We start from the raw sequence: 45,790 nt of genomic DNA, 5'->3' as shown, positions 1-45,790 counted from the left end.
CGGCGGGGCACATGGGCCCGATAAGGGCTGACCGTCGGGTCATCGGCGACCCAGTAACGCCAGGGATGGACGCCGCCCTCGCCGGCCACGCCGGTGCGTGGGCCGCTGCGTACCTGGTCGCGGGGCACCGGTGCGCCGGTCAGGATACGCAGGGGCGTTGCCTCGGCGGTGCAGGCGTCCGTGCCGTTCAGGGCTCGGTCCACACCCAGGGCGGTGGCGAGGCGGGCCGGGCCTTTGGCCAGTTCCTTGTCATTGCGGGCGGAGAGTCGACGGGTGCGCGCCAGCTCGGCGCCCTCGATGATCTCGCCGGCGCGGAGCAGAACGGCGCTCGCCCTGCCCTCGGGACCGCACACCAGGTTCATGCAGAACCACATGCCATAGGTGAAGTAGACATACACGTGTCCGGGGGGACCGAACATCACTTCGTTGCGGGGCGTGCGACCGCGGTAGGCGTGGGAGCCGGGGTCGTTCTGACCGTCGTAGGCCTCGACCTCTGTCAGGCGGAGGGCGATCGGACCGTCCGGGGTGTCGCGCACCAGGATGCGGCCCAGGAGGTCCGGGGCCACCTCGAGGATGGGCCGGTCGAAGAAATTTCTGGGCAGAGGCGTACGGTCGGGGCTCGCGATCATGCTGTCCGAGCGTAACGCAGCCGGGTTCGTGCGCGAGGTGGTCAGGGAGCGTCCGCCTTGCCAGGTTGTGGGGTGCGGAACCGGTCACGGCCGAATCGCGTTTGTAGGGATCAGGGGTTCACCCAAAGCCTGGAGAGGGAGAGACATGGCGTTCAAGAAGCTGCTCGCGAGCCTGGGGGCCGGCGGGGCTTCGGTCGAGACCGTGCTGAGCGAGGTCAACGTCGTTCCGGGCGGTGTCGTCCAGGGCGAGGTGCGGATCCAGGGCGGGTCCGTCGACCAGCAGATCGAGGCGCTGTCGGTCGGGCTGCAGGCCAAGGTCGAGGTGGAGAACGGCGACCAGGAGTACAAGCAGGACATCGAGTTCACGAAGAGCCGGCTCGGTGGTGCCTTCGAGCTGAAGGCGAACGCCGTACACGCCGTGCAGTTCGGGCTCGAGATTCCGTGGGAGACGCCGATCACGACGATCGACGGGCAGGCGCTGCGCGGGATGAACATCGGCGTGACCACGGAGCTGGAGATCGCGCGCGCCGTGGACTCCGGTGACCTGGACCCGATCAACGTGCACCCGCTGCCGGCGCAGAAGGCGATCCTGGACGCGTTCATCGGGCTGGGCTTCCGCTTCAAGAGCGCGGACATGGAGCGGGGCCACATCCGCGGTACGCGGCAGAAGCTGCCGTTCTACCAGGAGATCGAGTTCCTCCCGCCGCAGCAGTACCGGGGGCTGAACCAGGTCGAGCTGAGCTTCGTCGCCGACGCCCAGGCGATGGACGTCGTGCTGGAGATGGACAAGAAGCCCGGGCTGTTCAGCGAGGGCAGCGACACGTTCCGTTCCTTCAAGGTGGGGCTGAACGACTACCAGGGGACCGACTGGACGGCGTACCTCAACCAGTGGCTGTCCGAGGTAGGCAGCAAGCGGAACTGGTTCTAGGGGTTCTAGGCTCGGACCGCACTGCACCGAACGATCAGGAGGTACCGAGGTGACCGAGCTCAAGCGGCGGCCGCTCCCCCATGACTTCCACCCGCCCGTGCCGGCGTTCACGGTCACGAGTGAGGACGTCCAGGAGGGGGCGACGCTCAAGGACGCTCAGGTTCACGCGGCCGGCAACACCTCGCCGCAACTGCGGTGGGAGGGTTTCCCCGCCGAGACCAAGAGCTTCGCCGTGACGTGCTACGACCCGGACGCCCCGACGGGCAGCGGGTTCTGGCACTGGGTGGTGTTCGACATCCCGGCCTCGGTGACCGAGCTGCCGGTGGGCGCGGGCAGCGGCAAGTTCGAGGGACTGCCGGAGGGGGCCGTACAGGCGCGCAACGACTTCGGCAGCAAGGACTTCGGCGGCGCCGCGCCGCCGGCCGGGGACGGGCCGCACCGGTATGTGTTCACGGTGTACGCCGTGGACCAGGAGAAGCTGGGACCGGACGCGGAAGCCACCCCGGCGTTCGTCGGCTTCAATCTGCGGTTCCACACGATCGCGCGTGCCCAGCTGATCGGTGAGTACGAGGTGCCCGCCGAGGGCTAGTGTTCCGAGCGTTCATGGAACGTTTGCCCGCCTCTGGTCTTGGAATGGATCAGGGGCGGGCATTTTTGTTGCCGGGGGATGGCGTGGGGGAGCTTTCCCCTCGCAGGAGCAGCAGATATTGCGTTGTCCATCTCGGCGTGCCCGGCCAGAGTTGATCCCAGCCCGCCACGGGGTGGGCCGGTGCGCACGGGAGGTGGGCTGGTATGCGGGACACGCTGGTACTGAACGCGAGCTTCGAGCCGTTGTCGACGGTGACGCTTAATCGAGCCGTCGTTCTGGTGCTCCAGGACAAGGCCGTCGTCGAACAGGCCCACCCCGGACTGCGCATGCGCGGAGCCGCGCTCGACATACCGGCGCCCCGGGTGATCAGGCTGTGCCAATACGTACGGGTGCCCTTCCGAAGACGCGCTCCGTGGTCGAGGCGGGGCGTGCTGGTCCGGGACCGGCACCGGTGCGCGTACTGCGGGCGGCGGGGGACGACCGTCGACCACGTGGTGCCGCGGTCGCTCGGCGGGCAGGACACATGGTTGAACACGGTGGCCTCGTGTGCCGAGGACAATCACCGGAAGGCGAACCGGACGCCCGAGCAGGCGGGTATGCCGCTGCTGCGGGAGCCGTTCGAGCCGACGCCTGCCGACGCGATGCTTCTCGCCTTGGGTCAGGACGACTTCGACGCTCTGCCGGAGTGGCTCGCCCAGCCGGCCGCGTGACCCACTACGTCGATGGGGGCGTACCTCTGGTGAGAGGTACGCCCCCATCGACGTAGTGGGTACTGGCGTCAGTCGATGGACGGCTTCTCGCGCCGCTCCTGGGCCGGGACGTTCGCGCCGTCTCCGCTGCCCGAACCGCCGCCCATACCGCCGAAGTTGCCCATGGCGCCGGACAGGCCCTTGAGGGCGTCGCCGATCTCGCTGGGGACGATCCAGAGCTTGTTGGCGTCGCCCTCGGCGATCTTCGGGAGCATCTGGAGGTACTGGTAGGAGAGCAGCTTCTGGTCCGGGTCGCCGGCGTGGATGGCCTCGAAGACCGTGCGGACGGCCTGGGCCTCGCCCTCGGCGCGCAGGGCGGCGGCCTTGGCCTCACCTTCGGCGCGCAGGATCTGGGACTGCTTCTCGCCCTCGGCGCGCAGGATCTCGGACTGCCGGACACCCTCGGCCTGGAGGATCGCGGCGCGCTTGTCGCGGTCGGCGCGCATCTGCTTCTCCATCGAGTCCTGGATGGAGGTGGGCGGTTCGATGGCCTTGAGTTCCACGCGGTTGACGCGGATGCCCCACTTGCCGGTGGCCTCGTCGAGGACGCCGCGAAGGGCCGCGTTGATCTCCTCGCGGGAGGTGAGGGTCCGTTCCAGATCCATGCCGCCGATGATGTTGCGGAGTGTGGTGACGGTCAGCTGCTCGATGGCCTGGATGTAGCTGGCGACCTCGTACGTCGCGGCGCGGGCGTCGGTCACCTGGTAGTAGATGACCGTGTCGATGTTGACGACCAGGTTGTCCTGGGTGATGACCGGCTGCGGCGGGAAGGGGACGACCTGTTCGCGCAGGTCGATGCGGTTGCGGATGGTGTCGATGAACGGGACGACGATGTTGAGGCCCGCGTTCAGTGTCCGCGTGTAGCGGCCGAAGCGCTCGACGATGGCGGCGCTGGCCTGTGGGATGACCTGGATGGTCTTGATCAGGGCGATGAAGACCAACACCACCAGGATGATCAAGACGATGATGACCGGTTCCATCGTGGTTGTCCGTCCCCTTCTCCGCCTCGGCGCTCTGGCAGATCCTATTGGCCCCGACTGGCGACCCTGACTACTGCTGATCTTACGGCTGTTGAGGATCTTGCTGGTCGAGTCTGACAGACCGTCGTGTACCGCGGAGGGTGTTCGGTCCAGTTGTGTCCGGTGAGGTCACATGATGATCGCCGTGGCCCCATCGATATCCACGACGTCGACTTCCTCGCCCGTCTCGAAGGTCCGCCCGGTGTCGAGTGCGCGTGCCGACCAGACCTCCCCGGCGAGCTTGATCCGGCCGCCGGAGCCGTCGACCCGTTCCAGTACGACGGCCTGTCTGCCCTTCAGGGCGTCCACGCCCGTGGCCAGTTGGGGCCGTTGGGAGCGGTGCCGGGCGGCGATGGGCCGTACGACGGCGATGAGGGCGACCGAGACGATGACGAAGACGAGTACCTGGACGACGACGTCCGCGCCGAACCCGGATGCGACGGCGGCGGCGACGGCGCCGACGGCGAGCATCCCGAACTCCGGCATCGCGGTCACGACGAGCGGGATTCCGAGCGCTGCCGCGGCGACGAGCCACCACACCCATGCGTCGATGTCGTTCACATGGTCATGGTAGGTCCGGGTGACGTGCCGGGGACAGGGCGCACGGGGGGGGCGGGTCAGGACAGGGGGAGCCCCTGTGCGGTCCAGCGGTCGCCGACCTGCTCGACGACGAGCGGGAGTCCGAAGCAGAGGGAGAGGTTGCGGGAGGTCAGTTCGAGCTCCAGCGGGCCCGCGGCCATGATCTTGCCCTGACGGATCATCAGGACGTGGGTGAAGCCCGGGGCGATTTCCTCGACGTGGTGGGTGACCATGATCATCGAGGGGGCGATCGGGTCGCGGGCGAGGCGGCCGAGGCGGCGCACGAGGTCCTCGCGGCCGCCGAGGTCGAGGCCGGCGGCCGGCTCGTCCAGGAGCAGCAGCTCGGGGTCGGTCATCAGGGCGCGGGCGATCAGCGTGCGCTTGCGCTCGCCCTCGGAGAGGGTGCCGAACTTCCGTTCCAGGTACTCGGTCATGCCCAGGCGGTCGAGGAAGGCGCGGGCGCGCTGCTCGTCGATGTCCTCGTACTCCTCCTGCCAGCCGGCGGTCATGCCGTAGGCGGCGGTCAGTACGGTCTGCAGGACGGTCTGGCCCTTGGGCAGCTTGTCGGCCATGGCGATGCCGGCCATGCCGATGCGCGGGCGCAGTTCGAAGACGTCCGTACCGGGCTTGCCGAGGGTCTCGCCGAGGATGGTGGCGGTGCCGTTGCTGGGGTAGAGGTAGCTGGACGCGACATTGAGGAGGGTGGTCTTGCCGGCGCCGTTGGGGCCCAGGATGACCCAGCGCTCACCCTCCTTCACCGACCAGGAGACCTGGTCCACCAGAGCCCGGCCCTCGCGGACCACGGATACGTCCTGAAGCTCCAGAACATCGCTCATGAGCGCGTTGTCTCCCCTTGCATTGTGGCCGGTCTCGGCTGTCGCGTACGCCTCTGGCTCGGGCCGCCGCGCCGGTGGGCGCAGGCCCTCCAGGAAATCTACGCCACCGGTCGGCCTCACCGTTCCATCGGTCCGGTCCTTAGGGTGGGGGCATGCTCTCGGAACCACGCGCAGGGCGCCTTGCCGCCTGGGGAAATGCCCTTATTGCCGGAATGGTCTCGCCGGACGACGCCGCGGTCGCGATCGTCGGCGACGACGCGGTGCACCGGGTGGAGGGGCTGCCGGACGAATCGGCGCCGGTCGGTCTCACGCTGGCGCTGGGGCGGCTGCGGGCGCTCGGGGCGACCGGGCTGCGGGTCGCGCTGCCCGCGCCGGGGCATCCGCTGGGGCTGAGCGGGCCGCCGGAGTTCAACGCGCGGGCGCTGGAGGCCGAGGAGGCGGTGATCTGTCACGGTGCCGCGCTCGGGCTGGTGCCGGAGGTGTACGAGGCCGGGCCCGAGGGTGACGTGCATGTCGAGGTCGTCTGGCACTGCCTGCCGGTGCGGGAGGCTCCGCCGGCGGATGTGCCCTCGCTCGGGGAGGCGGAGCGGGAGCTGGCGGAGGCGCTGCGGGACGCGACGGAGGTGCTGACGCGGCTGGATGTGGCCGGGTCGGGGCCGGTGGCGGAGGCGGCGGTCGCGGCGTACCGGGCGCGGGCGCAGCGGGGGCGGGAGGTTCTTGCGCCGGGGTATCCGCCGCGGGCGGTGCGGGTGCTGGAGTTGGCGCAGCGGGTGGGGGCGTTGGTGTCGCTGGCGGGTGAGAACGGGCACGGGGGTGCGGTGAGCGCGTCCGAGATGGTGGCTCGGGGGGAGGCGTTGCGGCCGGTGGAGCGGACGGCTCGGCGGGCGCAGGTGGCGGCGTACAACTCCGTTGTGGAGGAGCGGGAGCGGGGGATGCGGTGACGTCCCTTGGTTGTGCGGGGGCGTTTGTTGGTTGTGCGGGGGTGTCGCTCGGGGTGCGGTGACGTCTGTCGGCGGGGGCGCCCGGCGTTGGAGTGGGCCGGGGGTGGGGTGCGCGGCCCGGCGCCGACGGGGTGCCGCTGCGCCCACCCGTGCCGCCCCAGCGGCACGACTGCCCGCAGCGGGGGGCGGCGGGGCAGCGCTGCCCGCGGCTGGGGGGGGCGGGGCAGGGCTGCCCGCGGCTGGGGGGGGGCGGGGCAGGGCTGCCCGTGGCTGGGTGGGGGGCGCGGAATGCGACCGGCCTCCCGGGTGGGCCCGGGAGGCCGTGGTTGGCTTGGTGGCCTGGGTCAGTGGTTGACGCCGAGGTTGCCGAAGGCCGGGTTCAGGACGCCGATGACGTTGACGCTGTTGCCGACAGCGTTCACCGGGATGTGGATCGGCGCCTGGACGACGTTGCCGGAGGCGACACCCGGGGAGCCGATGGCCTCGCCGTGGGCGACCGAGCCGTCGGTGGCGGAGGCCATGCCCGCGCCGGCGGCGATCAGCCCGCCGGCCACCATCGTCACGGCCGCTGCCTTCTTCAGGTTCTTCACTTACAAGCCCTCCTTGCGATTGCCACGGCAGTCGCCGCAGCACGCACTGGAGAACGGCCGGGCGCCGGAGAGGATGCGCCATTCGGGGGACATTCCCACGACGGTATGAATCTCCGACCGGAGGGGAACCCTCCGAGTTGCCGCCGCGTACGGGGTCAGCCGGTGGTCAGCCGGTCACACCGTGGCGCACGGCCCACAGTGCGGCCTGGGTGCGGTCCGCCAGATCGAGTTTCATCAGGATGTTCGAGACGTGGGTCTTCACCGTCTTCTCGGAGAGGACGAGGGCGCGCGCGATCTCCCGGTTGGAGCGGCCGTCCGCTATCAGGCCCAGCACCTCGCGCTCCCGCTCCGTGAGGGCACCCGCTCTGCCCTGCCCGGAGTTGTTCTCCTCCTGGGACAGCAGGGCGCCCGCGACCTCGGGCTGGAGCAGGATGTGGCCGGCGTGGACGGAGCGGATGGCGCCCGCCAGCGCGTCGGGGTCGACGTCCTTGTAGACGTAACCGGCCGCGCCCGCCCGCAGGGCCGGGACGACGGTGCGCTGCTCGGTGAAGCTGGTGACGACCAGCACGCGCGCGCGGTTGTCCAGCTCGCGGAGTCTGCGCAGCGCGTCGACGCCGTCCATGCCCGGCATCTTGACGTCCATGAGGATCACGTCGGGTTTCAGTTCCTCGGCGCGGTCGACGCCCTCGGCTCCGTCGGCGGCCTCGCCCACCACCTCGATGTCGTCCTGCACCTCCAGGAAGGTGCGCAGGCCCCGGCGGACCACCTGGTGGTCGTCGACGAGCAGCACCTTGATTGCGTCAGCCACCGGGGGCCTCCATCTCGATCGTGGTGCCCTTGCCGGGCGCCGATTCCACGGTCAGCCTGCCGCCGGCGCCGCTCGCCCGGTCCCGCATCGAGACCAGGCCGAGGTGGCGTCCCGCGCGGCGCACCGTGCGCGTGTCGAAGCCGCTGCCGTCGTCGGTGACCCGCAGCACGGCTCCGGCGCCGCGCCGGTGCAGTGTCACGTCGACGTGCTCCGCCCCGGAGTGGCGCAGGGCGTTGTGCAGTGCCTCCTGGGCGACGCGCAGCATCGCCTCCTCCTGGGCGGCGGGCAGGGCCTTGACCCCGTGGCCGGTGAAGGTCACGCGCGCGGTGTGGGCGCGGTCCAGGACGTGGATCTGGGTGCGGAGGGTGGCGACGAGGCCGTCCTCGTCCAGGGCGGCGGGGCGCAGCTCGACGACGGCGGCGCGCAGTTCGTCGGCGGCCTCCGCGGCGAGCGCGGCGACCTGCTGCAGTTCGCCCTTGGCGCGCGCGGGGTCGCGGTCGACGAGGGTGGCCGCGGCCTGGGCGGTCAGGCGCAGCGAGAACAGCTTCTGGCTGACCGCGTCGTGCAGTTCGTGGGCGAGGCGGGAGCGCTCCTCGGCGATGGTCAGCTCGCGGCTGCGTTCGTAGAGGCGGGCGTTGGTGAGGGCGATGGCGGCGTGCTGGGCGAGGATGCCCAGCAGTTCCTCGTCGTCCGCGGTGAAGCCGCAGCCGCCTTCGGGCTTGGCGCAGTTCTTGTTGGCCAGGAACAGTGCGCCGATGACCTCGTCGCCGTCGCGGATCGGCAGCCCCAGGAAGTCGACCAGGTCGGGGTGGGCCGACGGCCAGCCCTCGAAGCGGGGGTCCTCGCGGACGTCGCCGAGGCGCTGGGGTGTGGCCTCGTGCAGCATCGCGGCGAGGATGCCGTGCTGGCGCGGGAGGGGGCCGATGGCCTTCCACTGCTCGTCGCTGACGCCGTCGACGACGAACTGGGCGAAGCCGCCGTGGTCGTCGGGGACGCCGAGGGCGGCGTACTGCGCGTCGAGCAGCTCGCGGGCCGAGGCGACGATCGTCTTGAGGACGTCGCGCACCTCGAGATGCCTGCTCATGGCCAGCAGCGCGGAACTGACCGCGGCGAGGCCGGACCGGGGGCCGTGACTCATGTCCTCACGGTACCGGCGGGGTGTGACGGCGGGATCGGCCTGTGGACGCCGTCGCCTAGGGCGGTGGGCCTAGGTCCCGGGTCCCGCCCGCCGGTCCTAGGGCGAAGGGCCCCGCACGGTTGCGGCCCGTGCCCGAGGCGGCCGGTGCGGCGCGGTTCCTACGTTGAGGACCACGCCGGCCCGATCAGAGGGCGTGGACGACGAGGGGACGTGTGTCATGCCGGTTGCGATCATCACGGGAGCTTCGAAGGGACTGGGCCGGGCACTGGCCGGGGCTTTGGCGGCGCGGGGCTGGGACCTGGTGCTGGATGCCAGGACGCCGGCGGTGCTCAAGGAGACCGCGGCGGCGCTGGAGGCGTACGGAACGCGCGTGACGGCCCTGCCCGGGGATGTCACCGACGCCGGGCACCGGGCCGGGCTGGTCGCGGCGGCCCGGCGGCTGGGCGGGGTGGATCTGCTGGTCAGCAACGCGAGCGCGCTGGGCGCGGAGCCGCTGGTGCGGCTGGAGGAGCTGCCGCCGGCCGGGCTGCGGCGGGCCCTGGAAGTGAACGTCGTGGCCGCGCTGGGCCTGATCCAGGAGGCGCTGCCGTTGCTGCGCGCGGCCCCGGCGGGCGCGGTGCTGACGGTCAGCTCGGACGCCGCGGCGGAGGCGTACGAGACGTGGGGCGGCTACGGGGCGTCCAAGGCGGCCCTGGACCAGCTGGCGGCGGTGCTGGGCGCCGAGGAGCCGGGGCTGCGGGTCTGGGCGGTCGATCCCGGGGACATGGCCACCGACCTGTACGCGGCGGCCGTACCGGACGACGACGATCCGCGGCCCGATCCGGTGGATGTCGTCCCGGCGCTGCTCAGGTTGCTGGACGAGCGGCCGGCCAGCGGTCGCTACGGTGCTCCGGCGCTGCTGGAGGGACCGCGATGACGCTGGCGCTGCGCGTTCCGGAGGAGCTGTCGGCGCGGCTACCCGCCGAACAGCGGGGGCCCGGGCTGGACCGGGACGGCGTACGGCTGCTGGTGTCGCGTGGCACCGAGGTGTCGCATCACGGCTTCCGGGAGCTGCCGGGGCTGCTGCGGGCCGGTGATCTGCTCGTCGTCAACACGTCGGCGACGCTGGCCGCGGCCGTCGACGGGCGGGTCGGGGACGCGCCCGTGGTGGTGCACTTCTCCACGCGCGGGGACGACGGCCGGTGGGTGGTGGAGCTGCGGGAGCCCGACGGAAGGGGCACCACGCGCGCGCGTGCGGGCGGGCCGGAGGGGACGGAGGTGCGGCTCCCCGGCGGTGCGCGGCTCGTGCTGGAGGAGCCGTCGAGTGCGCGCGGGGAGCGGTTGTGGTGGGCTCGGGTGTCTGGGGCGGAGGTGCCCGTGGTGCTGCGGGAGTACGGACGGCCCATTCGTTACTCCTATACGGAGCGGGATCAGCCGTTGTCCGTGTACCAGACCGTTTTCGCGCTCCCGTCCGCGGACGGGACGGGCAGCGCGGAGATGCCGAGCGCGGCCCGGCCCTTCACGGCGCGGCTGGTGGCGGAGCTGGTGAGCCGGGGGGTGCAGTTCGCGCCGGTGACGCTGCACACGGGGGTGGCTTCGGCGGAGTCGCACGAGCCGCCGTATCCGGAGCGGTTCTCCGTGCCGGAGGCGTCGGCACGGCTGATCAACGCCGCCCGGGCCGGTGACGGACGGGTGGTGGCCGTGGGGACGACGGCCGTGCGGGCGGTCGAGTCGGCGGCCGGCGCCGACGGGGTCGTACGGGCCCGGGCGGGGTGGACCGATCTGGTCGTGACTCCGGAGCGCGGGGTGCGGGTGGTCGACGGGCTGCTGACGGGGCTGCACGAGCCCGAGGCCTCGCATCTGCTGATGCTGGAGGCGGTGGCGGGGCGGGCGGCGATCGACCGCGGGTACGAGGCGGCGGTGCTCGGTCGCTACCTGTGGCACGAGTTCGGGGACGTCCACCTCCTCCTGCCGTAGGAGCTGCCGTGGGAGCTGCCGTGGGACTGCCGTGGGAGGGGGTGCGCAGGCCCTCACACACTGCATTGCTTCAGCAACCAACTGTGAGAACGGCGGGGGGCGCGTGTGAGCCCGCGCATAGGGCGCACGTCACGTACGAAGGGGAGTAGGAGAACGACTCGTCCGTTTTGAGCGGGGCGGATGGTCCAATCTGCCCCGCTTTACCCTTCCCTGATCCACTATCTCGGATCGTACGTCACACCTTTGCCTCCGAATTTTGCGGCCGCTAAGAATTGCTCTCGTCGCTCAACGCCGTGGGTTGTCGCCCCGCGGCGTTTGTGCCGGAAGCATCCCTGTCCCCACCGGACGAGAGCGACCTCCGCGCTATTCGAAGAGGTCTATCCCGCCATGCCCAAGAACATCTTCACCCGTGGTCATAGTCGTCCCCTGAACCGCACCCATAAGCTCGCGATAGCCGGTGTCGGCACGCTCGGCGCCGCCGCCGTCGCGCTCACCGCGGTGCCGGCCAGCGGTCAGACGACCACGAGCGAGGCTGCCGCTCCGAAGGCCAAGGTGGCGTACAGCACCGAGCAGATCCAGGACGTGCACGCCGGCGTCACCGGCCAGCTCGCCGGTGCCAGCCAGAAGGTCGCCTCCATCGAGGCGAAGAAGGAGGCGACCGCCAAGGCCGCCGCCAAGAAGAAGGCCGCTGCCGAGAAGGCCGCGGAGAAGCGCGAGGCCAAGGAGACCGCCAGCCGGTCCGCCAAGCGCGCCGAGGTCAAGAAGGCCTCGACGAAGAGCTACTCCGACAACCTCGACGGCTGGATCCGCGAGGCCCGGGACATCATGAAGAAGCACGGCATCCCGGGTAGCTACGAGGGCATCCACCGCAACATCATGCGGGAGTCCTCCGGCAACCCGAAGGCCATCAACGACTGGGACATCAACGCCATCAACGGCATCCCGTCCAAGGGCCTGCTCCAGGTGATCCCGCCGACGTTCGAGGCCTACCACGTGCCCGGCACCTCCAAGAACATCTACGACCCGGTCGCCAACATCGTCGCCGCGTGCAACTACGCCGCGGACAAGTACGGCACCATGGACAACGTCGACAGCGCGTACTGAGGTCGGCGCGGACCTCTTCACGACGTCGCCGACGCCGATCCGAACGCCGAAGGGCGGCACCCTCCTGACGGGGTGCCGCCCTTCGGGGCGTCGAGGCCGCGGCTACTCGCGGCCGCGGGCTACTTGCGCATGACCTCGGGCTCGTGGCGGCGCAGGAAGCGTGCCACGAAGAAGCCGCAGATCACGCCGAGGACGATCAGCGCGGCCATGTTCAGACCCCAGGCGCCGACGGTGTGCTCCCACAGCGGATCCGCCTCGGCACCCTGCTCGGGCGGGCTGATCCGGTTGAAGTCCAGCGTGGATCCGGCCGCGGCGACCGCCCAGCGCGACGGCATCAGGTACGAGAACTGGTTGACGCCGACCGCGCCGTTCAGGGCGAAGAGGCAGCCGGTGAAGACGACCTGGATGATCGCGAACATGACCAGCAGCGGCATGGTCTTCTCGGCGGTCTTCACCAGCGAGGAGATGATCAGGCCGAACATCATCGAGGTGAAGCCCAGCGCCATGATCGGCAGGGACAGCTCGAGAAGCGTCAGCCCCCCGAGGACGAGCCCCTCCTCCGGGATCTCCCGGGTGGCGAAGCCGATGACGCCGACCAGCAGTCCCTGCAGCACCGTGATCACGCCGAGCACGAAGACCTTGGACATCAGGTACGCGGAGCGTGACAGGCCGGTCGCCCGCTCCCGCTCGTAGATGACCCGTTCCTTGATCAGCTCACGGACGGAGTTCGCGGCGCCGGCGAAGCAGGCGCCGACCGCGAGGATCAGCAGGACCGTGGTGGCGGTGCCGTTGGGAATGATCCGGCCGGTCTGCGGGTTGGCGGGATTGGGCAGCAGGCCCTTGTCGGCGTCGATGAGCAGGCTCACCGCGCCGAGTACGGCCGGCAGGATCACCATCAGGGCGAGGAAGCCCTTGTCCGAGACGATCACCGAGGTGTAGCGCCGCACCAGCGTGACGAACTGGGACATCCAGCCCTGCGGCTTCGGCGGCTTCATCGCCTGCATCGCCGGTACCTGTACGGACTGCGGCGCGACGGCGTCGATGTCCGCGGCGTACATCTGGTAGTGCTGAGAACCCTTCCAGCGGCCCGCCCAGTCGTAGTCGCGGTAGTTCTCGAAGGCGGAGAAGACGTCGGCCCAGGTGTCGTAGCCGAAGAAGTTCAGCGCCTCCTCGGGCGGGCCGAAGTAGGCCACCGAGCCGCCCGGCGCCATCACCAGCAGCTTGTCGCAGATCGCCAGCTCGGCCACCGAGTGGGTGACGACGAGGACGGTGCGGCCGTCGTCGGCGAGGCCGCGCAGCAGCTGCATGACGTCGCGGTCCATGCCCGGGTCGAGGCCGGAGGTCGGCTCGTCCAGGAAGATCAGCGACGGCTTGGTGAGCAGTTCCAGGGCCACGGAGACACGCTTGCGCTGGCCGCCGGACAGGGACGTGACCTTCTTGTCCTTGTGGATGTCCAGCTTCAGCTCGCGCAGCACCTCGTCGATGCGGGCGTCGCGCTCGGCGGCCGTGGTGTCGGCCGGGAAGCGGAGCTTGGCCGCGTACTTGAGGGCCTTCTTGACGGTCAGCTCCTTGTGCAGGATGTCGTCCTGCGGGACCAGACCGATGCGCTGACGCAGCTCGGCGAACTGCTTGTACAGGTTCCGGTTGTCGTACAGGACCTCGCCCTGGTCGGCGGGCCGGTAGCCGGTGAGCGCCTTGAGCAGGGTCGACTTGCCGGAGCCGGACGGGCCGATGACCGCGATCAGCGACTTCTCGGGGACGCCGAAGGAGACGTCCTTGAGGATCTGCTTGCCGCCGTCGACCGTGACGGTCAGGTGCCGGGCGGAGAAGGACACCTCACCGGTGTCGACGAACTCCTCGAGCCGGTCGCCGACGATGCGGAACGTCGAGTGGCCGACGCCCACGATGTCGGTCGGGCCGAGCAGCTGGGAGCCGCCCTTGGCGATCGGCAGACCGTTGACGTACGTGCCGTTGTGCGAGCCCAGGTCACGGATCTCCATGCGCCCGTCGGGCGTCGCGTGGAACTCCGCGTGGTTGCGCGAGACCTGCAGGTCGGAGACGACCAGTTCGTTCTCCAGGGCACGGCCGATGCGCATCACGCGGCCGAGCGAGAACTGGTGGAACGTGGTCGGACTGCGGTCGCCGTAGACCGGCGGCGCCCCCGCCGCGCCGCCGGGCCCCTGCTGCTGGGGGAAGTGCGGCGCGGCCTGCTGCGGCTGCGGCGCGTGCTGCTGCTGCTGCCAGCCGGCCTGCTGCTGGCCGTGCTGCTGGGCCTGGTGCGGCGGGGCCTGCTGCTGCGGCTCCTGCGCCGGTGCCTGCTGGGCCCAGCCGGCGTTCGCACCCTGCGCGGCGTACGGCTGCTGCTGGGCCTGCGGCGTGCCGACGGCGCCCTGGGCGCCGGTCAGGCTCACGCGCGGTCCGTCGGTCGCGTTGCCAAGGTTCAGCACCGTGCCGGCGCCGAGCTCCACCTGCTGGATCCGCTGCCCGTGCACGAACGTGCCGTTGGTGCTGCCGTGATCATCGACGACCCAACTGCGGCCGTTGAAACTGATCGTGGCATGCCGCCAGGAGACCCTGGCGTCGTCGAAGACAAGCTCCCCCTGCGGATCGCGTCCGAGCGCATATGACCGGGACGGGTCAAGCGTCCAGGTCTGTCCATTGGATTCCAGTACGAGTTCCGGCACTCCATGCCCCACTGAGTTGTCCCCCGATGTGCTCCCGTCGCGGGGAGTCTAGGGATGTCGAACATCGGGGGGAACTATTTCAGGCTCGGCCCCCTGACCGAAAGTCGGGCCTTGTGAAGACTGCGTAGGCACCCTCCCGGCCGTTCCCGTTGACGGGGTTGAAACCTGCCCGGAGAGTGGTATTCCACGCGAGGGGGACATGCGCGGCAACTCCGCCGCGCAGCGGATCGGGGGGTCTGCCATGAGCGCGTCCACAAGCGTCGGCACCGACGGGTACGGCAGCAAGGTGCCCTGGGGAGACGTTCTGCTGTCCGCGATCGCCGCCGTGAGCTGGGCGTTGATCGGTATGGCGGGAACGGCGGCGCTGGGTCTGCGTCTGCTCGACGCGGACGCTGCGGGCTCGCTCGGTCCGATGACCGCGGCGGTCGTGGCGCTCGGTGCGGGCGGTTCGGTCACACCGGCCGGAGATGTGTCCGCGTTCGGACTGGAAGGGGCCCAGGCGCAGACGGCCATCGAGATCACGCCACTGGGTGTCGGTCTGGTCGGTGCGCTGCTGCTGGCGTTCTTCTTCCTACGGTCCCTGCGGGCGGCCGGAGTTGTGGTCGCGCCCGCCGAACTCCTCGCGCGCGCGGGTGCGGTGATCGCCCTTTTCGTGGCGATGACGGGCGGACTGGCCTGGGCGGGGCACGATGTCGTCACGATCGACGGCGGCTCGCTCGGGCTGGACGACCTGCCCGGCGGCGGTGGTGGCGGTATCGAGATTCCGGGGCTCGGTGACGTGGGTGACATCGGCGGGCTGCTGCCCGACCGGATCGGTGACCTCGTCGACGCCGAGGCGGCCGTCGGCTTCACCGTCGACACCGCGCCGACGCTGCTCGGCGGGCTGATCTGGTCCGCCGGGGTTCTGCTGATCGCGCTGCTGGCCTCGCGTCGCACTCCCCTGCCGCGCGGGGTCGAGGCCGTGCACCGGGTGGTGCGGCCGGCGGTGTCGGCCATCGTCACGGTGGCGCTCATCGCGGTGGCGGCCGGTTTCGCGGCGGCGGCCTACGCGGCGATCGGCGACGACCACCCCCGGCGGATCGCCGGTGCCGCGCTGCTGGGCGCGCCCAACGGGGTCTGGCTCGGTGTTCCGGTCGGCCTGTTCGTGCCGTGGGACGGACGGGCCACGGGCGAGCTGGTCGGGGTACTCCCCGCTCCGCTGGACGAGCTGCTCGGCGCCGGCGCCGAGGAACCGGTCACGCTCGGGCGACTGGCGGAACTGGACGGACGGGTGTGGCTGCTGGGGGTGGCGGCGGCGCTGATGATGCTGCTGGCCGGTGTGCTGACGGCGGTACGGACACCGGTGACGCGGGGTGACGCGCGCCCCCTCGCTTTCGCCGGGCGGTGTGCTCTGCGACTGGGCGTCGCCACCGCGCTCGCGCTGCCGCTGCCGGCCTGGCTGACGGAGGTGTCCGTGAACGCCTCGCTGTCCGTGCTCGGCGTCGACGCGTTCGGCGCGGGCATCACCCTGCGTGGACACCTCGGCACGGCGCTGCTGCTGGGTGCCGTGTGGGGCGCGGGGGCGGGAGCCGCCGGGGCGCTGCTGGCACGGGCGAGCGGGGCGGCCGGGGCGCGAGCGACGCCCTTGGCACGGGGTGCCGGGACGGCTGGGGCGGAGGCCGCGGCCGGGGGTGGCGGAACCGCGGGCGACACGACGTACTCAGGGCCGCCGTCGGGGCCGTACTGGCCGGGCGCGCCGCAGCGGCCGCCCGACCCCGGCGCCAATCCGTACCTGCGGCTGCGGGAGGGGGCGGGAGAACCCGAGGACGCGCCGCCGGCGGGGCCGCCCACCCCGCCTCCGCCCGCTGCGGGGCGGACGCCGGCGAGCGGACGGCCCGACCCCGGAGCCCGGCCGCACGGCGGTCCGGGGCATCCGGGGCAGGGGCGCGAGGAGGTGGGTCGGCGACCCGAAGGCGCGGGGCAGGAGCCCGACGGCGACGAGCGGCACGGCGGCGACGATGTGTACGGCGCCCCTACGGTGGCCGGGCCGCTGGGGCCGCCGCCGCGACGGCCTCCGAGGCCCGGGGGCCGGCCACGGTCCCGGTGGGGCGAAGGCCCGCCACCGCCGCCTCCCCCGCCTCCGGCGCCGCCGCGGGACCCCGGGGACGGCCGGTGAAGCGTTCGGCCCCGGGCCGGAAGCCCCCTGCCGTCACCTCCACGGAACCCCGGCACGGCCGATGAAGCGTTCGGCCCCGGGCCGGAAGCCCCCTGCCGTCACCTCCACGGAACCCCGGCACGGCCGATGAAGCGTTCGGCCCCGGGCCGGAAGCCCCCTGCCGTCACCTCCAGCAGCGCCGGGACGGACGGTGAAAGGGCGGGGAGGTGATGCGGGCGGCCTGCGTGCGCCGGGCCGCCGTCCTCGCCGGGGTGAGGGCCGACCGGCTCCCCCGGGCTCCAGCGCCCGCCCCCGCATTCCCGGAGGCGACAGCGATGTCGTGTCCGTCAGGCGGACCTCGGGGGCGGGAGGCACCGGGTGCCGGATACGGTTGGAGCACCATGAGCGCTTCGCAGACCTCTGACGTTCCCACGCTTCTCGTCAAGATCTTCGGCAAGGACCGACCGGGCATCACGGCCGGCCTGTTCGACACCCTCGCCGCCTACTCCGTCGACGTGGTCGACATCGAGCAGGTCGTCACCCGTGGCCGGATCGTGCTGTGCGCGCTCGTGACCGAGCCGCCCCGAGGGCTGGAGGGCGGCCTGCGGGCGACCGTCCACGGCTGGGCGGAGTCGCTGAAGCTGCAGGCGGAGATCATCTCCGGCATCGGCGACAACCGGCCGCGCGGTCTCGGCCGCTCCCTGGTCACGGTGCTCGGCCACCCGCTCACCGCGGAGGCGACCGCCGCCATAGCGGCCCGGATCACCGAGTCCGGCAGCAACATCGACCGTATCTTCCGGCTGGCCAAGTACCCGGTCACCGCCGTCGAGTTCGCGGTGTCCGGCGTGGAGACCGAGCCGCTGCGCACCGCGCTGGCCACCGAGGCCGCGGCGCTCGGTGTGGACGTCGCGGTCGTCTCGGCGGGGCTGCACCGGCGGGCGCAGCGCCTGGTCGTGATGGACGTGGACTCCACGCTGATCCAGGACGAGGTCATCGAGCTGTTCGCCGCGCACGCCGGCTGCGAGGACCAGGTCGCCGAGGTGACGGCGTCCGCGATGCGCGGAGAGCTGGACTTCGAGCAGTCGCTGCACGCGCGCGTGGCGCTGCTGGCGGGGCTGGACGCCTCGGTGGTGGAGAAGGTGCGCGGCGAGGTGCGGCTGACGCCGGGTGCCCGCACCCTGATCCGTACGCTGAAGCGGCTCGGCTACCAGGTGGGGGTCGTCTCCGGCGGCTTCACCCAGGTCACCGATGATCTGAAGGAGCGGCTGGGGCTGGACTTCGCCCAGGCCAACACGCTGGAGATCGTCGACGGTAGGCTGACCGGCCGGGTCACCGGGGAGATCGTGGACCGGGCGGGCAAGGCGCGGCTGCTGCGCAGGTTCGCCGCCGAGGCGGGCGTGCCGCTGTCGCAGACCGTGGCGATCGGTGACGGTGCCAACGACCTGGACATGCTGAACGCGGCCGGACTCGGCGTCGCCTTCAACGCCAAGCCGGTGGTGCGCGAGGCGGCGCACACCGCGGTGAACGTGCCCTTCCTCGACACGGTTCTGTATCTGCTGGGCATCACCCGCGAGGAGGTCGAGGCCGCGGACACGCTGGACGAGGGTCTCGGCGAGGACCTCGGCCTGCCTCTCGACCGGATCTGACCCGGCGGGCGAGCGCCCGGCACAGCGAGCACCCGCCACGGCCGGGCGTGGGGCGGATCAGTCGGTCGGCGCCCAGTAGTCGGCCAGGGAGGCCGCGCCCGGCTCCACGTCCTTCCACGAGCCCGTGAAGGTCAGGACGGCGAAGGCGGCGGTCGGGAAGCCCCGGCCGCCCATCCGCTCGCGGGCCTCGTCCTCGGTCGAGCCGGCCAGGATCTCGGCGAGTCCCTCCATGCCCGGGTTGTGGCCGATCACCAGCACGTTCCGCAGGTCGTCGGGGGTCTCGTTGAGCACGGCGATCAGCTCGCCGGGCGAGGCCTCGTAGATCCGCTCCTCGTAGACGGTTTTCGGCCGCTGCGGGAACTCATGGACGGCCAGCTTCCAGGTCTCGCGGGTCCGGATCGAGGTGGAGCACAGGGCCTGGTCGAAGGGGATGCCGGTATCCGCCAGCCGGCGCCCGGCCTCTGCGGCGTCCTTGCGGCCCCGATCGGCGAGCGGCCGCTCGTGGTCGGTCACCTGTGGCCAGTCGGCTTTCGCATGCCGGAAAAGGACAATCCTGCGGGGTTCTGCGACGCTCATGGCATCCAGCTTCGCATGAAACAGGCCACGGGGCGCAGGGAGTTGACATGCGGATTCGCCGCCTGGGGCGCATCCGGGCGCCGATCCGGCCTCAGTGCGCGGTCAGCTGCCGCACCCGCTCCAGGAGGTCCGCGATCGCGGGCTCACCGGCGGCGGCGTGGGCCTCGGCCGGATCGAGTATCAGCAGGAGCAGCGTGACGAAGGCGAGCACGGGCAGGGCGAGGGCCCACCAGGGCAGCCGGATCTCGCCGCCGCCCCGGGTCGCCTGGGGAGGCCGGGTGTGGGTAGGGGCCGACATGAGTGCCTCCGCTGGTCTTCGGGCGTCCCGGTCCGTGCTCCGCGGCCCGCCTGTCGCGGGCACATCTCGAAACTACGGAATCCGCGGGCCCCAACCCATCCGGAGGTCCACCCACTTGACCCTGACCCTCACCCCCTAGGGGATGGGGGGTTAACCCCACCATCGGGCGGACGAGACCGGCATCACGGCGAGGCGATCGTCGCGATGATGCCGATGATCACGAAGATCGCGAGGAAGCCGCCGAAGACGTACAGCATCTTCTTCTGGCCGTGCTGAGGGTTCGGGTCGAGGACTGGCATGAGGCAAGTCTCGCATCCGCCGCCCGCTCCGGGGCAGGCGGGCCGCCGACCGGGGCGGGCGGGCCGCTGCCGGGATCAGCGGGCCGCTTCCTCCTCCACCGTGCGGTCGCGTCCCGCCAGGAAGCCCACCACGATCTGCGGCACCATCAGGGCGCTCATCAGCGCGATCGGCAGCCCCCAGCCCCCGCTGTGCTGGTAGAGCACGCCCACCAGCAGCGGGCCCGGGATGGAGATCAGGTAGCCGGTGCTCTGCGCGAAGGCGGACAGCTGGGCGACGCCCGCGCCCGTCCTGGCCCGCATCCCGACCATGGTCAGCGCGAGCGGGAAGGCGCAGTTGGAGACGCCGAGCAGCAGGGCCCAGGCCCAGGCGCCGCCGGCCGGGGCGAAGTACAGGCCGGCGTAACCGGCGAGCCCGCACACGCCCAGTACCAACACGATCGGGCCCTGGTGGGGCAGGCGGGTGGCCACGCGCGGGATGACGAAGGCGAGCGGCACGCCCATCATCATGATGACGGCGAGCAGCAGCCCCGCGGTGCCGGCGGACACGCCCGCGTCCCGGAAGATCTGCGCCATCCAGCCCATCGTGATGTAGGCGGCGGTGGCCTGGAGGCCGAAGAAGACGGCGAGCGCCCAGGCCGTACGGCTGCGGGTGATCCGCAGCGGGGGCTGTTCGGCGGACTGCTCCGTCGGCCGGTCGGCACGCGCGGTCGCGGGCTCGGCGCCGGCCTCGTCGGCCGCGCCGGAGGCGTCCTGGGCGGGCGAGAGGGTGGACGGTGCCTTCCGGGGCCGTACGAACGGGATCCACGGCAGGACGGCCGCCGCCGCCAGCGCCGCCCACACCGCGAGGCCGGGCTGCCAGTGCCCGCCCAGCGCGTTCGTCACGGGCACGGTCGCCGCGGCGGCGATCGAGGTGCCGAAGGCGAGGGCCATCGAGTACAGGCCGGTCATGGGGCCGACCCGGTCGGGGAAGAAGCGCTTGACGATGACCGGCATCAGGACGTTGCTGACCGCGATGCCCATCAGGGCGAGGGCGGTGGCGGCCAGGAAGCCCGCCGTACCGCCCGCGTACGGGCGTATGAGCAGGCCCGCGGTGATGGCGACCATGCCCGCGCAGACCACCGCGCCGGGCCCGAAGCGGCGGGCCAGCCGCGGGGCGGTGACCCCGAAGACGGCGAAGCAGAGCGGGGGCACAGAGGTGAGCAGTCCGGCCACGCTGCCGCTCATGCCGAGCCCGTCGCGGACCTCTTCCAGGAGCGCGCCCAGGCTCGTGATGGCGGGGCGCAGGTTGAGCGCGGCCAGGACGATGCCGAGGAGGAGCAGGCGGGTCGTCCACGTCGTCCACGCGCGCGTGCCGGGCGTCTGGGCCTCGTGCGCGGTCGACTCGCCGGGGAACGTGGACGCAGAGGTTCCCGTTCGCTTTTCCGTCCGAGTCTCCGTCCGGGTTTCGTCACTAGCCATGAGACCCATCATAGAATCATGGGATGATTGCTTGTCCACTCGCGTGCGAAGGTGAGCCATGCCTCTGAGTCACCCCCGTCGTTCGGCGCTGTCCGAGCAGGTCATCGCGGCACTGCGGCAGCAGATCGCCTCGGGCGAGTGGCCGGTCGGCTCCCGCATCCCGACCGAGCCCGAGCTGGTCGAACAGCTCGGCGTCGCCCGGAACACGGTCCGTGAGGCGGTCCGCGCGCTGGCCCACAACGGCCTGCTGGACATCCGCCAGGGCTCCGGTACGTACGTCGTGGCGACCAGCGAGCTGGCGGGGGTGATGCAGCGCCGCTTCGCCGACGCCGACCCCCGGCACATCGCCGAGCTGCGTTCGACCCTGGAGTCCGCCGCCGCCCGGCTGGCCGCCGAGCGGCGCACGGAGAAGGACCTCAAGCAGCTCGACGCGCTGCTGGTGCGCCGCGAGGAGGCCTGGGAGTCGGGCGACACGGAGGCGTTCGTGACGGCGGACGCGACCTTCCACCTGGCCGTCGTGGCCGCCTCGCACAACGACGTGATGACCGCCATGTACGCGGACCTCGGCGAGGTGATGCGGGACTGGCTGCGGGTCGACGTCGGCAGCGAGCTGACGCCGGAGACGCACATGGACCACACGCGGCTGGTCGACGCCGTCCGCGCGGGGGACGCCGTGACGGCCGCGGAGGAGGCGGCGGGCTATCCGTTCCTGTGCCGTCCGGGCCGGTTCAGCGCACCCGCTGGTGACTGACCCACGCCGCCTGGACCTCCTTCCAGCACCGTCCGTCCAGACGTACGGTCTGCGCGGGTCCGGCCGGGACCGCCGAACTGTCGCTGTCGAGGTCCCACCAGCGGGCGCACTCGACGTGCAGACGCACGTGGTCGGTCTCCGGGTACGGGTTGTGGCAGTAGGCGGTCACGTCGGAGTCGTCGACGCGAACCCTGCATGCGGCGCCGAACAGCTGTCCCGACGCGGTGTCCGAGGCGGGCACGCGCGCGTGGGACACGGCTTCGTACGGCAGGATCAGCACGAACGCGAGGGCGACGGTCGCTGAGGCCAGGCGAGGGAGCAGACGCACAAGGGACCTCCTCGGCCGCACTGGGGAGGGAGAACGCGTGGTGAACCCGTGCTTCAGCGTGCGCCGCCGGCCGCCCCGCCGCCCGGTCGACTGGGCCGAACGGGTGACATGCCGAGGGCCCGCGCCCGAGAAGGACGCGGGCCCCGGAAGGGCGAGCGGTCAGGCACCGACGGCGTGCAGGCCACCGTCGACGTGGACGATCTCACCCGTGGTCTTCGGGAACCAGTCGCTCAGCAGCGCGACGACACCGCGGCCGGCCGGCTCCGGGTCCTTCAGGTCCCACTCCAGGGGGGCGCGGTTGTCCCACACGGAGGCCAGCTCGGCGAAGCCCGGGATGGACTTGGCGGCCATGGAGCCGATCGGGCCCGCGGAGACCAGGTTGCAGCGGATGTTCTGCTTGCCCAGGTCACGCGCCATGTAGCGGCTGGTGGCCTCCAGGGCGGCCTTGGCCGGGCCCATCCAGTCGTACTGGGGCCAGGCGTACTGCGCGTCGAAGGTGAGGCCGACGACCGAGCCGCCGTTCTGCATCAGCGGCAGGCAGGCCATGGTCAGCGACTTCAGGGAGTACGCCGAGACGTGCATCGCGGTGGCGACCGACTCGAACGGCGTGTTCAGGAAGTTGCCGCCGAGCGCGTCCTGCGGCGCGAAGCCGATGGAGTGGACGACGCCGTCGAGGCCGCCCAGCTCCTCGCCGACGATGTCGGCCAGGCGCCCGAGGTGCTCGTCGTTGGTGACGTCCAGCTCGATGACCTTGGTGGGCTTGGGCAGCTTCCTGGCGATGCGCTCGGTCAGCGTGGGCCGCGGGAACGCGGTCAGGATGATCTCGGCACCCTGCTCCTGGGCCAGCTTGGCGGTGTGGAAGGCGATGGAGGACTCCATCAGCACACCGGTGATCAGGACGCGCTTGCCCTCGAGAATTCCGCTCATGGTGATCAGTGACCCATTCCCAGTCCGCCGTCAACGGGAATGACGGCTCCAGTGATGTACGAGGCGTCGTCCGAGGCGAGGAACCGCACCGTCGCGGCGATCTCCTCGGGCTGCGCGTACCGGCCCAGCGGCACCTGCGACACGATGTTCGACCGCTGCTCGTCGGTGAGCGCCTTGGTCATGTCCGTGTCGACGAAGCCCGGCGCGACGACGTTGAAGGTGAGGTTGCGCGAACCCAGCTCACGGGCCAGGGAACGCGCGAAGCCGACCAGGGCGGCCTTGGAGGCGGCGTAGTTCGACTGCCCCGCGGAGCCGAGCAGCCCGACCACCGACGAGATGAGCACGACGCGGCCCTTCTTGGCGCGCAGCATGCCGCGGTTGGCCCGCTTGACGACGCGGAAGGTGCCGGTGAGGTTGGTGTCGACGACGGAGGTGAAGTCCTCCTCGGACATGCGCATCAGGAGCTGGTCCTTGGTGACGCCGGCGTTGGCGACCAGGACCTCGACGGGACCGTGCGCTTCCTCGATCTCCTTGTAGGCCTGCTCCACCTGCTCGCTGTCGGTGATGTCGCACTTGACGGCGAGGCAGCCCAATTCGGTCAGGGCCTCCGGCGGCTCACCCGAGCGGTACGTGATCGCGACCTTGTCACCGGCGTCGGCGAAAGCGCGGGCGATGGCGAGGCCGATGCCCCGGTTGCCTCCGGTGACGAGAACCGAGCGGCTCAACGGATCACCCTTTCGATAGCGTTCTGGTACCCGCCCGGACACCCGGTTGACAGGCGGTGATGACAGGCGGCTTCCTCGAAAACCTATCGGTCCCCACCCGTCCGCAAAGACTCGGGCGCCCACAGTGGCTTACGGGGCTGGCTGTCGGGTCCCTACAGAAAGGACCCGGCCGCGAAGGCCCGGCCACGGCCCGAAAGGTGTGGTCCCCGTCCGGCCCGACGCGACATGATGCGGCGCAGCCCCCGGTGTCGCGGCAGACGACCGGTCACGTCGACAGAAAGAGACGCAGGTGCCTCACAGTATCGACGAAGCCTTCACGGCACTCCCCCTACGCGCCCTCGCCGACGCCGCCCTCGCACGCGCGCGTGCCCTCGGTGCCGAGCACGCGGACTTCCGCCTGGAGCGGGTGCGCGACGCCTCCTGGCGGCTGCGCGACGCCAAGCCCGCCGGTTCCTCCGACACCACCGACCTCGGGTACGCGGTGCGGGTGGTGCACGGCGGTACGTGGGGCTTCGCGTCGGGGGTGGACCTGACGATGGACGCCGCCGCCAAGGTCGCCTCCCAGGCGGTGGCGATGGCGAAGCTGTCCGCGCAGGTGATCAAGGCGGCGGGGTCCGAGGAGCGCGTGGAGCTGGCCGACGAGCCCGTGCACGCCGACCGGACGTGGGTCTCGTCGTACGAGACCGATCCGTTCACCGTGCCGGGCGCGGAGAAGTCGGCCCTGCTGGCCGACTGGAGCGCGCGGCTGCTGGCGGCCGACGGGGTCGACCACGTCGACGCCTCGCTGCTCACCGTGCACGAGAACAAGTTCTACGCCGACACCGCCGGGACCGTGACCACGCAGCAGCGGGTGCGGCTGCATCCGGTGCTCACCGCCGTGTCGGTGGACGACTCCAGCGGCGAGTTCGACTCCATGCGCACCCTCGCGCCGCCCGCCGGACGCGGCTGGGAGTACCTGACCGGCACCGGCTGGGACTGGGACGCCGAGCTGGCCCGGATGCCGGAACTGCTGGCCGAGAAGATGCGGGCGCCGAGCGTCGAGGCGGGCCTGTACGACCTGGTCGTCGATCCGTCGAACCTGTGGCTGACCATCCACGAGTCCATCGGGCACGCGACCGAGCTGGACCGCGCCCTCGGCTACGAGGCCGCCTACGCCGGCACCTCCTTCGCCACCTTCGACCAGCTCGGCACGTTGCGCTACGGCTCGGAGCTGATGAACGTCACCGGCGACCGCACCGCCGAGCACGGGCTGGCGACCATCGGTTACGACGACGAGGGCGTCGAGGGCCAGTCCTGGGACCTGGTGAGGGACGGCACGCTGGTCGGCTACCAGCTCGACCGGCGCATCGCGCGGCTCACCGGCTTCGAGCGGTCCAACGGGTGCGCCTACGCCGACTCCCCCGGCCATGTGCCCGTGCAGCGCATGGCCAACGTGTCGCTGCGGCCGGACCCCGGCGGGCTGTCCACGGAGGACCTGATCGGGGGCGTGGAGCGCGGGATCTACGTCGTCGGGGACCGGTCCTGGTCCATCGACATGCAGCGCTACAACTTCCAGTTCACCGGACAGCGGTTCTTCCGGATCGAGAACGGGCAGCTCGCCGGCCAGCTGCGGGACGTGGCCTACCAGGCGACGACCACCGACTTCTGGGGGTCCATGGCGGCCGTCGGCGGTCCGCAGACCTATGTCCTGGGCGGCGCCTTCAACTGTGGCAAGGCGCAGCCGGGCCAGGTCGCGTCCGTCTCGCACGGCTGCCCGTCCGCCCTCTTCAAGGGAGTCAACATTCTGAACACCACCCAGGAGGCGGGTCGATGAGCGCGGGTACGAACAGGCCGCACGAGATCGTCGAGCGGGCGCTGGAGCTGTCCCGGGCCGACGGGTGCGTCGTCATCGCCGACGAGGAGTCCACCGCCAACCTGCGCTGGGCGGGCAACGCGCTCACCACCAACGGCGTCACGCGCGGGCGCACCCTTACCGTCGTCGCCACCGTCGACGGCCGGGAGGGCACGGCGTCCGGGGTCGTGTCGCGCTCCGCCGTGACCGTGGACGAGCTGGAGCCCCTGGTGCGCGCCGCGGAGGCCGCCGCACGCGGCGCCGGGCCGGCCGAGGACGCGCAGCCGCTGGTCAGCGGTGTGCCCGCCTCGCCCGACTTCGCCGACGCGCCCGCGCAGACGTCGTCGGCCGTGTTCGCCGACTTCGCCCCGGCCCTCGGGGAGGCGTTCGCACGCGCGCGTGCGGGCGGCCGGGAGCTGTACGGCTTCGCCAACCACGAGCTGACGTCGACGTACGTGGGTACGTCCACGGGGCTGCGGCTGCGGCACGACCAGCCGGGCGGGACGCTGGAGCTGAACGCCAAGTCGCCGGACCGCACCCGGTCGGCGTGGGCGGGGCGCGCCACGCGGGACTTCAAGGACGTCGACCCGGCGGCGCTCGACGCCGAGCTGGCCGTACGGCTCGGCTGGGCCCAGCGGCGGGTGGAGCTGCCCGCGGGGCGGTACGAGACGCTGCTGCCGCCGACCGCGGTCGCGGACCTGCTGATCTACCAGCTGTGGTCGGCCTCGGGCCGGGACGCGGCCGAGGGGCGCACGGTGTTCTCGAAGCCGGGCGGCGGCACGCGCGTCGGCGAGCGGCTCGGCGAGCTGCCGCTGACCCTGCGCAGCGATCCGCACGAGCCGGGTCTGGAGAGCGCGCCCTTCGTGGTGGCGCACTCCTCGGGCGGCGATCAGTCGGTGTTCGACAACGGGCTGCCGGTCGGAGCCACCGACTGGATCCGCGCGGGCGAGCTGAACCGGCTGACGACCACCCGGCACAGCGCCGGGCTGACCGGGCTGCCGGTGGCGCCGGCGATCGGCAACCTGATCCTGGACGGCGGCGACCCCGACCGGTCCCTGGAGCGGATGGTCGCCGGCACCTCGCGCGGGCTGCTGCTCACCTGCCTCTGGTACATCCGCGAGGTCGACCCGGCGACGCTGCTGCTGACCGGGCTGACCCGGGACGGCGTCTACCTCGTCGAGAACGGCGAGGTCGTCGGCGAGGTGAACAACTTCCGGTTCAACGAGTCGCCGGTGAGCCTGCTGGGCCGGGCCACGGAGGCGGGGCGCACGGAGAAGACGCTGCCCAGGGAATGGGGCGACTGGTTCACCAGGGCCGCGATGCCCGCGCTGCGCGTCCCCGATTTCAACATGAGCTCTGTCAGCCAGGGCGTATAACCTCGTAGTCGGCTGTCACCCGACTGCCCGAAGATCATGAGCACGTAGGAGACACGAGAACCGTGACGGACATCGTCGACGAGCTGAAGTGGCGCGGGCTGTTCGCCCAGTCCACTGACGAGGACGCTTTGCGCAAGGCGCTCGCGGACGGTCCCGTCACGTTCTATTGCGGTTTCGACCCGACCGCGCCGTCGCTGCACGTGGGGCACCTGGTGCAGGTGCTCACCGTGCGCCGGCTCCAGCAGGCCGGTCACCGGCCGCTGGCGCTGGTCGGCGGCGCGACGGGCCAGATCGGCGACCCGCGCCCGACCGCCGAGCGCACGCTGAACTCGCCGGAGACCGTCGCGGGCTGGGTCGAGCGGCTGCGCGGCCAGATCGAGCCGTTCCTGTCCTTCGAGGGCGAGAACGCGGCCGTGCTGGTCAACAACCTCGACTGGACCGCGGGCCTCTCCGCGATCGAGTTCCTGCGGGACATCGGCAAGCACTTCCGGGTCAACAAGATGCTGACCAAGGACTCCGTCGCCCGGCGGCTGGAGTCCTCCGAGGGCATCAGCTACACGGAGTTCAGCTACCAGCTCCTCCAGGCGATGGACTTCCTCCAGCTCTACCGGAGGTACGGCTGCACGATGCAGCAGGGCGGCAGCGACCAGTGGGGCAACCTCACGGCCGGCCTGGACCTGCTGCACCGCCTGGAGCCGGACGCCACCGCGCACGCCTACGCGACGCCGCTGATGACCAAGGCGGACGGCACGAAGTTCGGCAAGACCGAGGGCGGCGCCGTCTGGCTCGACCCGGAGATGACCACGCCGTACGCGTTCTACCAGTTCTGGCTGAACGTGGACGACCGGGACATTTCGACGTACATGCGGATCCTCTCCTTCCGCTCCCGCGAGGAGCTGGAGGAACTGGAGCGGCAGACCGAGGAGCGTCCGCAGGCCCGGGCCGCGCAGCGCGCGCTGGCCGAGGAGCTGACGACGCTGGTGCACGGCGCCGACCAGACGGCCGCCGTGATCGCCGCGTCCAAGGCCCTCTTCGGCCAGGGCGACCTGGCGGAGCTGGACGACCGGACGCTGGCCGCGGCCCTCTCCGAGCTGCCGCACGTGCGGATCGCCGAGCCGGCCCCGGTCGTCGACCTGTTCGCCGAGGTCGGCCTGGTCGCCAGCAAGTCCGCCGCGCGCCGCACGGTCAAGGAGGGCGGCGCCTACGTGAACAACGCCAAGGTCACCGGCGAGGACGCCGTCCCCGCCAAGGAGGACCTGCTGCACGGGCGCTGGCTGGTGCTGCGCCGCGGCAAGAAGAACCTGGCCGCGGTGGAGGTCACCGGCGCCTGAGCGCGCGTGCGAGGGGCGGTTTCCGGTGCCTTGCGGCTTGCCGGAGGCCGCCCCTTCGCCGTACGGAGTTCGGGCGGGTGGTCAGGCCCGCTCGCGCCGCTTGTTGCCGCGCACCGCCATGTAGGCCGCGTCGCCGACGGCGACGATGATGACCGCGGCCACCAGCTGGAAGACGTGCCGCCACCAGTCGATGCCGGAGGTCGCGTCCACGCCGGCCGCCCGCGCGATCGCGTTGCCCGCGATGGCGCCGAGGATGCCGAAGATGGTGGTCAGCCACAGGGGGCTGTGCTGCTTCCCGGGAATGATCGCCTTGGCGATCAGACCGAGCACGAATCCGACGATGATCGCCCACAACCAGCCCATGACTGCCTCCTCATACGGCTCTACGCGAGCATTACCGCCAGTGTTCGGCCGTACCGCGTACAGCGCATGCCGGATACGGCCGAACGAGGTACCCGGCTACGCGGTGCGGCGCACGCCGTGTGCGCGAGTCGGGGGTGCCCCGGTCTCGTAGGCGGCGCAGGCGCGGCGTAACGTGGGGAGTTGTCCGGGACCGGAGTCCCCGAGCGGCCGCGGACGGGAGCGGGCGGGGAGAGTCCGATGCGGGCGGATGGTGGAACCAGATGCGGAAGCAGAGTGCCGGCGGCAGTGCCGAGGTGTTCCGGATCACCGGGGCCCGGACGGGTCTCCAGGAGGACGTGCGCGGACGGCAGCGCCGGTACATCATCTCGATGTCGGTCCGAACGGTGTCGGTGGTCCTCGCGGCCTGCCTGTGGAACGTCGAACGGCACGTCGCGATCGTGGCCCTGGTCCTCGGCGCGGTCCTGCCGTACATCTCGGTGGTGATCGCCAACGCCGGGCGCGAGAACGCGCCATCGTTGCCGTCGACGTTCGTCACCGTGCCGACCCCGCCGATGATCATGCCGCCGCGGGCCGACGACGGAACCGCGGAGCCCGGCCCGGAAGATGTCGTGTCCGACCCGGCGCCGGGTGCGGCGAGCGAGCCCCGTGGCAGATCGTGACCGGGAGTGCCCCGTCGGGGCGGGCATCGATTCCGCGCCAGGCCTGAGAAATCCTCAGATCAATCATGTTGTTCCGGTGCCGGGCGATGGGTGACCCGTGACATACTTCGTACGCGCTCCGCATCCCCCGTCGGAGCGACAGACCGACGCCGGGCAGCTCCCCCCGTGGCTGCTCGGCGTCGCCTTGTGTGTGGACCTGTGAGACGAACCTGTGAGTGACGAGACCGCCCCGATCTGCTCCGCCAAGGGCTGCCGCACCGCCGCCGTGTGGGTGCTGGCGTGGAACAACCCGAAGCTGCACACGCCGGAGCGCCGCAAGACGTGGATCGCGTGCGAGGAGCACCGGGAGCATCTGTCCCAGTTCCTGGGGGTGCGGGGCTTCCTGAAGGACGTGGTCCCGCTGGCGGACTGGGAGTCCCCCGACACCCCCTAGCCGCGGCTAGCCCCCGATCGCCGACATCGGCCGGTCGGGCTGGACGAACGTCGGGTCGTCGAGGCCGGCGCCGGCCTTCTTGCCCCACATGGCGAGCCGCCAGACGCGGGCGATCTCCTCGTCGGGGGCGTCGGAGCGCAGGGCGGCGCGCAGGTCGGTCTCCTCCGTGGCGAACAGGCAGGTGCGCACCTGGCCGTCGGCGGTCAGGCGGGTGCGGTCGCAGGCCGAGCAGAACGGGCGGGTGACGGAGGCGATGACGCCGACGCGGTGCGGGCCGCCGTCCACGAGCCAGCGCTCGGCGGGGGCCGAGCCGCGTTCCTCGGAGCCCTCTGCGGTCAGCTCGAAGCGGGTGCGCAGGGCGGTCAGGATGTCACCGGCGGTGACCATGCCCTCGCGCTTCCAGCCGTGCTGGGCGTCCAGGGGCATCTGCTCGATGAAGCGCAGCTCGTAGTCGTTCTCGACGGCCCAGGCCAGCAGGTCGGGGGCCTCGTCGTCGTTGAGTCCCGGCATCAGGACCGAGTTCACCTTGACCGGGGTCAGCCCGGCCTCGCGGGCGGCTTCCAGGCCCTCCAGGACGTCCTTGTGGCGGTCCCGGCGGGTGAGGGTCTTGAAGACGTCCGGGCGCAGGGTGTCCAGGGACACGTTGACCCGGTCCAGGCCCGCCGCCTTCAGGGCGGTCGCCGTGCGCCGCAGGCCGATGCCGTTGGTCGTCAGCGACATCTGGGGGCGCGGCTCCAGGGCGGCGACGCGCTCGACGATGCCGACCAGACCCGGGCGCAGCAAAGGTTCGCCGCCGGTGAAGCGGACCTCCTCGATACCGAGGGAGGTGACGGCGATGTGGATGAGGCGGACGATCTCGTCGTCCGTGAGCAGGTCGGGCTTGGCCAGCCACTGAAGGCCCTCTTCGGGCATGCAGTAGGTGCAGCGCAGGTTGCAGCGGTCGGTGAGCGAGACTCTCAGGTCGGTGGCCACTCGGCCGTAGGTGTCGATGAGCACGTGGGCCCCCTCCCTCGACGCGGATCGGTGGAGCACATATCTCCTCCGATACCCGCGAGCCTACGTGACGGGTCCGACATCGACAGCGGCCCGATCCCACGACGTACGGCGCGGCCGCGTCGTAGGGATCTACGAGCGGCCGCGTCCTCGACGGGTCGGGTACGGGGCTCAGTGCGCTCCGGTGCCGGTCAGGGACCGGACCTCCAGCTCCGCGTACTTCGCCACGTTGGGCTCCTCCTTGGACAGGACCGTGCCGAGCCAGCCCATGAGGAAGCCGAACGGGATGGAGATGATGCCCGGGTTCTTCAGCGGGAACCAGGCGAAGTCGACGTCCGGGAACATCGCCTTCGGGTCGCCGGAGACCACGGGCGAGAAGAGCACCAGGCCGACGGCGACGATCAGGCCGCCGTAGATCGACCACAGGGCGCCCTGGGTGGTGAACCGCTTCCAGAAGAGGCTGTAGAGGATGGTCGGCAGGTTGGCGGACGCGGCGACCGCGAAGGCCAGGGCGACCAGGCCGGCCACGTTGAGGTCGCGGGCGAGGGCGCCCAGCGCGATGGAGACGATGCCGATGAAGACGGTCGCCCAGCGGGCCGCCTTCATCTCCTCCTTCTCGGTGGCCTTGCCCTTGCGGATGACGTTGGCGTAGATGTCGTGCGCGAAGGACGAGGACGAGGCCAGGGTGAGGCCGGCGACCACGGCGAGGATGGTCGCGAAGGCCACCGCCGAGATCGTGGCGAGCAGGATCGCGCCCCAGGCCGAGTCGACGCCGCCCACGTGCAGGGCGAGCAGCGGCGCGGCCGTGTTGCCGGACGGGTTGGACGCGATGATCTCCTTCTGCCCGACGAGCGCCGCGGCGCCGAAGCCGAGCGCGATGGTCATCAGGTAGAAGGCGCCGATGATGCCGATCGCCCAGTTCACGGACTTACGGGCGGCCTTCGCGTTGGGCACCGTGTAGAAGCGGATCAGGATGTGCGGCAGGCCGGCCGTGCCGAGCACCAGGGCGATGCCCAGGGAGATGAAGTCGAGCTTGGTGGTGCCGCTGGCGCCGTACTGGAGGCCGGGCTCCAGGAAGGCGGCGCCCTTGCCGCTGTTCTCGGCGGCGGTGCCGAGCAGGTCGGAGATGTTGAAGTTGAACTTCAGCAGCACCAGGAAGGTGATCAGGATGGTGCCGCCGATCAGCAGCACGGCCTTGACCATCTGGACCCAGGTGGTGCCCTTCATGCCGCCGATGGAGACGTACACGATCATCAGCAGACCGACGAGGGCGACGATCAGGATCTTGCCCGCGTCGGAGGTGATGCCGAGCAGCAGGGAGACGAGGATGCCCGCGCCCGCCATCTGGGCCAGCAGGTAGAAGATCGACACGACGATGGTGGAGGTACCGGCGGCGGTGCGCACGGGGCGCTGGCGCATGCGGTACGCGAGGACGTCGCCCATCGTGTAGCGGCCGGAGTTCCTCAGCGGCTCGGCCACCAGGAGCAGGGCGACCAGCCAGGCGACCAGGAAGCCGATGGAGTAGAGGAAGCCGTCGTAGCCGAAGAGGGCGATGGCGCCGGCGATGCCGAGGAAGGACGCCGCCGACATGTAGTCGCCGGAGACGGCGAGTCCGTTCTGGAAGGCGCTGAACTGACGGCCGCCCGCGTAGAAGTCGGCGGCGTCCTTGGTCTGGCGGCCCGCCCAGACGGTGATGCCGAGCGTCGCGACGACGAACACGGCGAAGAGCGTGATGATCAGCGGCCGGTGCTCGCTGGCCTCGTTGGCGGCCAGCTCGGCGGCGAAGACGGTCTGTGCGGGGCTCATGCGCCGCCCTCCATCCGGGACTTGATGGCCTCGGCCTTGGGGTCGAGCTTCGCGGCGGCGAACCGCGAGTACCACCAGGCGATGAGGAACGTGGTGACGAACTGGGCGATGCCGAAGACGAAGGCGACGTTGATGTTGCCGAACAGCTTGGTGCCCATGAAGCCGCCGGCGTAGTTCGACAGCAGCACGTACAGCAGGTACCAGGCCACGAAGGCGATCGTCAGGGGGAACGCGAAGGAGCGGAAGGAGCGGCGCAGTTCGGCGAACTCAGCGCTCTGCTGCACTTCGGAGAACTCCTCGGCGGAGGGAAGTGGGCGTTCCTCTTTCGAGGGGGGTGGTGCGTCGGTGGCCACGGAGTCTCCTCGTACGACGGACATGACGGCTTGGACCTCGGTGTTCTCACAGGAAGCTGGTCGTGCTCGGGCTCCCTGTCCAACGACACGGCGCCCTGCGGGCACCGGTTCAACACCCGGGGCACTTTCCGAAGTCACCCGTGGCGGGTCATTGCTGGCCAGCGGCTCCTGGGGATAGCTTCGCCCTGCACTACTCCGTCATGTACCTGCCCGAGCACCACCTGTGTCTCGGGCCGGTTTCGTTTCCGGATGATGTGGAGACCCCATGGATCATCTGTACGCGCCGCGTTCGTCGCGGTCCACGCGTTCCAGACGGCGGCTGGCCCTCGCCGTACCCGTCGTGCTGTCGCTGACCGCGTCGCTCGGCTTCCTGCCGGCGGCCGCCTCGGCCGCCCCGCAGGCGGAAGCCGCCGCGGAGGCGGCGCGGGCCGACCGGGCGGCGGACGCGCCCAGCCTGGCCTACGTCGTCAACACGAGGACGGACCACCGCACGATCGCGTCGGTGAAGCGGGCGATAGCCGAGGCCGGCGGCAGTGTCGTCACCACGTACCAGAAGATCGGCGTGATCGTCGTCCACTCGTCGAACCCGGAATTCGGCGAGCGGATACGCGAGGCGCGCGGAGTGCGGTCGGCGGGCGCGACCCGTACCGCGCCGCTGACCGCCGCCGGGACGACGGACCAGGGCGCCGCCGAGACGCTCTCCGCCGAGCAGGCCGCGAGGACCGCGAAGGCGTCCGAGGCCGCGGGCGCCGGCGAGCCGCTGGAAGCGGACCAGTGGGACCTGCGCGCGATAGGCGCCGACAAGGCCGCGAAGATCAACCCGGGCAGCTCCCGGGTCACCGTCGCCGTGATCGACACCGGCGTCGACGACACCCACCCCGACCTCGCCCCGAACTTCTCCGCGTCGCAGTCCGCCAACTGCGTCGGCGGCAAGGCGGACACCAGCGAGGGCGCCTGGCGGCCGTACACCGCCGACGACTACCACGGCACCCACGTGGCCGGTGAGATAGCCGCCGCCCGCAACGGCATCGGCGTCGCCGGGGTCGCGCCGGGCGTGAAGGTCTCCAGCATCAAGGTGAGCGACCCGGACAACGGGCTCTTCTACCCCGAGAACGTCGTGTGCGCGTTCATGTTCGCCGCCGACCACGGCGTGGAGATCACGAACAACAGCTACTACGTGGACCCCTGGCTGTACAACTGCATGGACGACCCGGACCAGCGCGCGATCGTCGACGCGGTCAACCGGGCCCAGCTGTACGCCCAGCGCAAGGGCACCCTGCACCTCGCCTCGGCCGGCAACTCCAACCACGACCTGGACTCCGACGCGATCGTCGACGACTCCAGCCCCGACGACTCCACGCCGGTGACGCGGACCATCGACCCGCACGAGTGCTTCGACGTGCCGACCCAGCTGCCGGGCATCGTCACGGTCAGCGCGACGGGCGTCGACGAGGAGAAGTCCTACTACTCCTCGTACGGCAAGGGTGTCGTGGACATCGCGGCGCCGGGCGGCGACGCGCGCTACCAGATCCCTGACACGCCGTCGAAGAACGGCCGCATCCTGTCGACCATGCCGAACAACGAGTACGCCTGGCTCCAGGGCACCTCGATGGCCTCGCCGCACGCCGCGGGCGTCGCCGCGCTGCTGAAGTCGAAGCACCGGCACGCGTCCCCGGCGATGCTCCAGGCGCTGCTGAAGGCCCAGGCGGACAACCCGGGCTGCCCTGCCTCCTACGACCAGGACGGCGACGGCGCGCAGGACGCCACGTGCGAGGGCGGCAAGCGGATCAACGGCTTCTACGGCTTCGGCATCGTCAACGCGCTGCGCGCGGTGAAGTGACCGGCCCGCACCTCCCCCGTCCGGGGTTTCCACTCCCTTCCGCGAACCAACTGGAGACATCGCACATGACAGCGCCCCACCCGCGTCACCGTCGTGCCCTCGCGATCCCGGCCGGCCTGGCCGTGGCAGCGTCCCTGGCCCTCCTGCCGGGCGTCCCGGCCTCCGCCACGGAGGCCGCCGAGGCCCAGGGGCCGGCTCAGGCCGCACCCTCCGTCTCGGCCGACTCGGCGTCCTCGCTCAGCTACGTCGTCAACGTCCGCCCCGGGCACGGTCCCTCGGCGCACGTGAAGCGGGCGATCGCCAAGGCCGGCGGCACGATCGTGACGTCGTACGACCGGATCGGCGTGATCGTCGTCCACTCCTCCGACCCGGACTTCGCCAAGTCCGTCCGCAAGGCGCGCGGCGTGCAGTCGGCCGGTGCCACCCGCACCGCGCCGCTGCCCTCGGCAGCCACGACGGACACGGGCGCGCCGAAGGTGCTCAGCGGCAAGGAGATGGCCGCCGCCGAGGCCGCCGAGGGGCAGGACCCCTTGCAGCCCCTCCAGTGGGACCTGCCCGCCATCAAGGCGGACAAGGCGCACGAGAAGTCGCTGGGCAGCAGCAAGGTGACGGTCGCCGTCATCGACACCGGCGTGGACGACACCCACCCGGACATCGCCCCGAACTTCGACCGGGACGCCTCCGTCAACTGCGTGTCGGGCAAGCCGGACACCGCGGACGGCGCCTGGCGGCCGAGTGCGGCGGAGAGCCCGCACGGCACGCACGTGGCCGGGGAGATAGCCGCCGCCAAGAACGGCGTCGGCATGACCGGGGTGGCGCCCGGGGTGAAGGTCGCCGGCATCAAGGTGTCCAACCCGGACGGATTCTTCTACACCGAGGCCGTGGTCTGCGGCTTCATGTGGGCGGCCGAACACGACGTCGAGGTCACCAACAACAGCTATTACACCGACCCCTGGTACTTCAACTGCGAGGACGACCCGGACCAGAAGGCGCTTCTGGAAGCCGTCACCCGGGCCTCGCGGTACGCGGAGAGGAAGGGCGCGGTCAACGTCGCCGCGGCCGGCAACGAGAACTACGACCTCGCGGCCGACGAGATCACCGACCCGGTCTCCCCGAACGACTCCACGCCCTCGGACCGGGTGATCGACCCGTCCGAGTGCCTGGACATGCCGACCCAGCTGCCGGGTGTCGTGACGGTCGCGTCGACCGGCGCGAAGGACCTCAAGTCGTCCTTCTCCAACCACGGCCTCGGTGTCATCGACATCGCCGCGCCCGGCGGTGACTCGACGGCCTACCAGACGCCCGAGCCGCCCGCCACCAGCGGACTGATCCTGGGCACGCTGCCCGGCGGCAAGTGGGGCTACATGGCCGGTACGTCGATGGCGTCGCCGCACGTCGCGGGCGTCGCCGCCCTGATCAAGTCGACGCACCCGTACGCCTCCCCGGCGATGGTCAAGGCCCTGCTGTACGCCCAGGCCGACGCCACGCCGTGCACCAAGCCGTACGACATCGACGGCGACGGCAAGGTCGACGCGGTGTGCGAGGGCTCGAAGAACCGCAACGGCTTCTACGGCTGGGGCATGACCGACGCGCTGGACGCGGTGACCTGGTAATGACCTGGTAAGCGGCACGCGCGCGTGAAGCGGGCCGGGGGCAGTTCCCCGGCCCGCTTCCGGTTGTCGTCGTACGGCAGGATCTTTGCCATGCGCACGTACGAGGACCCCGCGACCTGGACGCCCGAACCGGTCCGGCCGCGATGGGAGTTGGCCCTTCGCTTCGCCGCGACCCTGGTGTTCGTCCCGCTGCTGTGCGCGGTGTGGCTGGCCGTGGCGGTCGTGCTCTTCGTGGTGGGTCTGTTCGCCGACGCGACAGCGGCCGTCAGCGAGGGCTTCGAACGCGGCTGCATGAGGTTCATGGACGACACCCTGGGCGGAATCGCGCGGCTGGGCGCCTGGTGCGTGTCCTGGCCGGAGCTGCGGCACGAGGGTGACGTCGAGTACTACAGGGCGCGCGTCGACAAGAAGGTCGCCGCCTGGACCGTGCGCGCCTCGGCCCCGCACGAGCCGAAGCGGCTGGTACGTCGCCGAGGTGGCGCTCGTCCAGGGGTGGGAGTTGCGGCCCACTGACGTGCGCAAGGAGGTGCGGCTGTGGTGGTCGAGGCGGCTCTGGCGGGCGGTGTGACGCGTTACTCATCCGTTCCACGGCGCTCCCGAACCGTACGGCGGCCGAAAACGTCCTCTTGTGTGGAATGCCGGACCGCCAGTCGTTTTCCGGAACTTGCCCGGATCTGGGGGAGCTGGTGAAGATCTCGAGGTGACCTTGACAAGACCCCCGTCCCGGACCGTCGGCACCGGACGGCACGCGCGGCCCGCCGGTACCGGCCGGACCGTGGCGGTGCTCGTGCTGGTGGTGCTGGCCGCGCTGATACCCGTCCTCGGCCCGTCCCCCGCCCTGCACGGCACGGGGGAGGCCGAGGCACCCGGCACCGGCGGCATAGCCCTGCTGCGTACGGTGCTCTTCGCCGCACTGAGCGTTCCGGTCGGCGAGCTCTTCGTGAACCGGCTCACCCGGGCGCTTCCCGGCACTCCCCCGGAACGGCCCCGCAGCTGGTCGCCGTACGCGGCCGCGGCCGGTTTCGTCGCCGCGCTGGGTCTGGCGTCGGTCGTGGCCACGGGCAATCTGGTGCCGGACAGCGTCGCCGACATCGACGTCGGCGGCCTCTACGAGTCCCGTGACGGCAAGCTCGCGCTCCTTGAGGTCAACGGGTTCCTCGCGGCCGGGCTGTGCGCCACCTCGCGCCGGCCCGGCCTCCAGGTCTGGCCGCTGGCCGCCGTGATCGTCGCGGAGGCGCTGCGCGCCCATCCCACGACCGAGTACAGCCCGCTGCTCGGCTCCGGTCTGACCCTCGTCCATCTGACGTGCGCTTCGCTGTGGGTGGGCGGGCTCCTGTACGTGCTGCGGACGCTGCGGCAGTGGCGGGGCGCCGAGGCGGGTCCGGCGCTGCTGGGTCTGTACGCGCGCGTGGCGGCCGTTCTGCTCGCCGCCATCACGGCGACGGGGGTGTGCAGTTCGCTGCGCCGGATGCCGCCGGGCACGATCGCGGACCAGCTGACGGACACGGCGTACGGGCGGGTCCTGCTCGCCAAGGTGATCCTCGTGGCCGCCGTCGCCGCGCTCGCCCTGTGGGCCAGGATCCGGCTGAGCCGCGCGGCCGACCCGCTGACCGCGTGCCCGCCCGCGCGCGCGGAGGTCGTCGCCCTGGGTCTGGTGGTGGCGGTGTCGGGCCTCCTGACGGCCCTTCCGGTACCGATCCGGTGGTGACCCCGCAGCCGGGTGCACCGCCCGCACGAGCGACGTAACCGCCGGTCGCACCACCCGCGCGACCGCGCGTGTCACCGGCGGGAGCACCGGCGCCACCGGCGGCGGCCCCGCGCGGAAGCGCTACACCCCGGCGACGTCCAGCAGTGAGCCCGTCGCGTACGTGACCGCCATGGCCAGGGCGCCGCCTGTCACGTTGCGCAGGACCGCCCGGCCCGGCGGAGCCCCGCCCAGGCGTGCGCTGCTCCAGCCCGTCAGGACCAGGGCGCCCAGCACGCAGCAGACGGTGACCGTCAGCCGCAGGCCGGCCGGCGGCAGCACCATCGCCAGCAGTGGCAGCAACGCGCCCACCGTGAACGCCAGGAAGCTCGCCCACGCCGCGTGCCACGGGTTGGTCAGCTCGTCGGGGTCGATACCGAGCTCCACACGCGCGTGGGCCCGCAGCGCGTCCCGCCGGGTCAGCTGCTCGGCCGCCTCCCTGGCGACGTCGCGGCTCAGTCCGCGCGCCGCCAGGAGGTCCACCAGCTCCTCCAGCTCGGCCTCCGGCTGCTCGCGCAGCTCCCGTTTCTCCATGGCCAGGGCGGCCTTCTCGGAGTCCCGCTGGGTGGAGACGGACACGTACTCACCCGCCGCCATCGACAGTGAACCGGCGAGCAGCCCCGCGAGTCCGGCCGTCAGCAGGGCGGAGCGGTCGTCCGTCGCGCCGGCCACGCCGACGACCAGCCCCGCGGTGGACACGATGCCGTCGTTGGCGCCGAGGACCGCCGCCCGCAGCCAGTTGAGCCGGGTGCCGAGGGCACCGCCGTGGGCCTCGTCGTGCGTGGGTTGCGTCACATGGCGGAGGATGCCACCCGGCGCGCCGCGCGCCCCGCACCGACGCTCCGCGGGCGACTCCCCGCACCGTGCCGCCGCAACCCTTCGCCGGCGCGCGGAACTTGACGGAGGGACCGTTTCGCCGGGCGCCGCGGGGCCCCTGCGGGTCCGGTGTGTCAGTCGCGGCCCGTATCCTCATTGACCATGCTCGAAGACCGCACGACCGCACCGCCGTCCGCCACGGCGTGGCCGGCCGCGTATCCGCAGGGGTACGCGGTCGTTGACGTGGAGACCACCGGCCTGGCCCGCGACGACCGCATCATCTCCGCGGCCGTCTACCGACTGGACGCCCGCGGTGAGGTCGAGGACCACTGGTACACCCTGGTCAATCCGCAGCGGGACCCCGGCCCTGTGTGGATACACGGTCTGACGAGCGACGTGCTCGGGGGAGCGCCGCTCTTCCCGGACGTCGCCGAGGAGTTCGCGGCCCGGCTCGACGGGCGGGTGCTCGTCGCGCACAACGCCGTCTTCGACTGGCAGATGATCGCCCGGGAGTACGCGCGCGCGCAGCGCGAGGCGCCGGTGCGCCAACGGCTGTGCACCATCGCGCTCTCCAAGGAGCTGGGCCTGCCGCTGCCCAACCACAAGCTGGAGTCGCTGGCCGCCCACTTCGGCGTCGTACAGCAGCGGGCGCACCACGCGCTGGACGACGCGCGGGTGCTGGCCGAGGCGTTCCGGCCGAGCCTGCTCGCCGCGGCGGCGGGCGGCGTGCGGCTGCCGCTGCACGAGTGCCGGCCGCTGACCGAGTGGTCGGACCGGCCCGCGCCCCGGATCGGACAGCAGGCGGGCTACGGCGGCTACCGGCAGACCAGTTGGCGCCCCTCCCGCAAGAGGCCCGCATGCCCGTACCCCAACCCTGGCCGGTACGAAGAGGGCAAATGCCTTAAGCAGGGCATGCGGGTCGCCTTCTCGGGTGACACCTCCGTCGAGCGGGACCTGCTGGAGGACCGCGCGACCGAGGCCGGGCTGCACGTCGCCACCAGCCTGTCCCGGCTGACCAGCCTGCTGGTCACCAACGACCCGGACTCGGGCACCTCGAAGGTGGTCAAGGCCCGCCAGTACGGGACGCCGGTGGTGGACGAGGCGGCGTTCGGGCAGCTGCTCGCGGACGTCGAGCCCGCGGACGGCTGAGCCGTACGTGAGCTGAGCCGTACGTGAGCCGTACGGACGGGTGATTCCGGGCGACTCGCCCGGCGCCCGCTCGCCCGCGTCGCGGAGACGGCTCACCCTGTGGCGCATGGCGACATGTGAAGTCTGCGGCAACAACTACGGAATGACCTTCGAGGTCCACGCCCAGGGAGCGGTGCACGTCTTCGACTGCTTCTCCTGCGCGATCCACCGGATGGCGCCCATCTGCGAGCACTGCCGGGTGCAGATCATCGGCCAGGGCGTCGAGGTCGAGGGCCACTGGTTCTGCGGCGCCCACTGCGCCCGCGCGGAGGGAAGGGCGGGGATCGTCGACAAGGTCTAGATCCACGGCCGACGGCGGCGCAAGGCCGTACCCGCCGCGTCACACCCCACGACCGAGTTGTACCGTCGTGGGGTGTACCGCTTCCTGTTGTCCCGCCAGTGGGTGATCCTCACCCTCGTGGCGCTCGCGCTCATCCCGACGATGATCGAGCTGGGCTTCTGGCAGCTGCACCGCCACGAGCGCAGGGTCGAGCTGAACGGCGAGATCGCCGGCTCCCTGGCGGCGGAGCCCGTGCCGGTCGAGTCCATGTCCTCGCCGGGAGCGGAGGTCGACGACGAGCACCGCTACCGCAGGGTGACCGCGAAGGGTCACTTCGACCGCGCCGACGAGGTCGTGGTCCGTCGCCGCACCAACGCGGACGACCGGGTCGGCTACCACGTCCTGACCCCGTTCGTCCTGAACGACGGCAAGGTCCTGATCGTCAACCGGGGCTGGATCCCGTCGAGCGGCGGGAGCCAGACCGCCTTCCCGAAGATCCCGGCGCCCCCGGAGGGCGAGATCACCGTCATCGGCCGGCTGATGCCCGACCAGACGACCGAGGACAGCGGCATCAAGAACGTCGAGGGGCTGCCCGACCGCCAGGTCATGCTGATCAACAGCGAGCAGCAGGCCGAGCGTCTCGGCGAACCGGTCCTCGGCGGCTACGTCGAGCTGACCGAGCCCAAGCCCTCGGCCGACACCCCCGAACTGATCGCGGAGCCCGACCACGACAGCATCGGCAACCACATGGCGTACGCCGTCCAGTGGTGGCTGTTCGCCGCGGGCGTCCCGGTCGGCTGGTTCGTCCTGGCCCGCCGTGAGGCCCGGGACCGGACGGCGGAGGACGAGCAGGAGACCGCGGAGGCGGAGCCCGCGGCGGTGTAGCCGGTACGGGGCCGTCCGGCAGGAGGACGGCGGCGGATCCGATTGCTCCGCCCCCGCTCGGGAAGACGGAATCCCGTGCACCCCCAAATCGAGGACTACGCGCTCATCGGCGACCAGCAGACGGCGGCCCTGGTCGGCACGGACGGTTCCGTGGACTGGCTCTGTCTGCCCCGCTTCGACTCCGCCGCCTGCTTCGCCAAGCTCCTCGGCGACGAGGACAACGGCCACTGGCGCATCGCCCCCAAGGGCGCCGAGCGCTGCACGCGCCGCGCCTACCGGCCGGACACCCTCGTCCTGGACACCGAGTGGGAGACCGAGGACGGCTCGGTGCGGGTCACCGACCTGATGCCCCAGCGCGACCGCGCCCCGGACCTCGTACGCATCGTGGAGGGCCTGAGCGGTGAGGTCACCATGCACAGCGTGCTCCGGCTGCGCTTCGACTACGGCTCGATCGTCCCGTGGATGCGCAGGGCCGACGGGCACCGGGTGGCCGTCGCCGGACCGGACGCGGCGTGGCTGCGCAGCGAGCCCGAGGTACGCAGCTGGGGACAGGACTTCGGGACACACGCGGAGTTCACGGTCGCCGCGGGCGAGAAGGTCGCGTTCGTCCTGACCTGGCACCCCTCGCACGAGCCCCGCCCGCCGCTGATCGACCCGTTCGTCGCACTGGAGCACAGTGTCGAGGACTGGCGGGCCTGGGCCGCGCACTGCCGCTACGACGGCCCGCACCGGGACGCCGTCGTCCGCTCCCTCATCACCCTCAAGGCGCTCACCTACAAGCCCACCGGGGGCATCGTGGCCGCCCCCACCACGTCGCTGCCCGAGGAGCCCGGTGGCGTGCGCAACTGGGACTACCGCTTCTGCTGGCTGCGCGACTCCACTCTCACCCTGGGCGCCCTGCTGTCGGCCGGATACCTCGAGGAGGCCGAGGCCTGGCGCGACTGGCTGCTGCGCGCGGTCGCGGGCAACCCGGCGGACCTGCAGATCATGTACGGCCTGGCGGGCGAGCGGCGGCTGCCCGAGTTCGAGCTGCCGTGGCTGTCCGGCTTCGCCGAGTCCACGCCCGTACGGATCGGCAACGACGCGGTGAACCAGCTCCAGCTGGACGTGTACGGCGAGGTCATGGACTCGCTGTCGCTGGCCCGGCTGGCGGGCATGCACCCGCAGCCGCAGATGTGGGAGCTGCAGTGCGCCCTGATGGACTTCCTGGGCACGGCGTGGCGGGAGCCCGACGAGGGGCTGTGGGAGGTGCGCGGCGGGCGCCGGCAGTTCGTGCACTCGAAGGTCATGACATGGGTGGCCCTGGACCGGGCCGTGCGCACGCTTGAGGAGCATCCCGAGCTGGGCGGTGGGGACCCGGATGGCTGGCGCGCGCTGCGCGAGGAGGTGCACCGCGAGGTGTGCGAGAAGGGCTACGACCCGGAGCGCAACACCTTCACCCAGTCCTACGGCTCGCGGGAGCTGGACGCCTCGCTGCTGCTCATTCCGCGCCTGGGCTTCCTGCCGCCGGACGACCCACGGGTCGTCGGCACGGTCGACGCGATCGGCAAGGAGCTGACCCGGGACGGCCTGGTGCGCCGCTACAGCACCGAGGGGGACCCCGTCGACGGGTTGCCGGGCGGCGAGGGGACCTTCCTGGTGTGCTCGTTCTGGTACGCCGACGCGCTGCACGCGACCGGCCGGGCGAAGGAGGCCCGGGAGCTGTTCGAGCGGCTGGTGGGACTCGCCAACGACGTGGGGCTGCTGGCCGAGGAGTACGACCCGGTGGCCGGCCACCAGCTCGGCAACTTCCCGCAGGCGTTCAGTCACATCGGCCTGGTGAACACCGCCCTCTCCCTGTTCGGGAACGAGGGGGCAGGATAGGGCCATGGATCTTGGACTGAAGGACCGGGTGTACGTCGTCACGGGAGCCACCCGGGGCCTGGGCAACGCCGCCGCGCGCGAGCTGGTCGCCGACGGGGCGAAGGTGCTCGTCACGGGGCGGGACGAGAAGAGCGCCGCCGACGCCGCGGCCGCACTGGGCCCGGACGTGGTGGGGGTGGCCGCCGACAACGCCGACCCCGAGGCCGCCGGCCGGCTGATCGCGACCGCCCGTGAGCGCTTCGGCCGCTTCGACGGCGTACTGATCAGCGTGGGCGGGCCGCCGCCCGGCTTCGTCGCCGACAACACGGACGAGCAGTGGCAGGCGGCGTTCGAGTCGGTGTTCCTCGGTGCGGTGCGGCTGGCCCGGACGGCGGCGGCGGAGCTGGAGTCGGGCGGTGTCATCGGCTTCGTGCTGTCGGGCTCGGTGCACGAGCCGATCCCGGGCCTGACCATCTCCAACGGCCTGCGCCCGGGGCTGGCCGGCTTCGCCAAGTCCCTCGCCGACGAGCTGGGTCCGCGCGGCATCCGTGTCGTCGGCGTGCTGCCGGGCCGCGTCGACACCGACCGGGTGCGCGAGCTGGACGGCCTGTCCGCCGACCCGGAGGCGACCAGGGCCGCCGCCGAGTCCCGCATCCCGCTGCGCCGCTACGGCGCCCCGGAGGAGTTCGGCCGCGCGGCGGCGTTCCTGCTGTCCCCGGCGGCGTCGTACGTGACGGGCGTGATGCTGCCGGTGGACGGCGGCGTGCGGCACGGGTTCTAGCTAGCCGCCGGTGCGCACCGGCGTTCAGTTGACCCGTTCGGCGCCGTGTTTGACGCCCCGGAGGTGGACCTCCGCGGGGAGGTTCTCGAGGTTCGCCGAGGCGCGTGCGTGGGTCAGGGCGTGGGCGGTGAGGTCGTTCAGGGCGGTGCCGGGGTCCACGTGGGGGGCCAGGAGCAGGCGGATGCGGGTCGCCGGGGCGGTGCGACGGCCGATGAGGCGGACCTTGGCCCGTTCGACCCCGTCCACCCGGTCCGCCTCCTGGGCGAGGACGGCTTCCAGGGCCCGGCCGCGCAGCGCCGCGCCCTCGCCGTCCCCGGTGTCGACGAGGACCTCGGCGAGCCGGCGGCGGCGCACCACCGCGACCAGCCACCACAGGGCGAGCAGCAGCAGGACGGCGAGTGCGGCGATGACGACCGGCCACCACCAGCCGGCGTCCCGCCACCGGGTCCGCTCGGCGTCACCGAGCAGCACGTCGTGCGGCCCGTCGTGGAGCCACCAGGAGGGCGCGGGGGCGCCGAACCCGATGGCCAGGACCGAGCCGCCGAGGGCGAGCAGGATCAGGCCCACGAGCCCGAGCAGCACACGGTCGACGGTCCTGAGCACCGCCCTCACCCCTTTCGTCCCGGCCGGGCGACCCGCAGCGACACGGCGGGCGGCCGGGCCAGCCCGAGCCCCCGCACCGCGTCGTCGAGCGCGCCGTCCAGATCGGTCCGTACGTCGTCCAGTTCACGGAAGTGCGACAGCGCGCGCACGCGGGCCTTCCGGCGGCGCATCCGGACCCGCGCGGACTGCACCCCGGCGACCTCCATGGCCCGGTCGCGCAGCACCGTGGCGGCGGCGTCCCGGTGGAGCCCCGCGCGTACGTCCGGACGGGTGCGCCGCATCGGGAGCACCTTGCGCAGACCGGGGGTGAGGGCCAGGGCGAGCAGCCAGAGTCCGAGCGCCGCGGCGACTCCCGCGCCGACGAGGACCCACGTGTCGTCGAGGGGCCGGTCGGCGAGCTGCCGGGCCAGTTCGCGGCGCCAGCCGAGGGCGGACCGGCCGGCGCGCACGGCGACGACGTCGTAGAGGAAGGCGCCCGCGACGAGCAGGAGCAGCAGCGCGACGATGCCCGCGGGGACGCGGCGCGCCGACCAGAAGCGGCCGGCCGGTCCGCTGCCGGGCTCGGGGTCGGGCGGCGGTCCGGTGCCGGCCGCCGGCTCCTTCTCCATGACGGGCTCCATGACGGGCAGGCGCCGCGTGCTGCCTTCGGTGCCCTGGGGCTCGCTCATCGCGTCCTCCCCTGTCTCGCGCCGTACTCCGCCGCCAGGTGCAGCCGCTCCACCTGGACGGCGACCTCCGGCACCGCCATCCCCACCAACGCGCGTACCCGCTGGACGACTTGGTGACGCACCCGCCCGCAGCGGGCGCCGATGTCGCACGGGTAGTCCAGTTCCAGGTGGACCCGGACGTGGGCGGTGTCGTGGTGGACGACGACGGTGGCGTGCGGGCGTTCGGCGTCCGGGTGGAGCGGACCGACCGCCTCGCGCGCCGCCTGCGCGGCGACCTTGGCCACCACCCGGTCGGCGATCCGCGTGGCACCGCGCTCGCCCGGCGGTACGACGGCCGGGGTTTCGAGGAGCTCACCGGCCCCACCGCTCACGCCGGTCACCGCCGCCGGTCGTCTCGGCTGCGGAAGAAGTCACCGAGGTCCATGTCCCCCTCCAGCAGGCGGCCGACGACGAACCCGACGGCTCCCAGGGCCGCCACCAGCAGAAAGGCTCCGAACCCGCCGAAATATCCGGCGAATCCCAGCGCCATGCCGGCGATCAAGCCGACCACGGCCATGCTCATGGTGCGCTCACCTCGTTCACCGCTCAGTCCACCCTTCGGTCAGCGTCCGCGTCACTTGATCCGGGGCTCCGGCTCCTCGTCCTCCTCGTCGGGCAGTTTCACGTCGCTCACCGCGATGTTGACCTCGACGA

General features: G+C 71.7%; 49 protein-coding genes (2 of these 49 cut by a window edge). 24 read left to right on the top strand and 25 right to left on the bottom strand.

Going from position 1 to position 45,790, the window contains the following annotated elements; genetic code table 11:
• On the bottom strand, positions 1-629 hold the 5' portion of the coding sequence (locus RI578_RS30505; RefSeq protein WP_310874074.1) for a DNA-3-methyladenine glycosylase. 13 nt of this gene lie to the left of the window's left edge; 629 of the gene's 642 nt are visible here — the first part of the coding sequence; the start codon lies at positions 627-629; its stop codon lies beyond the left edge, outside the window.
• A gap of 145 nt (positions 630-774) precedes the next feature.
• On the opposite strand from RI578_RS30505, the gene RI578_RS30500 reads away from it, so the two are divergent.
• The 3 genes from RI578_RS30500 (at position 775) to RI578_RS30490 (ending at position 2,856) form a co-directional block, all read left to right on the top strand.
• Positions 775-1,557, top strand: coding sequence for a sporulation protein (locus RI578_RS30500; RefSeq protein ID WP_310874073.1), 783 nt, complete (start codon positions 775-777; stop codon positions 1,555-1,557).
• Between the two features lie 49 nt (positions 1,558-1,606).
• A complete protein-coding gene (locus RI578_RS30495; protein ID WP_310874072.1) occupies positions 1,607-2,146 on the top strand; it encodes a YbhB/YbcL family Raf kinase inhibitor-like protein in 540 nt (179 codons plus the stop codon).
• Positions 2,147-2,349: 203 nt separating this feature from the next.
• On the top strand, positions 2,350-2,856 hold the full coding sequence (locus tag RI578_RS30490; protein ID WP_310874071.1) for an HNH endonuclease: 507 nt from the start codon (positions 2,350-2,352) through the stop codon (positions 2,854-2,856).
• A 68-nt stretch (positions 2,857-2,924) separates the two neighbouring features.
• Here the strand turns inward: RI578_RS30490 and RI578_RS30485 are convergent, their stop codons facing one another.
• The 3 genes from RI578_RS30485 to RI578_RS30475 all read right to left on the bottom strand — a co-directional run bounded on the left by RI578_RS30485 (position 2,925) and on the right by RI578_RS30475 (position 5,329).
• Positions 2,925-3,875 carry an SPFH domain-containing protein gene (locus RI578_RS30485; protein WP_310874070.1) on the bottom strand — a complete coding sequence of 317 codons (951 nt, stop codon included), beginning with the start codon at positions 3,873-3,875 and terminating at the stop codon, positions 2,925-2,927.
• A gap of 168 nt (positions 3,876-4,043) precedes the next feature.
• Positions 4,044-4,475, bottom strand: coding sequence for an NfeD family protein (locus RI578_RS30480; protein ID WP_310874069.1), 432 nt, complete (start codon positions 4,473-4,475; stop codon positions 4,044-4,046).
• Positions 4,476-4,531: 56 nt separating this feature from the next.
• On the bottom strand, positions 4,532-5,329 hold the full coding sequence (locus RI578_RS30475; protein WP_310874068.1) for an ABC transporter ATP-binding protein: 798 nt from the start codon (positions 5,327-5,329) through the stop codon (positions 4,532-4,534).
• Positions 5,330-5,481: 152 nt separating this feature from the next.
• On the opposite strand from RI578_RS30475, the gene RI578_RS30470 reads away from it, so the two are divergent.
• Complete coding sequence (locus RI578_RS30470; RefSeq protein ID WP_310874067.1) at positions 5,482-6,270, top strand: hypothetical protein; 789 nt, start codon at positions 5,482-5,484, stop codon at positions 6,268-6,270.
• Between the two features lie 344 nt (positions 6,271-6,614).
• Here the strand turns inward: RI578_RS30470 and chpE are convergent, their stop codons facing one another.
• From chpE to RI578_RS30455, 3 genes are all read right to left on the bottom strand, one after another.
• Positions 6,615-6,860: a chaplin ChpE gene (chpE, locus tag RI578_RS30465; protein ID WP_219188938.1), complete on the bottom strand. Its 246-nt coding sequence runs from the start codon at positions 6,858-6,860 to the stop codon at positions 6,615-6,617.
• A gap of 166 nt (positions 6,861-7,026) precedes the next feature.
• Positions 7,027-7,668 carry a response regulator transcription factor gene (locus RI578_RS30460; protein ID WP_210964716.1) on the bottom strand — a complete coding sequence of 214 codons (642 nt, stop codon included), beginning with the start codon at positions 7,666-7,668 and terminating at the stop codon, positions 7,027-7,029.
• Positions 7,661-8,806, bottom strand: a complete 1,146-nt coding sequence (locus RI578_RS30455; RefSeq protein ID WP_310874066.1) for a GAF domain-containing sensor histidine kinase — start codon at positions 8,804-8,806, stop codon at positions 7,661-7,663. Before RI578_RS30455 ends, RI578_RS30460 begins: the two co-directional genes overlap by 8 nt.
• Positions 8,807-9,023: 217 nt before the next feature.
• Here RI578_RS30455 and RI578_RS30450 point away from each other — a divergent pair, with 217 nt between their 5' ends.
• From RI578_RS30450 to RI578_RS30440, 3 genes are all read left to right on the top strand, one after another.
• On the top strand, positions 9,024-9,722 hold the full coding sequence (locus tag RI578_RS30450; protein ID WP_310874065.1) for an SDR family NAD(P)-dependent oxidoreductase: 699 nt from the start codon (positions 9,024-9,026) through the stop codon (positions 9,720-9,722).
• Positions 9,719-10,762, top strand: a complete 1,044-nt coding sequence (locus RI578_RS30445) for an S-adenosylmethionine:tRNA ribosyltransferase-isomerase (RefSeq protein ID WP_310874064.1) — start codon at positions 9,719-9,721, stop codon at positions 10,760-10,762. Before RI578_RS30450 ends, RI578_RS30445 begins: the two co-directional genes overlap by 4 nt.
• 387 nt (positions 10,763-11,149) lie before the next feature.
• Positions 11,150-11,866, top strand: coding sequence for a transglycosylase SLT domain-containing protein (locus tag RI578_RS30440; RefSeq protein WP_310874063.1), 717 nt, complete (start codon positions 11,150-11,152; stop codon positions 11,864-11,866).
• Positions 11,867-11,985: 119 nt separating this feature from the next.
• Here RI578_RS30440 and RI578_RS30435 read toward each other — a convergent pair whose 3' ends face one another.
• On the bottom strand, positions 11,986-14,550 hold the full coding sequence (locus RI578_RS30435) for an FHA domain-containing protein (RefSeq protein ID WP_310874062.1): 2,565 nt from the start codon (positions 14,548-14,550) through the stop codon (positions 11,986-11,988).
• A 241-nt stretch (positions 14,551-14,791) separates the two neighbouring features.
• Here RI578_RS30435 and RI578_RS30430 point away from each other — a divergent pair, with 241 nt between their 5' ends.
• Both RI578_RS30430 and serB read left to right on the top strand, forming a co-directional pair.
• Positions 14,792-16,705 carry a streptophobe family protein gene (locus RI578_RS30430; RefSeq protein ID WP_310874061.1) on the top strand — a complete coding sequence of 638 codons (1,914 nt, stop codon included), beginning with the start codon at positions 14,792-14,794 and terminating at the stop codon, positions 16,703-16,705.
• Positions 16,706-17,085: 380 nt separating this feature from the next.
• Positions 17,086-18,330 carry a phosphoserine phosphatase SerB gene (serB, locus tag RI578_RS30425; protein ID WP_310874060.1) on the top strand — a complete coding sequence of 415 codons (1,245 nt, stop codon included), beginning with the start codon at positions 17,086-17,088 and terminating at the stop codon, positions 18,328-18,330.
• A 57-nt stretch (positions 18,331-18,387) separates the two neighbouring features.
• On the opposite strand, the gene RI578_RS30420 is transcribed toward serB, so the two are convergent.
• The 4 genes from RI578_RS30420 to RI578_RS30405 all read right to left on the bottom strand — a co-directional run bounded on the left by RI578_RS30420 (position 18,388) and on the right by RI578_RS30405 (position 20,961).
• Positions 18,388-18,906: a histidine phosphatase family protein gene (locus RI578_RS30420; protein ID WP_310874059.1), complete on the bottom strand. Its 519-nt coding sequence runs from the start codon at positions 18,904-18,906 to the stop codon at positions 18,388-18,390.
• A 91-nt stretch (positions 18,907-18,997) separates the two neighbouring features.
• Positions 18,998-19,204 carry a hypothetical protein gene (locus tag RI578_RS30415; RefSeq protein ID WP_121746299.1) on the bottom strand — a complete coding sequence of 69 codons (207 nt, stop codon included), beginning with the start codon at positions 19,202-19,204 and terminating at the stop codon, positions 18,998-19,000.
• A gap of 182 nt (positions 19,205-19,386) precedes the next feature.
• Complete coding sequence (locus tag RI578_RS30410; RefSeq protein WP_121746300.1) at positions 19,387-19,503, bottom strand: SGM_5486 family transporter-associated protein; 117 nt, start codon at positions 19,501-19,503, stop codon at positions 19,387-19,389.
• A 75-nt stretch (positions 19,504-19,578) separates the two neighbouring features.
• A complete protein-coding gene (locus RI578_RS30405) occupies positions 19,579-20,961 on the bottom strand; it encodes a CynX/NimT family MFS transporter (RefSeq protein ID WP_399061913.1) in 1,383 nt (460 codons plus the stop codon).
• Positions 20,962-21,019: 58 nt separating this feature from the next.
• Between RI578_RS30405 and RI578_RS30400 the strand changes: the two genes are divergently transcribed.
• The gene (locus tag RI578_RS30400; RefSeq protein ID WP_210964294.1) at positions 21,020-21,712 is read left to right on the top strand and encodes a FadR/GntR family transcriptional regulator; all 693 of its coding nucleotides are present in this window, start codon (positions 21,020-21,022) and stop codon (positions 21,710-21,712) included.
• On the opposite strand, the gene RI578_RS30395 is transcribed toward RI578_RS30400, so the two are convergent.
• From RI578_RS30395 to fabG, 3 genes are all read right to left on the bottom strand, one after another.
• Entirely contained in the window at positions 21,690-22,040 is a 351-nt protein-coding gene (locus RI578_RS30395; RefSeq protein WP_310874057.1) for a hypothetical protein, read from the bottom strand. The two genes, RI578_RS30400 and RI578_RS30395, sit on opposite strands and share 23 nt — an antisense overlap.
• A gap of 159 nt (positions 22,041-22,199) precedes the next feature.
• Positions 22,200-22,967: an enoyl-ACP reductase FabI gene (fabI, locus tag RI578_RS30390; protein WP_210964296.1), complete on the bottom strand. Its 768-nt coding sequence runs from the start codon at positions 22,965-22,967 to the stop codon at positions 22,200-22,202.
• A gap of 5 nt (positions 22,968-22,972) precedes the next feature.
• Entirely contained in the window at positions 22,973-23,692 is a 720-nt protein-coding gene (fabG, locus tag RI578_RS30385) for a 3-oxoacyl-[acyl-carrier-protein] reductase (RefSeq protein ID WP_310874056.1), read from the bottom strand.
• Positions 23,693-23,981: 289 nt separating this feature from the next.
• Between fabG and RI578_RS30380 the strand changes: the two genes are divergently transcribed.
• The 3 genes from RI578_RS30380 to tyrS all read left to right on the top strand — a co-directional run bounded on the left by RI578_RS30380 (position 23,982) and on the right by tyrS (position 28,230).
• Positions 23,982-25,505, top strand: a complete 1,524-nt coding sequence (locus tag RI578_RS30380; protein ID WP_310874055.1) for a TldD/PmbA family protein — start codon at positions 23,982-23,984, stop codon at positions 25,503-25,505.
• A complete protein-coding gene (locus RI578_RS30375) occupies positions 25,502-26,899 on the top strand; it encodes a metallopeptidase TldD-related protein (RefSeq protein ID WP_310874054.1) in 1,398 nt (465 codons plus the stop codon). The genes RI578_RS30380 and RI578_RS30375 overlap by 4 nt, the downstream gene beginning before the upstream one ends.
• A 62-nt stretch (positions 26,900-26,961) precedes the next feature.
• Positions 26,962-28,230 carry a tyrosine--tRNA ligase gene (tyrS, locus tag RI578_RS30370; RefSeq protein ID WP_310874053.1) on the top strand — a complete coding sequence of 423 codons (1,269 nt, stop codon included), beginning with the start codon at positions 26,962-26,964 and terminating at the stop codon, positions 28,228-28,230.
• Positions 28,231-28,311: 81 nt separating this feature from the next.
• On the opposite strand, the gene RI578_RS30365 is transcribed toward tyrS, so the two are convergent.
• Positions 28,312-28,593: a GlsB/YeaQ/YmgE family stress response membrane protein gene (locus RI578_RS30365; protein ID WP_310874052.1), complete on the bottom strand. Its 282-nt coding sequence runs from the start codon at positions 28,591-28,593 to the stop codon at positions 28,312-28,314.
• Positions 28,594-28,853: 260 nt separating this feature from the next.
• On the opposite strand from RI578_RS30365, the gene RI578_RS30360 reads away from it, so the two are divergent.
• Entirely contained in the window at positions 28,854-29,252 is a 399-nt protein-coding gene (locus tag RI578_RS30360; RefSeq protein WP_310874051.1) for a DUF3099 domain-containing protein, read from the top strand.
• 211 nt (positions 29,253-29,463) lie between these two features.
• Positions 29,464-29,685 (top strand): hypothetical protein, encoded by a 222-nt coding sequence (locus RI578_RS30355; RefSeq protein ID WP_310874050.1) that lies wholly within the window; start codon positions 29,464-29,466, stop codon positions 29,683-29,685.
• A gap of 6 nt (positions 29,686-29,691) precedes the next feature.
• On the opposite strand, the gene moaA is transcribed toward RI578_RS30355, so the two are convergent.
• From moaA to RI578_RS30340, 3 genes are all read right to left on the bottom strand, one after another.
• On the bottom strand, positions 29,692-30,681 hold the full coding sequence (gene moaA / locus RI578_RS30350) for a GTP 3',8-cyclase MoaA (RefSeq protein WP_310874049.1): 990 nt from the start codon (positions 30,679-30,681) through the stop codon (positions 29,692-29,694).
• A 168-nt stretch (positions 30,682-30,849) separates the two neighbouring features.
• Complete coding sequence (locus RI578_RS30345) at positions 30,850-32,484, bottom strand: cation acetate symporter (protein WP_310874048.1); 1,635 nt, start codon at positions 32,482-32,484, stop codon at positions 30,850-30,852.
• Complete coding sequence (locus tag RI578_RS30340; protein WP_210964312.1) at positions 32,481-32,837, bottom strand: DUF485 domain-containing protein; 357 nt, start codon at positions 32,835-32,837, stop codon at positions 32,481-32,483. The genes RI578_RS30345 and RI578_RS30340 overlap by 4 nt, the downstream gene beginning before the upstream one ends.
• 265 nt (positions 32,838-33,102) lie before the next feature.
• Here RI578_RS30340 and RI578_RS30335 point away from each other — a divergent pair, with 265 nt between their 5' ends.
• The 4 genes from RI578_RS30335 to RI578_RS30320 all read left to right on the top strand — a co-directional run bounded on the left by RI578_RS30335 (position 33,103) and on the right by RI578_RS30320 (position 37,998).
• Complete coding sequence (locus tag RI578_RS30335) at positions 33,103-34,677, top strand: S8 family serine peptidase (protein WP_310874047.1); 1,575 nt, start codon at positions 33,103-33,105, stop codon at positions 34,675-34,677.
• A gap of 65 nt (positions 34,678-34,742) precedes the next feature.
• The gene (locus RI578_RS30330; protein ID WP_310874046.1) at positions 34,743-36,290 is read left to right on the top strand and encodes a S8 family serine peptidase; all 1,548 of its coding nucleotides are present in this window, start codon (positions 34,743-34,745) and stop codon (positions 36,288-36,290) included.
• Positions 36,291-36,380: 90 nt separating this feature from the next.
• The gene (locus tag RI578_RS30325; RefSeq protein ID WP_310874045.1) at positions 36,381-36,803 is read left to right on the top strand and encodes a hypothetical protein; all 423 of its coding nucleotides are present in this window, start codon (positions 36,381-36,383) and stop codon (positions 36,801-36,803) included.
• A gap of 187 nt (positions 36,804-36,990) precedes the next feature.
• Positions 36,991-37,998 (top strand): CopD family protein, encoded by a 1,008-nt coding sequence (locus tag RI578_RS30320; protein ID WP_310874044.1) that lies wholly within the window; start codon positions 36,991-36,993, stop codon positions 37,996-37,998.
• A gap of 120 nt (positions 37,999-38,118) precedes the next feature.
• Here the strand turns inward: RI578_RS30320 and RI578_RS30315 are convergent, their stop codons facing one another.
• Complete coding sequence (locus RI578_RS30315; protein WP_310874043.1) at positions 38,119-38,829, bottom strand: VIT family protein; 711 nt, start codon at positions 38,827-38,829, stop codon at positions 38,119-38,121.
• Positions 38,830-39,012: 183 nt separating this feature from the next.
• Here RI578_RS30315 and RI578_RS30310 point away from each other — a divergent pair, with 183 nt between their 5' ends.
• The 5 genes from RI578_RS30310 to RI578_RS30290 all read left to right on the top strand — a co-directional run bounded on the left by RI578_RS30310 (position 39,013) and on the right by RI578_RS30290 (position 43,826).
• Complete coding sequence (locus tag RI578_RS30310) at positions 39,013-39,999, top strand: DEDDh family exonuclease (RefSeq protein WP_310874042.1); 987 nt, start codon at positions 39,013-39,015, stop codon at positions 39,997-39,999.
• Positions 40,000-40,105: 106 nt separating this feature from the next.
• On the top strand, positions 40,106-40,339 hold the full coding sequence (locus RI578_RS30305) for a hypothetical protein (RefSeq protein ID WP_121746319.1): 234 nt from the start codon (positions 40,106-40,108) through the stop codon (positions 40,337-40,339).
• Positions 40,340-40,411: 72 nt separating this feature from the next.
• Positions 40,412-41,203 carry an SURF1 family protein gene (locus RI578_RS30300; RefSeq protein ID WP_310874041.1) on the top strand — a complete coding sequence of 264 codons (792 nt, stop codon included), beginning with the start codon at positions 40,412-40,414 and terminating at the stop codon, positions 41,201-41,203.
• Positions 41,204-41,278: 75 nt separating this feature from the next.
• Positions 41,279-43,066, top strand: coding sequence for a glycoside hydrolase family 15 protein (locus RI578_RS30295; RefSeq protein ID WP_310874040.1), 1,788 nt, complete (start codon positions 41,279-41,281; stop codon positions 43,064-43,066).
• A gap of 4 nt (positions 43,067-43,070) precedes the next feature.
• Positions 43,071-43,826: an SDR family oxidoreductase gene (locus RI578_RS30290; RefSeq protein ID WP_310874039.1), complete on the top strand. Its 756-nt coding sequence runs from the start codon at positions 43,071-43,073 to the stop codon at positions 43,824-43,826.
• A gap of 24 nt (positions 43,827-43,850) precedes the next feature.
• Here RI578_RS30290 and amaP read toward each other — a convergent pair whose 3' ends face one another.
• The 5 genes in view from amaP to RI578_RS30265 are tightly spaced (at most 51 nt apart) and all read right to left on the bottom strand, a layout consistent with a single transcriptional unit that may run on beyond the window.
• Positions 43,851-44,438: an alkaline shock response membrane anchor protein AmaP gene (amaP, locus tag RI578_RS30285; protein WP_310874038.1), complete on the bottom strand. Its 588-nt coding sequence runs from the start codon at positions 44,436-44,438 to the stop codon at positions 43,851-43,853.
• Positions 44,435-45,097, bottom strand: a complete 663-nt coding sequence (locus tag RI578_RS30280; protein ID WP_310874037.1) for a DUF6286 domain-containing protein — start codon at positions 45,095-45,097, stop codon at positions 44,435-44,437. The genes amaP and RI578_RS30280 overlap by 4 nt, the downstream gene beginning before the upstream one ends.
• Entirely contained in the window at positions 45,094-45,477 is a 384-nt protein-coding gene (locus tag RI578_RS30275; protein ID WP_310874036.1) for a hypothetical protein, read from the bottom strand. Before RI578_RS30275 ends, RI578_RS30280 begins: the two co-directional genes overlap by 4 nt.
• Positions 45,474-45,659 carry a hypothetical protein gene (locus tag RI578_RS30270; protein WP_019329346.1) on the bottom strand — a complete coding sequence of 62 codons (186 nt, stop codon included), beginning with the start codon at positions 45,657-45,659 and terminating at the stop codon, positions 45,474-45,476. Before RI578_RS30270 ends, RI578_RS30275 begins: the two co-directional genes overlap by 4 nt.
• Positions 45,660-45,710: 51 nt before the next feature.
• Positions 45,711-45,790 carry the 3' portion of an Asp23/Gls24 family envelope stress response protein gene (locus tag RI578_RS30265; RefSeq protein ID WP_121746326.1) on the bottom strand. It continues 388 nt past the right edge of the window, so only the last 80 of its 468 coding nucleotides appear in the window; the start codon falls outside the window, past its right edge; the stop codon is at positions 45,711-45,713.

The organism is Streptomyces sp. BB1-1-1, from assembly GCF_031597775.1.
In the GTDB taxonomy this organism is placed as follows: domain Bacteria; phylum Actinomycetota; class Actinomycetes; order Streptomycetales; family Streptomycetaceae; genus Streptomyces; species Streptomyces thinghirensis.
The sequence above is the reverse complement of the archived record's forward strand: the minus strand, read 5'-3'. Positions and strand labels throughout refer to the sequence as shown.

Excerpts from the sequence above, each read along its gene's own strand:
- RI578_RS30440 (WP_310874063.1), top strand. The coding sequence starts at position 11,150 with ATGCCCAAGAACATCTTCACCCGTGGTCATAGTCGTCCCCTGAACCGC.
- RI578_RS30335 (WP_310874047.1), top strand. The coding sequence starts at position 33,103 with ATGGATCATCTGTACGCGCCGCGTTCGTCGCGGTCCACGCGTTCCAGA.
- RI578_RS30375 (WP_310874054.1), top strand. The coding sequence starts at position 25,502 with ATGAGCGCGGGTACGAACAGGCCGCACGAGATCGTCGAGCGGGCGCTG.
- RI578_RS30290 (WP_310874039.1), top strand. The coding sequence starts at position 43,071 with ATGGATCTTGGACTGAAGGACCGGGTGTACGTCGTCACGGGAGCCACC.
- fabI (WP_210964296.1), bottom strand. The coding sequence starts at position 22,967 with ATGAGCGGAATTCTCGAGGGCAAGCGCGTCCTGATCACCGGTGTGCTG.
- serB (WP_310874060.1), top strand. The coding sequence starts at position 17,086 with ATGAGCGCTTCGCAGACCTCTGACGTTCCCACGCTTCTCGTCAAGATC.
- RI578_RS30270 (WP_019329346.1), bottom strand. The coding sequence starts at position 45,659 with ATGAGCATGGCCGTGGTCGGCTTGATCGCCGGCATGGCGCTGGGATTC.
- RI578_RS30485 (WP_310874070.1), bottom strand. The coding sequence starts at position 3,875 with ATGGAACCGGTCATCATCGTCTTGATCATCCTGGTGGTGTTGGTCTTC.
- RI578_RS30450 (WP_310874065.1), top strand. The coding sequence starts at position 9,024 with ATGCCGGTTGCGATCATCACGGGAGCTTCGAAGGGACTGGGCCGGGCA.
- RI578_RS30420 (WP_310874059.1), bottom strand. The coding sequence starts at position 18,906 with ATGAGCGTCGCAGAACCCCGCAGGATTGTCCTTTTCCGGCATGCGAAA.
- RI578_RS30410 (WP_121746300.1), bottom strand. The coding sequence starts at position 19,503 with ATGCCAGTCCTCGACCCGAACCCTCAGCACGGCCAGAAGAAGATGCTG.
- RI578_RS30415 (WP_121746299.1), bottom strand. The coding sequence starts at position 19,204 with ATGTCGGCCCCTACCCACACCCGGCCTCCCCAGGCGACCCGGGGCGGC.
- RI578_RS30455 (WP_310874066.1), bottom strand. The coding sequence starts at position 8,806 with ATGAGTCACGGCCCCCGGTCCGGCCTCGCCGCGGTCAGTTCCGCGCTG.
- RI578_RS30360 (WP_310874051.1), top strand. The coding sequence starts at position 28,854 with ATGCGGAAGCAGAGTGCCGGCGGCAGTGCCGAGGTGTTCCGGATCACC.
- RI578_RS30310 (WP_310874042.1), top strand. The coding sequence starts at position 39,013 with ATGCTCGAAGACCGCACGACCGCACCGCCGTCCGCCACGGCGTGGCCG.
- RI578_RS30280 (WP_310874037.1), bottom strand. The coding sequence starts at position 45,097 with ATGAGCGAGCCCCAGGGCACCGAAGGCAGCACGCGGCGCCTGCCCGTC.
- RI578_RS30445 (WP_310874064.1), top strand. The coding sequence starts at position 9,719 with ATGACGCTGGCGCTGCGCGTTCCGGAGGAGCTGTCGGCGCGGCTACCC.
- RI578_RS30400 (WP_210964294.1), top strand. The coding sequence starts at position 21,020 with ATGCCTCTGAGTCACCCCCGTCGTTCGGCGCTGTCCGAGCAGGTCATC.
- RI578_RS30330 (WP_310874046.1), top strand. The coding sequence starts at position 34,743 with ATGACAGCGCCCCACCCGCGTCACCGTCGTGCCCTCGCGATCCCGGCC.
- RI578_RS30470 (WP_310874067.1), top strand. The coding sequence starts at position 5,482 with ATGCTCTCGGAACCACGCGCAGGGCGCCTTGCCGCCTGGGGAAATGCC.
- RI578_RS30365 (WP_310874052.1), bottom strand. The coding sequence starts at position 28,593 with ATGGGCTGGTTGTGGGCGATCATCGTCGGATTCGTGCTCGGTCTGATC.
- RI578_RS30500 (WP_310874073.1), top strand. The coding sequence starts at position 775 with ATGGCGTTCAAGAAGCTGCTCGCGAGCCTGGGGGCCGGCGGGGCTTCG.
- RI578_RS30305 (WP_121746319.1), top strand. The coding sequence starts at position 40,106 with ATGGCGACATGTGAAGTCTGCGGCAACAACTACGGAATGACCTTCGAG.
- RI578_RS30325 (WP_310874045.1), top strand. The coding sequence starts at position 36,381 with ATGCGCACGTACGAGGACCCCGCGACCTGGACGCCCGAACCGGTCCGG.
- RI578_RS30345 (WP_310874048.1), bottom strand. The coding sequence starts at position 32,484 with ATGAGCCCCGCACAGACCGTCTTCGCCGCCGAGCTGGCCGCCAACGAG.
- RI578_RS30490 (WP_310874071.1), top strand. The coding sequence starts at position 2,350 with ATGCGGGACACGCTGGTACTGAACGCGAGCTTCGAGCCGTTGTCGACG.
- RI578_RS30430 (WP_310874061.1), top strand. The coding sequence starts at position 14,792 with ATGAGCGCGTCCACAAGCGTCGGCACCGACGGGTACGGCAGCAAGGTG.
- RI578_RS30475 (WP_310874068.1), bottom strand. The coding sequence starts at position 5,329 with ATGAGCGATGTTCTGGAGCTTCAGGACGTATCCGTGGTCCGCGAGGGC.
- RI578_RS30405 (WP_399061913.1), bottom strand. The coding sequence starts at position 20,961 with ATGGCTAGTGACGAAACCCGGACGGAGACTCGGACGGAAAAGCGAACG.